The following is a 57671-nucleotide window of genomic DNA, read 5'->3' as shown; positions in this document are numbered from 1 at the left end:
GTACGTCGGGATCAGGCCGGCGCCGAAGAACATCGTCGCCAGCAGGGCCATCAGGATCCACCGGTGCCCCAGTGAGCCCCGGCGCGACAGGCCGTAGGCACACAGCACGGAGACCGTCATGCTGAACAGCGTGCCGACGGCCGTCACCCCGAGGCTGACCAGGGCGGCCCGCTGCACCTGGCCGCCGCTCAGCAGCTCCTGGTAGGCGACGAACGTGATGCCCCGGGGGATCACCACGAGACCGCCGGTCTCGTCGATGACCTGCTTCGGGGACAGACTGGTGACGATCACGATCCACAGCGGGAGGAGGATCGCGAGGCCGGCGATGGCGAGGACCAGGCCCTTGGCAGCGAGCCCGGCCCGGGCCGGCTCCTCCTCCCAGGAGGGCCGCGGCGGCGCTGCCCAGCGGCGCGGGCGCTGCCCCGTCGTGCCGGTGACCGGCGGCCGGTCGGCCACGGCGCTCACTTCTCGTACACCCCCTGCTCGCCCATGAGATGGGCCACCTTGTTCGCCACGAGGACGAGTGTCAGTCCGACGACGCCCTTGATCAGGCCGGCCGCCGCCGCGTAGCTGAAGTCCTGGTTGCGGATGCCGTTCCACCACACGTAGGTGTCAAGCACCTCCGAGGCGTCCGGCCCCACCGCCTGCCGCTGGAGCAGGAACTGCTCGAAGCCGACGGTGAGGGCGTCACCGACGCGCAGCACCAGCAGCAGGGCGATCACCGGGCGCAGGGCGGGCAGCGTGATGTGCCACATGCGGCGCCACCGTCCGGCGCCGTCCATGGCCGCGGCCTCGTACAGGTCGGTGGGGACGGCGGCGAGGGCCGCGAGGAAGACGATGATCCCCCAGCCCGCGTCCTTCCAGACCATCTGGGCCGTCACCAGGTACTTGAAGACCGACGGGTCGGTCATGACGTCGAAACCGGTGTGCCCGTGCTCGCGCAGGGTCTGCGCGATGACGCCGGCACCGCCGAAGATCTGCTGGAAGACGGTGACGACCAGCACCCACGAGAAGAAGTGCGGCAGATACATGACCGCCTGGGCGACCGCCCGCACCCGGGGCCGGACCACGCTGTTGATGAGCAGCGCCAGAGCGATCGGCACCGGGAAGAACAGCACGAGCTGGAGGAAGAACAGCGTGAACGTGTTCCGCACGGCGTGCCAGAACTCCGAGTCGGCGAAGACCCGCTGGAACTGGTCCAGGCCGGCACCGGGGCTCTGCAGCATGGCGACGAAGCCGTTGTCGCCGAGGTACGGGTCGTAGTCCTGGAAGGCGACGACGTTGCCGAGGATCGGGACGTAGTTGAAGACCAGCACCAGGAGGAGGACGGGCAGCGTCATCAGGATCAGGGTCCGGTCGCGCCGGAACCTGATCCGCAGGCTCGGTCCGCCGCCGCGCTCCGGGCCTCCGGTGTCGCCGCCGGACGCCGCCGGAGCCCGCTTCGCCCCGGCCCGGCTGCGGGGCACGGTGCTGGTCACTTGGCCGAACCGGTGTCGTCGAGCAGCTTCCGGTACCAGCCGCGCAGGTCGTCGCCGCCCTTCTTCTTCCAGTCGGACACGGCCTGCTGCACGTCGGTGACCTTCTTGCGGCCGCGCACGACGTCGTCCTCGAGCTGCTCGAAGTTGTCGGCCAGGTTGGCCCAGCGGCTGGGTTCGGTGATCGTGAGGCCGTAGAAGGAGGACTTCTTGGTGAAGGCGCCCATGCGCTGCTGCCACTCGACCATGCCCCGAGTGACCTCGGGGAGGTCGGGGTGGGCGACGAAGGCGGCCGGGTCGCCGGTGTAGTCGAAGGCTCCGACGACCTCGTTGACGCCCTTGGTGGTCTTGGTGGGCACGCCCTTCTTCAGGTCGAAGTCGGTGCCGGCCACGCCGTAGTTGGTGAGCAGCCACTCCTTGGTGCCGTACGGGGAGGCGCAGAAGTTGGCGACCGCCAGGAAGTCCTTGATCTGCCGCTCGGACGCGTTCCTGCTGACGAAGGTGAAGATGTTGGCGGGCTGGACGGCCCAGAGCAGCGGGTCGCCGCCGTCGTGGGTGAAGACGTCCATCGCGGCCATCTCGAAGCCGGCGTTCTGGGTGCGCTGTTCGGAGGTCTTGCCGAACCAGTCGGACAGGTCCTGGTTGTAGACGAGGAGCTTGCCGGCGGTGAAGCGGGCGTTCGCCGGGTTGGCGGTCTTGCCGGCCTTGTCGTCAGGGTGCACCACGCCCGCGGCGAAGAGCTTGCGCGCCCACTCCAGGGCTTCCAGGTACGCCTCGGTCTCGACCCGGTTGACCAGCTTGCCGTCCTCGAGGTTCCACCACAGCGCCTTGTCGCTGCCGTTGAGGACCCCGAAGGCGTTGAAGGCGGTCCACTTCATGTCGGAGCAGGCCCATACCCCGCCCTTGGCGTCGGTGGCCTCCTTGGCCCAGGCGAGGAACTCATCGGTGGACCCGGGCAGTTGCCAGCCCTTCTTGTCGAAGACGTCCTTGCGGTAGAAGGGCGCGATGTTGGTGACGTAGGAGGCGGGCATCGGGATCGCGCGCAACCGGCCGCCGAAGATGGCGCGCTGCCAGGCGTCGGTGGGGACGGCCGCGAGGTTCGGGTAGTCCTTGACCTTGTCACCGGACAGGTAGGGGCCGAGGTCGGCGAACTTGGCGTTGACGGCACTCGGTATCTTGCCGTTCAGGTTCCAGCCGGGGACGACCACGACGTCCGGGATGTCGCTGGAGGCGAGCACCGCGCCCAGCTTCTCGTCGTAGGTGTTGCCGTCCTGGTTCTGCCAGGTGGTCTCGACACCGATGGCCGCGTTCATGGCCTTGTAGTACGGGTTGCCGTTGTCCGGCGGGGTGCCCCACAGCGGGGCCATGATCTTCAGGGTGCCGCCGCTGCCGAGCTTCTTCGGCACCGAGGTCCCCAGCCGGTCCATGGCGATCGCCTTGGTGAAGCCGGCCGCGGAGCCGTTCTTCGCCGGGATGTCCGGGGCCACGACGCCGGAGGTCACGAACGCGGGGAGGATCTTCTGCGCCGCCTTGCCCGAGGTGGTGCCTTCCTTCCGGCCCTCCTGCCCACCGCCGCATGCGGTGAGCAACGGCATCCCCCCGGCCACCGCCGCGGCGGCGACCGCGGTGGAGGCGAGGAAGCTTCTCCGGCTGGGGGCGGGGGAGGCGGCGTTCGGCGTCATTGCGTCAACCCTTCGTGGCGCACCAGGACACCCGGCGGTGGGCCGTCGGCTGCGGTGTCTCGAGTGGATCTGGCTGAGCTGAAGTGCTGTCGGCTTCCGTGCCGGAGGCTGTCGAAGCGCTTCGATATCGCTGCGAGGTTAAGTGAACACCTTGGGGCGCACAAGGGTCGCTCCCAACATTCCTCCGGGGCTTCCCGACGGCCGCCCATGGTCGACTCCCCTTGCCAAGTCGGCGGGAATCGAGCGCGATTCCGGTTCATCGCCTTGACACTGCCGGGGAGGCCGACTGAGCATCGAAGCGCTTCGAAAGCATCTCGTCGTCCCATCGCAGGGGGAACCCGCTCGTGACAGTCGACTCGCCGCCCACGCCGCCCTTCCGCGATCCGCATCTGCCGTTCGCGAAGCGCATCGACGACCTGCTGGCACGGCTCACCCTGGACGAGAAAATCTCCTTCCTGCACCAGTTCGCCCCCGCCGTGGAGCGGCTGGGCGTCGCCGCCTTCCGCACCGGCCAGGAGGCCTTGCACGGGGTGGCCTGGATGGGCCCGGCGACGGTGTTCCCGCAGGCCGTGGGCCTCGGCGCGACCTGGAACCCGGACCTCGTGCGACGGGTCGGCGAGGCCGTGTCCAAGGAGGTCCGGGCGATGCGCGCCCGCGACGAACGGGTCGGCCTCAACGTCTGGGCCCCGACCGTCAACCTGCTGCGCCACCCCCTGTGGGGCCGCAACGAGGAGGGCTACTCGGAGGATCCACGGCTGACGTCGGCGATCGCGACGGCGTACACGCACGGTCTGCGCGGCGACCACCCCGCCTACTGGCGCACCGCGCCCGTCCTCAAGCACTGGCTGGCGCACAACAACGAGACTGACCGGGCGACCTCGTCCTCCTCCGTCCGCCCGCGCGTCCTGCGCGAGTACGACATTCGTGCCTTCCGGGACACGGTCGAGGCGGGTGCGGTGGCCGGGGTGATGCCCGCCTACAACCTGGTCAACGGCCGGCCCAACCACGTCTCACCGTACCTGCGTTCCGAGCTCCGCACCTGGTCCGACGAGGAACTGCTGGTCTGCTCGGACGCGGGCGCGCCGAGCAACCTGGTCGACGCCGAGCACTACTTCGGCACACACGAGGAGGCGAGCGCGGCGGCCCTGCTGGCCGGCGTGGACAGCCTCACCGACCACGGCACCGACGGCTCGCTGACCACCGCCCGCGTCCGGGGGGCGCTGGAGCAGGGGCTGCTGACCGAGGCGGACGTCGACGCCGCGGTCCGCCGCCAGCTCTCGGTCCGGTTCCGCCTCGGCGAGTTCGACCCGCACTACGACCCGCACCGGGACACCGGCGAGTTCGACACCCCGGCCCACCGGGCGCTCGCCCTGGAGGCCGCCGAGCAGGCCGTCGTCCTGCTGAAGAACGAGGATCTGCTGCCCCTGGCGCCGGACCGCCGCATCGCCGTGGTCGGTCTGCTCGCCGACGAGTGCAAGCTCGACTGGTACAGCGGCACCCTGCTGCACCGGTCCACTCCCCTGGAGGGTCTGTACGAGCGTTTCGGCGCCGAGCGGGTGGAGTTCGCGGAGGGCGTGGACCGGATCCGCCTGCGGACCGCCGACGGCGCCTTCCTGCACGTGCCGGCCGCGGCCGCCCCCGACGAGGCGCGCGGCGCCGAGGGCGCGCTGGACCCGGCCCTGCTGTCCGGCCGTACCGACCTGCCGCCGCTCACCACCGACGCCACCGGCACGGAGCTGGCGCTGGCCGACTGGGGCGAGGGCGTGCTGACCCTGCGCGCGCCCGACGGCCGCTATCTCTCGGTGGCCGGGGACGGCCGTGTGCGCGCCGCCGCCGACCAGCCGGGCGGCTGGGTCGTCCAGGAGACGTTCCGCCTGGAACCCCACGAGCACGGTCACCTCCTGAGGCATCTCGGCACGGGTCGTCATGTCCGTGTCGCCGCCGACGGCGTGCAGGTCGCCGACAGCGGCGACGTCTTCGAGGTGGTCACCGTGGAGCGCGGCGAGGAGGCCGTGGCCCGGGTGGCCGGACGGGCGGACGTGGTCGTGGTGGTCGCGGGCAACGACCCGCACATCAACGGCCGGGAGACCGAGGACCGTACGACCCTGGAGCTGCCCGAGCACCAGCGGCGGCTGCTGCGCGCGGCCCGCGCCGCGAACCCGCACACCGTGCTGGTCCTGACCTCGGCCTATCCGTACGCGGTGGACGTGTCCCGGCTGCCGGCCGTGCTGTGGACCGCGCACGGCGGCCAGGCCGCGGGCACGGCCCTGGCTCGGGTCCTCGCCGGTGACGTGTCCCCCGCCGGCCGGCTCCCGCAGACCTGGTACGCCTCGGACGCGGACCTGCCCGGCCTCCTCGACTACGACGTGATCGGGAGCCGGCAGACCTACCTCTACTTCGAGGGCACCCCGCTCTTCCCCTTCGGCCACGGCCTGTCGTACGCGGGTTTCGCCTACTCGGGCCTGTCGGTCCGGGTGACGGGCACCGAGGTGCACGTCTCCTGCGAGCTCACCAGCACCGGCGACCGGACCGCCGACGAGGTCGCCCAGCTCTACGCCCGCGCCGTCGACCCGTCGGTGCCCCGCCCGCGCCGAGAACTGCTCGCCCACCGCCGGGTGACGCTCTCCCCCGGCGAGCGGGCGGAGCTGGATTTCAGGATCCCCTTGTCCGCCTTCGAGTTCTGGGACGTGGCCCGGGGTGCCTGGCGGCTGGAGCGGGGCGCGTACGAACTGCTGCTCGGCGCGTCCGGCGAGGACGTCCGGCTGCGTACCGTCGTCACCCTGGACGGAGAGCCCCCGACGCATCGCGCGGTGCGCGAACGGGGCCTGGAGGGGGCGGACTTCGATGAGTACTCGGGCATCGCGATCGTCGACCGCTCCAGGACGGCGGGCGACGCGGTGACGCCCGCCGGGACGGAGGCACCCGGCGAACTGCTCTACCGTTCCTGCGAATTCGGGGCCGGCGTGACGGCGGTGAGCGCCCGGCTGGCGGGCGAGGGGATCCTGGAACTCTCCCTGGACGGCGGCCCGCCGCTCGCCACGCTCACCCTCGCCACCCCGACGGCGGACAAGCACTGCTACGTCACCGTGGACTCGCCGTTCGCCACGGAGGGCGTGCACGACGTCCGTCTCAGGCTGCGCGGGCCCCTGCGGCTCGCGCATGTGGGCTTCTCCGGTTGACATTTCGGAGAAGCCCGGCGAGGCGAGGGGTCCGGCACCGGCAGGCAGCGGCGCCGGGGCCCTTCGTGTGCTCTTTCGGCTCGTTCGGGACCGCCGTCGTCCCACCGGGGCCCGGGGAAAAGGGAAACGGCCGGAGCCCCCGCACAGTGGGCTCCGGCCGTCTCGCCGACCTGTCCGTGTCAGGTCAGAGCGCGAGCCCGGTGAGGACCAGCACGCGCTCGTATGTGTAGTCGTCCATCGCGAACCGCACGCCCTCGCGGCCCACTCCGGACTGCTTCGCGCCGCCGTACGGCATCTGGTCGGCGCGGTAGGACGGCACGTCGCCGATCACGACGCCGCCGACCTCGAGGGCGCGGTGGGCGCGGAAGGCGACCTGCAGGTCGTGCGTGAACACACCCGCCTGGAGGCCGTACTTGGAGTCGTTGACGGCGGCGAAGGCCTCGGCCTCGCCGTCCACCTTCCGCACGGTGAGGACCGGACCGAAGACCTCCTCGCAGGAGATCGTGGTGTCGGCGGGCACCTCGGTGAGGACGGTCGGCGCGTAGGAGGCGCCGTCGCGCTCGCCACCCGTGAGGAGCTTCGCCCCGGCGGCGACGGCCTCGTCCACCCAGGACTCGACGCGCTTGGCGGCGTCCTCGCTGACCAGCGGGCCGACGTCGGTCTTGGCGTCCCCCGGGTCACCGGTGACCTGGGCCTCGACGGCGGCGACGATGCGCGGCAGCAGACGGTCGTACACGGAGGCGTCCGCGATGACCCGCTGCACGGAGATACAGGACTGGCCGCCCTGGTAGTTGGAGAAGGTCGCGATGCGGGTCGCGGCCCAGTCCAGGTCCTCGTCGCTCGCGAAGTCGCCGAGCACGACGGCCGCGCCGTTGCCGCCGAGTTCCAGGGTGCAGTGCTTGCGCGGCACCGAGTCCATGATCGCGTAGCCGACCTTCTCCGAACCGGTGAAGGAGATCACCGGCAGACGCTCGTCCTGGACCAGGGCGGGCATGCGGTCGTTGGCGACCGGGAGGATCGACCAGGAACCGGCGGGCAGCTCGGTCTCGGCGAGCAGGTCACCGAGGATGAGGCCGGACAGCGGGGTGGCCGGGGCGGGCTTGAGGATGATCGGGGCGCCGGCGGCGATGGCCGGGGCGATCTTGTGCGCGCACAGGTTCAGCGGGAAGTTGAACGGCGCGATGCCGAGGACGACGCCCTTCGGGAAGCGGCGGGTCAGCGCCAGACGGCCCTGGCCGCCGGCGTCGGTGTCCAGGCGCTGGGCCTCGCCGCCGTTGAAGCGGCGGGCCTCCTCGGCGGCGAACCGGAAGACGGAGACGGCACGGCCGACCTCGCCCCGGGCCCACTTGATCGGCTTGCCGTTCTCGGCGGAGATCAGCTGGGCGATCTCCTCGGTGCGCTCGACCAGGCGCCTGCTGACGTGGTCGAGGGCGGCGGCACGCACGTGGGCCGGGGTGGCGGCGAAGTCCTCGCGGACGGCGTACGCGGCGGCCACGGCCTCCTCGACCTGGGCCTCGGTCGGCACGCTGACCTTGCCGACGAGACGGCCGTCCCACGGGGAGGTGACGTCGAAGGTGTCCTCGCCGGTGGCCTGGCGGCCGGCGAGCCAGAAGGCGTGGGTGGAAGTCATGTGAGTCGTCCGGCCCTTCCGCGTTGTGGGTGTGCTTTCGGTTCGAGGTCCACGGTAGGGCGGGGGCGGGCGGGGGTCGCTTGTCCGAGTCGTAGCAGTCGGGGGGTGGGGTGCGCCGGTTTGGCACGGTGGAGCCGGTCACTCCGTCGACGTTGTCTTCAGGGCCAGCCACAGTTCCATGCGGACGTCGGGGTCGTCGAGGCTGCGGCCCAGGATCTCCTCGACCCTCCGCATCCGGTATCGCAGCGTGTGCCGGTGGACGCCCAGGTCCGCCGCGGCCGCGTCCCACTGGCCGTGCCGGGAGAGCCAGGCGCGCAGCGAGGCGACCAGGTCCCCGCGGCCCGTCGCGTCGTGCTCGTACAGGGCCCGCAGCAGCCCGTCGGCGAACGCCTTCACCGCGTCGTCGGCCAGCAGCGGCAGCACGGACCCCGCGGCCAGCTGGTCGTGCTCGACGAGCACCCGCCCGCGCCGCCGCGCCACCGAGAGCGCCTGCTCGGCCTGCTTGTAGGCGGCGGCCGCCGCGATCGGACCGGCCGGCGCCGAGAGGCCGACGACCAGATCCTCCTCCTCCGCCGCCCCCTGCTCGGGCACGGCCCGAGCGCCCTCCAGAGCCGACGCGTACCCGGTGCACGCGGCCACCGCCGCTCCCCCGTCGGCGACCAGCACCACCAGCCGCTCCCCCTCGGGCACCACGAGCACCGCCTCACCGGCGCGCGCCGCCGCGGCCTCGACCGTCTCCGCGAGCGTGCCCAGCGGGTCGCCGCCGGACACCGACTCGGCGACGATCATCCGGAACGGCGCGTCGAGCAGCCCGCCGTACAGGTCCCCGGCGACCGCCCGGGCGTGGTCGGGCTCGCCGGCGAGCAGCATGCGCAGCACCGCCGCCCCGATCCGCTGTTCGGCCGCGTGCAGCGAGCGGGAGCGTTCGGTGGTGAGGGTGAGCAGGGCGATCGCGGAGTGCAGGGCGTAGCGCTCGGCGGTGCCCAGTGCAGCCGCCGTCCCCACGGCGAGCGCGTCCCGCGGGCGCTTCCCCGTCCCCAGGGAGTGCAGCTCCACCCGGTCCTCGTTCTCCGGTCCGCCCACCACGGACGACGCCGGAGCGGGCCGTTCCCGCAGCCGCTCCACCTCGGCGGTGAGCCGGGCGGCGCGGCGGCCGGCCCACTCGGGCGCGGCGGCGACGACGGCGCCCGAGGCGTCGTACAGCGCGGCCCAGCCGTCGATCTGCGCGGCGAGCGCGCCGAGCAGCCCCTCGGGGCCGGCGTTCAGCGCCTGTCGGGTCAGCTCGCGCTGGGCGGCGAAGCCCGCCGTGACGGCCCGGTACTGGTCGGCGGCGATCGCGGCGGAGACGGCCTTGCTGATGGCGAGGAACGGGGTGCGACGGGGCACCTCCAGCAGCGGCAGCCCCTCCTCCTCGGCGGCGTGGACGAGGGCCTCGGGGATCTCCTCGTAGTTGACGCCGACCGCGAAGCCGAGTCCGACCACTCCCGCCCCGGCCAGCCGCCGCACGTACCGCCGCATGGCCTGCGGGTCCTCCGCGTCCAGCTTGAGCGCGGTGATCAGCAGCAGCTCGCCGCCCTCCATGTAGGGGACGGGGTCGGCCAGCTCGCTCACGTGCGCCCAGCGGACGGGCACGTCGAGGCGGTCCTCGCCCGCGCGCACGGTCAGCTTGAGCGCGGAGTGGTGGACGAGCGAGGCGAGGGTCGGGGGCATGGGGCCTTCAGGTCGTGGTGAACCGGCCGGACGGGCGTTCCGGTGACGGCCGGGTCGGGATCATTTGGCCGCCGCGTATGAACAGCCTATGCCGATTCTGCCGCACCGTACGGTCCGCCGATGGCCGTTCGGCCCTGCCTCAGCCCCGCAGATCCACCAGCAGCGGCGGCGCGTGCTCACCCCGCACGGTCGTCAGCGACAGCACCGCGTGCCCGGGCGGCACCCCGTGGGCCAGCTCGGAGGCGGACCAGCGCTCGCGCTCCACCTGGCGGACGGTGACGGCCCGGGCGGTGGGCGCCTGTCCGGTGATGACCCGGCGCAGCATGTGCACGGCCTTGCCGGCCGGGGTCTCGGCGATGATCTGCCGGTCGGTGACGTCCCGGGTCTCGGTCCACTCCTTGCCCCACACCTCGGCGAAGTCCTGCCCGTCCCAGGGGGTGAGCCCGGACAGCGCCATCCGGCATCCCGTGGAGCCGAGCAGCGGTCCGCGCAGCGGCCGGGGCACGTCGTCCAGGGTGCGCAGCGTCAGTACGGCGCCCGCGCCCGCCGACCGCAGGCGCTGGATGCCGCGGACCGCCTCGGGGGTGACCACGCCGGAGGCGTCGTCCAGCAGCAGGCAGGCGAAGAGTGACCGGTCCTCCCGCGTCGTCACACTGGCCGTGAACTGGGCGAGCACCAGCCGGGCCAGGATCCGGGAGGCGTCGGCGTGGCCGCGCTGCGGCAGGTCGATGCGGACCCGCACCGGGTGGTCCAGGGCTCTCAGCGAGAACGGCCGGGACTGGCCTGAGGTGTCGAAGAAGGCGGCGAAGGCGGGCCGGTCGAGCAGTGCGACCCGGTCGGCGAGCACCGAGCCGACATCGCCCGGATGGGCCATCTGCCGCTCACGGGCGTCCAGTTCGCGCAGCAGCGAGGCGTGCCCGGTGTCGGTGAGCGCCTTGCGGAGCGCGGCCAGCGGGCCGGGGGTGCCGTCGAGCAGCTGGCGCAGCTCGGGGACGGAGGGGAAACGGCCGTGGACGGCCCGGAAGGGGCCGAGAAGCTGGGCGAGGACGGTGGTGGAGCGGCGGCTGTCGCTGCCGGGGTGCGGGTCGGCGAGGTCGCCGACGAGGGCCTCGGCGAGTATGGCGGCGGCCTCGTCCGGGTCGGTGGTGCCGCCGTACAGGTCGAGGTCGTAGACGGAGTCGGGGTGCCCGACCCGCACGACGACGTCGTAGGACTCGGCCGGCCCGAGCCCGGCGCCCGCCGCGCCGACGACGACGAGCGCGGCCTGTCCGGCGAGCGCGTGCAGGCACAGCGACTCGGCGAGCGGCCGGACCACGGAGCCGGTCTTGCCGGAGCCGGCCGGGCCGACGGCGACCAGGGAGGTGCCGAGCAGCTCGGGTCCGAGGGCGAGTCCGGCGCCCCGGTAGTGGTAGGGGTTGCGCGGGTCGTCGGCGGTGGTGCCGAGCCGCACCTGACCGGTGACCAGGTCGTGCCGGGCCTGCCGGGCGGGCAGGTCGCGCGCGCCCGAGGGGTGCGGGCAGGCGGCGGCGCCGTCCTTCAGTACGGCGCCGGTGAAGGTGGCGAGGCTGTGCGCGCCGGTCCGCACGCCCTGCCACGCCCGGCTGATCCGGGCGTGGTCGACGTCCCGCATCAGGCCGGCCCGCGCGTCGGCGGCCAGCCGCGCGGCGGCCTCGTGCGCGCCGGAGGCACGCAGCTGCGGCCACTCGGCGGGGTCCTGCTCGGGCGCGGGGGGCGCTTCGGTGGCGGGCGTGGCCGGACGCCAGGCGGGCGGGCCGTAGCGCCGCCAGACCTCGCCCCAGCGGCCGAGCCGGCCGACGACGAGCATGATGACGACGGCGATGAGCGTGTAGTACGAGTACCAGAGGACGGCGTTGCCGACGCGGCTGTTGCCCTGGCGCCAGGAATCCGGGGTGAACAGCTCGAGCGGCAGCACCCACCAGCCGCCCAGGTAGCCGTTCCACAGCAGGGACCACACCAGCCAGCCCACCAGGAACGCGATCAGCGCGCCGCTCAGCAGTTGCCGGGCCGGGATCAACTCGGGTTCCTGCTCGGGCCGCGGCCGGTGCCCGAACCGCCACACGCCGGGCGCCGCCTGCGGCCTGGACGCCCGCAGCCAGGCGAGGAAGGCCGAACCGTCCGGTCGCGGCGGCGCGCCCGGCGGGACCGGGGGCATGGGCGGTAGGGCGGCACCCTCCGGGGGCACCGCCGGGCGCGGCACCGGATTCGCATGCGTGCCGCGCGCGTCCCGCGTCCCGTCGCTGTCCATGGCCCTTTCCCCCTGACCTGCCGTTCCGTCCACCGTCAGCGAGCCAATCTAACGCCCCCGGAACGGGAGTTCACCGCTTACGCGGCCGGGCGGACGGCCGGTCCTGGCACATCCGTCACCCGTTGCTATGTCCACCACGGACAACGGACCTCCCCGACAACGCCCACATGGAGCATGCCCACCCACCTTTCCCGGCCCTAACCTGCGAAGAAAGAGACAAGCGTCCGAAAAACGCACCGTCCGGAACCCCCGGGAACACCCGGTACGCAAGATCACAGGGAGCCCCCATGACCGCACTTCCGCAGGAGCGCCGCGTCGCCACCGCCATCCCCGGCCCGAAGTCGCAGGAGCTGCAGGTTCGCCGCACCGCCGTGGTCGCGCAGGGCGTGGGCTCCACGCTGCCGGTCTTCGTCACCCGCGCCGGCGGCGGCATCATCGAGGACGTCGACGGCAACCGCCTGATCGACTTCGGCTCCGGCATCGCCGTGACCTCGGTCGGCGCCTCCGCCGAGGCCGTCGTGCGGCGCGCGGGCGCCCAGCTCGCCGACTTCACCCACACCTGTTTCATGGTCACCCCGTACGAGGGCTACGTGGCGGTCGCCGAGGCCCTCGCCGAGCTGACCCCGGGCGACCACGCCAAGAAGTCGGCGCTGTTCAACTCCGGCGCCGAGGCGGTCGAGAACGCCGTCAAGATCGCGCGCGCCTACACCAAGCGCCAGGCGGTCGTCGTGTTCGACCACGGCTACCACGGCCGCACGAACCTGACCATGGCGCTGACCGCGAAGAACATGCCGTACAAGCACGGCTTCGGTCCGTTCGCCCCCGAGGTCTACCGCGTCCCGGTCGCCTACGGCTACCGCTGGCCGACCGGCCCGGAGAACGCCGGTCCCGAGGCCGCCAAGCAGGCCATCGACCAGATCACCAAGCAGGTCGGCCCGGACAACGTGGCCGCGATCATCATCGAGCCGGTGCTCGGCGAGGGCGGCTTCATCGAGCCGGCCAAGGGCTTCCTGCCCGCCATCCGCCAGTTCGCCGCCGACAACGGCATCGTGTTCGTCGCGGACGAGATCCAGTCCGGCTTCTGCCGTACCGGCCAGTGGTTCGCCTGCGAGGACGAGGGCATCGTCCCGGACCTGATCACCACCGCCAAGGGCATCGCCGGCGGGCTGCCGCTGGCCGCCGTCACCGGCCGCGCCGAGATCATGGACGCCGCGCACGCGGGCGGCCTCGGCGGCACCTACGGCGGCAACCCGGTGGCCTGCGCCGGTGCGCTCGGCGCCATCGAGACGATGAAGGAGCAGGACCTCAACGCCAAGGCGAAGAACATCGAGGCGGTCATGAAGGCCCGCCTGGGCGCCATGGCCGAGAAGTTCGACATCATCGGCGAGGTCCGCGGCCGCGGCGCGATGATCGCCATCGAGCTGGTCAAGGACCGCGCCACGAAGGAGCCGAACCCGGAGGCCACCGCGGCGCTCGCCAAGGCCTGCCACGCGGAGGGCCTGCTGGTGCTGACCTGCGGCACCTACGGCAACGTGCTGCGCTTCCTGCCCCCGCTGGTGATCGGCGAGGACCTGCTGAACGAGGGCCTCGACATCATCGAGCAGGCCTTCTCGCGCATCTGAGCGACCCTGTCGCACCTCTGAACAGTTCCTGCGGCAGGCCATGTGAAGAAGGTGTGCGAGGTGGATGGCGGGACGCGAATCCGTCTGCCCAAGCGCCCCGGCCTGCCGTAGGTTCTACCCAGATGAGAGATACACCCCGCCCACAGGGGACTGTGGGCGACCTCAGGCCGGGGCCTCCCCAGCTTCGACCTGGTCGTGCCCTCGCGCACACAACCGGGGCCTGACGGCTCCGGGATCTCCTCACCGATCGGACGGTCGCCGCCCCAAACCCCCCGGGGCGAGCGACGTTCCGGTCCGGACGGCCGCCCCGGAACCACCCCCCCTGTTCCTGGGCGGCCGACCTCCTTCCCGGCCGAAACCTGCCAGTCTGTCCCCCATGGCTGTGTTCCTGGGTCTGTGCCTTCTTCTTCTCCTCCTCTTCGCGGTGATCACCTGGCAGGTGGTCGCCGACGGTCCGCTGACGCGTGCGGACGAGCGGCTCAGCCAGGCCCTGGTCCATCCGGACCGGTTCTCCGCAGGCCTCTCCGACCTGGGCAACGTCGAGGTGGCGGTTCCCGTGCTGCTCCTGGCCGCCGGGTACGTCGCCTGGCGCGGCCGCGCCGCGGGCGCGGACCTGTGGTGGCTGCGGCCGGCCGTCGCGGCCGCCCTGATGGCGCTGGTCCCGGCGATCGTGGTCCCGCTGAAGGAGTGGACGGACCGCCCGGGAACACCCGTGGTGCCCCCGGGGACCGGCTACTTCCCGTCCGGTCATACGGCGACGGCGGCGATCGCGTACGGATCCGCGACCCTGCTGCTGCTGCCGTGGCTCCGCTCCGCCACCGCCCGCCGGGTCCTCGTCGGCGGCTGCGCGGCCCTCGTCCTCGGTGTCTCCTACGGTCTGGTCCGCCGGGGCTGGCACTGGCCGCTCGACGTGGTGGCCAGCTGGTGCCTGAGCACCGTGCTGCTGACCACCCTGTTCCTCGTGCCCCGCGTCGTGCTCAGCCGAAGTACGCGTCGAAGTTCCTCTGGAACTCCCAGTTCGAGTAGCGGTCCCAGTTCACCGACCACGTCATCAGACCCCGCAGGGCGGGCCAGGTCCCGTGGGTCGCGTACGAGCCGCAGTTCGTCCTCTTCGTGAGGCAGTCCAGTGTCCTGGTGACCTCGGACGGGGAGACGTAGCCGTTGCCCGCGTTGGTCGAGGCCGGCATGCCGATGGCGACCTGGTCGGGGCGCAGCGGCGGGAAGACGTTGTTCGCGTCGCCCGCGACCGGGAAGCCGGTGAGCAGCATGTCGGTCATGGCGACGTGGAAGTCGGCGCCGCCCATGGAGTGGTACTGGTTGTCCAGGCCCATGATCGGGCCGGAGTTGTAGTCCTGGACGTGCAGCAACGTCAGGTCGTCCCGCAGGGCGTGTATGACCGGGAGGTACGCCCCGCAGCGCGGGTCCTGGCCGCCCCACTTGCCGGTGCCGTAGTACTGGTAGCCGTTCTGCACGAAGAAGGTCTCCGGCGCCATGGTCAGCACGAACTTCGAGCCGTACTCGGCCTTCAGGGTCCTCAGGGCCGAGATCAGGTTGACGATCACCGGGGTCGTGGGGTTCTTGAAGTCCGTGTCGTTCGCGTTCAGGGAGAGCGAGTGCCCTTCGAAGTCGATGTCGAGGCCGTCCAGGCCGTAGTCGTCGATGATCTTCGAGACCGAGGCGACGAAGGTGTCCCGCGCGGCCGTCGTGGTGAGCTGCACCTGGCCGTTCTGGCCGCCGATGGAGATCAGTACCTTCTTGCCGGCCGCCTGCTTGGCCTTGATCGCCGCCTTGAAGTCGGCGTCGCTCTCCACGTTCGGGCATTCGGTGACCGGGCAGCGGTTGAACCGGATGTCGCCTGAGGTGACCGAGGTGGGCTCACCGAAGGCGAGGTCGATGACGTCCCAGCTCTCCGGCACGTCGGCGAGGCGGGTGTAGCCCGAGCCGTTGGCGAAGGTGGTGTGGAGGTAGCCGACCAGCGCGTGCGCGGGCAGGCCGGGTGAGCCGCCGCCGGTACCGGCCGGGGTCGTCGCGGTCACGGTGGCCGACTTCGCGGACTCGCCCGCGTCGTTGGTCGCTGTGACCTGGAAGCCGTACGCCGTCGAGGGCGTGAGCCCGGTGACGGTGGCCGAGGTGCCGCTCACCGTCTGCGCCCTGACCCCGTCGCGGTAGACCGCGTAGCCGGTGGCGCCGGTCACCGCCGACCAGGACAGGGCGACGGAGGACGAGGTGACGGTGCCGGTCTTAAGGCCGGTGGGCGCGGCGGGCGGCTGCTGCGCGCTGCCGCCCGGGCCGGTCAGGGAGATGTCGTCGGCGTGGTAGGCGCCGGTGCCGTACCAGCCGTGCGTGTAGACGGTCACCTGCGTGGTGGCGGCGCCGGTGGTGAAGGTGGTGGTCAGCTTCTGCCAGTCGGCGGCGGACTGGGTCCAGGTGGAGACGTCGGTGGTGCCGGTGCCGGTCGCGCCCAGGTAGACGTAGGAGCCGCGGACGTAGCCGGACAGGGTGTACTGCGCGCCCGGCCGCACGGTCACCCTCTGCGCGCACTGGGCGTTGTCGCTGCCGGCCGGGGTGGCCTGCAGCGCCGAACCGCCGCTGTGCACGGGCGAGGTGACCGTCGTGCCGGCCGTGCAGGTCCAGCCGTCGAGGCCGGACTCGAAGCCGCCGTTGCGCGCGAGGTCGGCGTCGGCCGCGTGGGCGGCCGACGAGAGCGCGGTGATTCCGGGCAGGGTCAGCAGCGCGGCCGAGAACAGGGCGAGGAGGGATCTGGGGCGTCGGTCGCGTCTGGCGCGGTCCACAAGGGCCTCCGGAGCGGGGGGAGTTGGAGGGGTGGAGCGCACTCAACTTGGTCCAGACCAATCCTGTTGTCAAGATGTCGGGCCGCTGTCCGTCCCTCTTCCGCCCCGGGCCAGCTCCGCCGCCGCCTCGTGCATCGCCAGTTCCAGCAGCGCGGGGTCGGTCAGCGTCCCCGAGCCGTCCGGCGGCACCAGCCAGCGCACGGTCCGGGTCGCCCGGCCCGGGTACGGCACGACGATCCAGGTTCCGGCTCCGGCGGTACGGATGCCGGTGCCCAGCCAGCGGGCCGCGGTTCCGGGCGGCACGAAGAAGCCGACCCGGCTGTCGCCGAAGTCGACCAGCACCGGGCCGGGCCGGTCGAGGACCCGGGTGAGCACGTCGAGCGTGGGATAACCCAGCTCCCCCGGCAGGATCAGCACGTCCCAGGCCCGGCCTGCGGGCAGCAGCGTGACCCCGAGCGGATTGCGCTCCCAGGCCCAGCGGCAGGCCTCGGGATCCGGCGCGACGGCCACCAGCCATTCGATCGCCGTCTTGGCCGCACTCATCAAGAAGACCTCCTTCTGCGTTCCGGACGCGGTCGCGTCCAGAAGGAAGAAGGAGGTCGTCCCGGGTGCATTACGCGGGTTGCCGCCCCTCTTTCGAGTGAGCCGGGTCACCCCGCGCCGGGTTCAGCTGTCGAAGCCGAGGCCCAGCCGGTCCATCGTGCGCAGCCAGAGGTTGCGCCGGCCGCCGTGCGCGTCCGCGCGGGCCAGCGACCACTTGGTCAGCGCGATGCCGGTCCAGGCGAAGGGCTCCGGCGGGAACGGCAGCGGTTTGCGGCGCACCATCTCCAGCTCGGTCCGCTCGGTGCGCTCCCCGTCCAGCAGGTCCAGCATCACGTCGGCGCCGAAGCGGGTGGCGCCGACACCGAGGCCGGTGTAGCCCGCCGCGTACGCCACCTTGCCCTGGTGGGCGGTGCCGAAGAACGCGGAGAAGCGCGAGCAGGTGTCGATCGCCCCGCCCCACGCGTGGGTGAAGCGGACGCCCTCGAGCTGCGGGAAGCAGGTGAAGAAGTGACCGGCGAGCTTGGCGTAGGTCTCCGGGCGGTCGTCGTACTCGGCGCGCACCCGGCCGCCGTAGTGGTGGACGGCGTCGTAGCCGCCCCACAGGATCCGGTTGTCGGCGGACAGCCGGAAGTAGTGGAACTGGTTCGCCGAGTCCCCGAGGCCCTGGCGGTTCTTCCAGCCGATGGACGCCAGCTGATCGGCGCTCAGCGGCTCGGTCATCAGCGCGTAGTCGTAGACCGGGACGGTGTACGAGCGCACGCGCCGCAGCAGGCTCGGGAAGATGTTCGTGCCGAGCGCGACCCCGCGGGCACGGACCGAGCCGTACGGGGTGCGTACGGCCATGCCGGCGCCGTACTGCTTCAGGGTGAGGGCGGGTGTGTGCTCGTAGACGCGCACCCCGAGTTCCATGCAGGCCCGCTTCAGGCCCCACGCCAGCTTGGCCGGGTGCAGCATGGCCACGCCCCGGCGGTCCCACAGGCCCGCCTCGAAGGTGGGCGAGTTCACCTGCTCGCGCACCGCGTCGGCGTCCAGGAACTCGATGCCCTCGGCGAGGCCCTTCGCCTGCAGTTCCCGGTGCCAGTCGCGCAGTTCCCGGGCCTGGTAGGTCTCGGTGGCCACGTCGATCTCACCGGTGCGCTCGAAGTCACAGTCGATGCCGTGCCGGGCGACGGCGGCCTCGATCTCGTCGAGGTTGCGCCGTCCCAGCTCCTCCAGCCGGTGGATCTCGTCCGGCCAGCGGGTCAGGCCGTTGGGCAGGCCGTGGGTGAGGGAGGCGGCGCAGAAGCCGCCGTTGCGGCCGGAGGCGGCCCAGCCCACCTCGCGGCCTTCCAGCAGGACCACGTCCCGCCGCGGATCGCGCTCCTTGGCGTTGAGCGCGGTCCACAACCCGCTGTACCCGCCGCCGACGACCAGCAGGTCACAGGTCTCGGTGCCGGTGAGGGCCGGCTCCGGGTGGGGCTTGCCGGGGTCTTCCAGCCAGTACGGGACCGGCCGGGCTTCGGAGAGAGAGGAGATCCAGTTGTCCTTGCCGCGACTCATGGCGCTCGGGGCCATGATTTCAACTCCCTACAGGGCTGTTACGCCTTCTGGCTGTTACGGCGGTTGGTGATGAGCATCGAGACCAGCACGAACAGCACGGCGACGAGGAACATGGCCGTACCGATGACGTTGATCTGCACCGGCGTTCCACGCTGCGCCGAGCCCCACACGAACATGGGGAAGGTGACGGTCGAACCGGCGTTGAAGTTGGTGATGATGAAGTCGTCGAAGGAGAGCGCGAACGACAGCAGCGCGCCCGCCGCGATGCCCGGCGCCGCGATCGGCAGGGTCACCCGCAGGAACGTCTGCACCGGCCCGGCGTACAGGTCCCGGGCGGCCTCCTCAAGGCGCGGGTCCATCGACATCACGCGCGCCTTGACCGCGACGACGACGAAGCTGAGGCAGAACATGATGTGCGCGATCAGGATCGTCCAGAAGCCGAGCTGAGCGCCCATGTTGAGGAACAGGGTGAGCAGCGAGGCCGCCATGACGACCTCGGGCATGGCCATCGGCAGGAAGATCAGCGAGTTCACGGCGGACCGCGCGCGGAAGCGGTAGCGGACCAGCGCGAAGGCGATCATGGTACCGAGGAGGGTGGCCCCGACCGTCGCCCAGAAGGCGATCTGGAGGCTGAGGGACAGCGAGCCGCACATGTCGGCGACACCGCACGGGTCCTTCCAGGCCGCCGTGGAGAACTGCTGCCACTCGTAGTTGAAGCGCCCCTTCGGTTTGTTGAAGGAGAACACGGTGACGACGATGTTCGGCAGCAGCAGATAGGCGAGCGTGAACAGCCCCGCGATGACCACGAGATGACGCTTGAGCCAGGTGACGAAGGGCATTTAGACCAGATCCTCCGTCCCGGACCGGCGGATGTAGACCGTGACCATGAGCAGGATCGCGGCCATGAGGATGAAGGACAGCGCCGCGGCGGTCGGATAGTCCAGGATCCTCAGGAACTGGGTCTGGATGACGTTTCCGATCATGCGGGTGTCGGTGGAACCGAGCAGTTCGGCGTTGACGTAGTCACCGGCCGCGGGGATGAAGGTGAGCAGCGTGCCGGAGACCACGCCCGGCATCGACAGCGGGAACGTCACCTTGCGGAAGGTGGTCCACGGCTTGGCGTACAGGTCGCCGGCCGCCTCGTGCAGCCGTCCGTCGATCCGCTCCAGCGAGGTGTACAGCGGCAGGATCATGAACGGCAGGAAGTTGTACGTGAGACCGCACACCACCGCCAGCGGGGTGGCGAGGACGCGGTCGCCGGCCGTCCAGCCGATCCAGTCGGTCAGGTCCAGGATGTGCAGCGAGTTCAGCGTGTGCACGACCGGGCCGCTGTCGGCGAGAATCGTCTTCCAGGCCAGGGTGCGGATCAGGAAGCTGGTGAAGAACGGCGCGATCACCAGCACCATGATCAGGTTGCGCCAGCGGCCCGCCCGGAAGGCGATGAGGTAGGCCAGCGGGTAACCGAGCAGCAGGCACAGGACGGTCGCGGCGGCCGCGTAGAGGACGGAGCGCAGGAACTGCGGCCAGTACTCGGCCAGGGCGTCCCAGTACGTCGCGAAGTGCCAGGTGACCTTGTAGCCGTCCTCCAGGGAGCCCGTCTGCACGGACGTGGAGGCCTGGTAGATCATCGGCAGCGCGAAGAACACGACCAGCCACAGCAGGCCGGGCAGCAGCAGCCAGTACGGAGTGAGCCGGCCGCGCCCGCGCGGGGGCTTCTTCGCCGGTTCGGCGGTGGCGAGAGGCGGTGGCGCCTCTTGAAGCGTCGACATGGTCAGGCGGCCTCTTCCTCGACGGTCTCCACACCTGCGTCGATGTCCTGGGCCGCGTCCAGGCCGAAGGTGTGCGCCGGGCTCCAGTGCAGGACGACCTCGGCGCCGGGTACCAGCCGCCCGTCGCGCTCGACGTTCTGGACGTAGACCGCGAGTTCGTCGCAGACGGGGCTGTCGATGACGTACTGCGTGGAGACGCCGATGAAACTGGCGTCGGCGATCCTGCCGGTGAGGCGGTTGCGGCCCTCGGGGATGGTGCCGGCGTCGTCGGCGTGGGTGAGGGCGATCTTCTCGGGACGGATGCCGACCAGCACCTTGCCGCCGGCCGTCGCCGGGGAGGAACATCGCGCCCCGGGCAGCACCAGCTTGCCGCCGCCGGCCTTGAGCACGATGTCGTCGCCGTTCCTGGTGTCGACCTCGGCCTCGATGAGGTTGGAGGTGCCGAGGAAGTTCGCCACGAAGGTCGTGCGCGGGTTCTCGTACAGGTCGCTGGGCGCGCCCAGCTGCTCGACCCGGCCGGCGTTCATCACCGCGACCGTGTCGGCCATCGTCATGGCCTCCTCCTGGTCGTGGGTGACGTGCACGAAGGTGATGCCGACCTCGGTCTGGATGCGCTTGAGCTCGAGCTGCATCTGGCGGCGCAGCTTGAGGTCGAGGGCGCCGAGGGGCTCGTCGAGGAGGAGCACCTTGGGGTGGTTGATCAGGGCGCGGGCCACCGCGACCCGCTGCTGCTGGCCGCCGGAGAGCTGGTGCGGTTTCTTGCGCGCCTGCTCGCCGAGCTGGACCAGCTCCAGCATCTCCTCGACCTGCTTCTTCACGCTCTTCACGCCGCGCCGGCGCAGGCCGAAGGCGACGTTCTCGAAGATGTCGAGGTGCGGGAAGAGGGCGTAGGACTGGAAGACCGTGTTCACGGGGCGTTTGTACGGCGGCAGATGGGTGACGTCCTGGTCGCCGAGGTGCACGGTGCCGGAGGAGGGTTCCTCCAGGCCGGCGATCATGCGCAGGGTGGTCGTCTTGCCGCAGCCGGAGGCGCCGAGCAGGGCGAAGAAGGAACCCTGCGGCACTGTCAGGTCGAGCGGGTGCACGGCGGTGAAGGAGCCGTAGGTCTTGGAGATGCCGGTGAGGCGGACGTCGCCGCTGTTGTCTGTCGTCATGGTCGTCACGCCCCTGTGAGCTTCGCGAACTTCTCTTCGTAGGCCGTCTCTTCCTTCTGGCTCAGCGAGCGGAAGGAGTGCGACTTGGCCTGCATGGCCTTGTCGGGAACGATCAGCGGATTGTTCGCCGCGTCCTTGTCGATCTTCGCAAGGTAGGGCTTCACACCGTCGACGGGAGTCGCGTAGTTGATGTACGCGGCGAGCTCGGCGGCCTGCTCCGGCTCGTAGTAGAAGTCGATCAGCCGCTCGGCGTTCGTCTTGTGGCGCGCCTTGTTGGGCACCAGCAGGTTGTCGGTCGACGTCATGTAGCCGCTGTCCGGGATGACGAAGTCGACGTCCGGGCTGTCCGCCTTGAGCTGGACCACGTCCCCGGCCCAGGCGACGCAGGCGGCGATGTCGCCCTTGGTCAGGTCCGAGGTGTAGTCGTTGCCGGTGAAGCGGCGGATCTGGCCCTTGTCGACGGCCTTCTGCAGCCGGGCCACGACCGCGTCGTAGTCGTCGTCGGTGAAGTTCGCCGGGTCCTTGCCCATGTCGAGCAGGGTCATGCCGATGCTGTCGCGCATCTCGGACAGGAAGGAGACGCGGCCCTTGAGCTTCGGGTTGTCGAGCAGGTCGGAGACCGACTTCACCTCGATGCCATCGAGCGCCTTCTTGTTGTAGGCGATGACCGTCGGGATGCCCTGCCAGGGGTACGAGTAGGCGCGGCCGGGGTCCCAGTCGGGGTCGCGGAACTGCGGCGACAGGTTGGTGTAGGCGTGCGGCAGGTTGGACGGGTCCAGTTTCTGGACCCAGCCCAGGCGGATCAGCCGGGCGGCCAGCCAGTCGGTGAGGACGATCAGGTCGCGGCCGGTGGCCTGGCCGGCGGCGAGCTGCGGCTTGATCTTGCCGAAGAACTCGTTGTTGTCGTTGATGTCCTCGGTGTACTTGACCGTGACGCCGGTCCGCCTGCGGAACGTCTCGAGCGTGGGGTGGTGCTTCCCGCTGTCGTCGACGTCGATGTACTCGGTCCAGTTGGAGAAGTTCACGACCTTCTCCTGGGCCGAGTGGTCCTGGGCGGACGTGCCGCCCTGGGTCTTGCCCGCCGCGGGGATGCCGCAGCCGCTCAGCGCCCCGAGACCGCCGACCGTGAGCGCGCCGCCGGCGGAGGCGCGCAGCAGCGACCGGCGGGTCATGGCGGCCCTGCCGTTGCGCAGACTGCGCCGCATGGCGGCCGTCTGGGCCGGGGTGAGGCGGTCGGGCTCGTACTGCTCCATGCGCGTGGTGCCCTTTCGGATGGGGTCGGCCTGGTCTGCGGCCGGTCGTTGCTAGCGGTCCCCGAACACGGTGCGATGCCAGTCCTTCCTGGCAACCGCGGTGTTGTCGAACATTACGTGCTTGACCTGCGTGTACTCCTCGAACGAATACGCAGACATGTCCTTGCCGAAGCCGGAGGCCTTGTAGCCGCCGTGCGGCATCTCGCTGATGATCGGGATGTGGTCGTTGATCCACACACAGCCGGCCTTGATCTCGCGGGTGGCGCGCCCGGCCCGGTAGACGCCACCGGTCCAGGCGGAGGCGGCCAGGCCGTACGGGGTGTCGTTGGCCAGCCGGATGCCCTCATCATCACTGTCGAACGGCAGGACGACCAGCACCGGGCCGAAGATCTCGGACTGGACGATCTCGCTGTCCTGGGCCGCGCCGGTGACCAGGGTGGGCCGGTAGTAGGCGCCCTTGCCGAGATCCCCCTCGGGTGCCTCGCCGCCGGTCACCACGCGCGCGTAGCCGCGTGCCCGGTCCACGAATCCGGCGACCCGGTCGCGCTGGGCATGCGAGACGAGCGGGCCGAGGTCGGTGCCGGGGGCGAACGGGTCGCCCAGCCGTACGGTCTCCATCAGCGCGGCCGTCCGCTCCACGAAGGCCTCGTACAGCGGTCGCTGCACGTACGCGCGCGTGGCGGCCGTGCAGTCCTGGCCGGTGTTGATGAGCGCGCCGGCGACGGCACCGTTGGCGGCCGCCTCCAGGTCCGCGTCGTCGAAGACGACGAAGGGTGCCTTGCCGCCCAGCTCCAGGTGGAGGCGCTTGACCGTGGAGGTGGCGATCTCGGCGACCCGCTTGCCGACGGCGGTGGACCCGGTGAAGGAGGTCATGGCCACGTCGGGGTGGCCGACGAGGTGCTCGCCCGCCTCCCTGCCGGTCCCGGTGACGATGTTGATCACCCCGTCCGGGATGCCCGCGTCCGTCGCGGCCTGCGCGAACAGCAGCGAGGTGAGCGGGGTCGGTTCGGCGGGCTTGAGCACGATGGTGTTGCCCGCGGCGACGGCCGGGAGGATCTTCCAGGCGGCCATCTGCAGCGGATAGTTCCAGGGCGCGATCGACCCGACGACACCGATCGGCTCGCGCCGGACGTACGACGTGTGGTCACCGGAGTACTCACCGGCAGCCTGCCCCTGCAGATGACGGGCGGCACCGGCGAAGAAGGCGGTGTTGTCGACGGTCCCGGGCACGTCGAACTCACGGGTGAGCTTCAGCGGCTTCCCGCACTGCAGGGACTCGGCGCGGGCGAACTCCTCGGCGCGCTCCGCGAGCACGGCGGCGAACCGGTGCAGGGCGTCGGAGCGCTCACCGGGGGTGGTGGCGGCCCAGCCGGGAAAGGCCTCGCGCGCCGCGGCCACTGCCGCGTCGACGTCGTCGGCGCCGGCCAGCTCGTAGGTGTACACCTCCTCGCCGGTGGCCGGGTCGACCACGGTGTGGGTACGGCCCGAGGTGCCCTTCGTCAGCCGGCCGGCGATGAACTGCGCGCCGTCCGCGAGGCGGTCCTGGGCGGGAAATCGTTCCGGGTTGGCGGTGCTGCCCGGGTTGTGCATGTCGCTCTCCTCCGCCGTTCGTCCCGTCCCCCGAGGAGGTGGGTGGCGTAGCTCCAGCTCGATTTGAGTGCCGATCCTGACAGAGCAAGTGGACTCCAACAAGTGATTCCGTTGTTGCCTTTTGGTTACGCGACGGAATCTGTCGACCAGGTGTCGAGTCGGCACCGAAAAGGGCGGACGGAGTGTCAGTAGTGCGTGCCACACTCGCGTGCATGGGGAAGATCGACGGGGTGGAGGCCCTGATCAGGGAGGTCCGGGCGGGAGCGCGGATCAGGTACCTGCACTTCTGGGGGCACCGGCCGCTGCCGGACGGCCGGATCGGCGCGAGCTGCCTGAGCCAGTGGTGGCCGTCACCCTTCGTGGTGGAGGGCGTCGGATACGCGACGGCCGAGCACTGGATGATGGCGCAGAAGGCGCGGCTGTTCGGGGACGCGGAGGCGGAGCACCGGGTGCTGGCGGCGGAGCATCCCGCCGAGGCCAAGAAGGCGGGGCGGCTGGTCCGCGGTTTCGACGAGGCGATATGGGAGCGGGAGCGCTTCCGCATCGTGGTCGAGGGCAGTGCGCACAAGTTCGCCGCGCACACCGGCCTGGCCGCGTTCCTGCACGGCACCGGCGACCGGGTCCTGGTGGAGGCGAGCCCCGTGGACCGGGTGTGGGGCATCGGCCTGGCGGCCGGCGACGAGGCGGCGTCGGATCCCGAGCGCTGGCGGGGGCCGAATCTGCTGGGGTTCGCGCTGATGGAGGCGCGCGAGCGGCTCGCCGCCTCCGCGCGCTGAGCGCCGGGCGGCCCCGGCCGGGCCGCCCGGGGCCGGGGTCAGTCCTGCGTCAGCACGGGTGTGGACACCCGCGGCGCGGAGTTGTAGTACGGGTCGTCGTAGTCGCTGTCGTGCTTCCTGTCCTCCTTGACCGCCATCACGATGGCGAAGACGAGGAACGCGACAGTGGCGAGACCGACGATGATCCCGATGATGCCGGTGATGAATCCGGCCTGGGCCTGGCCGTGGTTGGTGGCCTCGCCCCGCTCGGCCCGCTTCTTGCCCTTGACGCCGAGCACCACGGCGATCACGCCGAGCACGAGGGACACCACGCCGTAGAGGCAGAACAGGCAGATGGACAGGATGCCCAGCACCATCGCCGCGGTGCCCATGCCGTTCTGCGGGCCCATCGGCATGCCGGGCCAGCCGTAGCCGCCCTGCTGCTGCGGGTACGCGGGGTAGCCGTACCCGCCCGGGGCCGCGGGGCCCGGGCCGCCGGGCGCGGCCGGCGGGGGCGGCATGGCGGACTCGGTCCAGCCCTGGGCCGGGGGCGGCGGCGGTGCGGGCGGGCCGTAGCCCGGCGCTCCGAAGCCGGGGCCCGGCGCGGAGATCATGGTGGCCTGGTCGTGCACGGACGGCTGCGGCGCCGGGGGCTGCTGCGGAGCGGCGGCCGGGGGCTGCGGGGCCTGACCGGGCGACTGGTCCTGCACGGGGGGCTGCTGCGTCGGGGGCTGCTGCCCGGACGCGCCGGGCTGCGGGGCCTTCTCCAGCGAAGGCTTGCTCTCCGGCGGCGCCCACGGATCGAAGCCCCCGCCTCCGCCTGCGCCCTGTTGTCCCTGGTCCGCCACGTCCCCGCCCCTCCATCGATGGTCAGGCCATGGTAAAGCGTCGATTCCGCGGCCCCGCGTCGGGTCGCCGTTCCCCCGGGCACCGCGGGCACCGCCGCCGGCCCGGCCTACGATGACCCCCGAATCACCGATCAGCCGATCACCCGCGCCCGGACCACGGATCTCGGTCCGCGGGCGCCGTTCCCGGGGAGGAACCCTTGACCGACCGAAGCGCCGCATCCCGCCCGGTGCCCGCCACCGGCACACCCGACCGCGATCTGCACGCCTTCATCGCCGGACTGCCCAAGGCCGAACTGCACGTCCACCACGTCGGATCCGCCTCCCCGCGCATCGTCTCCGAACTGGCCGCCCGCCACCCGGACTCCAAGGTCCCCACCGACCCCGAGGCCCTGGCCGACTACTTCACGTTCACGGACTTCGCGCACTTCATCGAGGTGTACCTGTCCGTGGTGGACCTCATCCGCACCCCGGAGGACGTCCGGCTGCTGACCTACGAGGTGGCCCGCGACCTGGCCCGGCAGCAGGTGCGCTACGCCGAGCTGACCATCACCCCGTTCTCCTCGACCCGTCGGGGGATCGAGGAGACGGCCTTCATGTCCGCGATAGAGGACGCCCGCAAGGCGGCCGAGGCCGAGTTCGGGACCGTGCTCCGCTGGTGCTTCGACATTCCCGGCGAGGCTGGTCTGGAGTCCGCCGAGGAGACCGCCCGGCTGGCCACCGACGACCGGATCCGCCCGGAGGGCCTGGTGTCGTTCGGGCTCGGCGGCCCCGAGATCGGCGTACCCCGCCCGCAGTTCAAGCCGTACTTCGACCGGGCCATCGCCGCGGGCCTGCACTCCGTCCCGCACGCCGGTGAGACGACCGGCCCGGAGACGGTGTGGGACGCGCTGACCGAGCTGCGCGCCGAGCGCATCGGGCACGGCACCAGCTCCGCGCGCGACCCCCGGCTGCTGGCCCATCTCGCCGAGCACCGCATCCCGCTGGAGGTCTGCCCGACCTCCAACATCGCCACCCGCGCGGTCGCCACCCTGGACGAGCACCCGATCAAGGAGTTCACCCGGGCCGGAGTGCTCGTCACGATCAATTCCGACGACCCGCCGATGTTCGGCACCGACCTCAACAACGAGTACGCGGTGGCCGCGCGCCTCCTCGAGCTGGACGAGCGGGGGCTGGCCGGCCTGGCGAAGAACGCCGTCGAGGCGTCCTTCCTGGACGCGGCGGGCAAGGCGCGCATCGCGGCGGAGATCGACACCTACACCGACGCGTGGCTCGCCCCGTGAAGCCCTGACCGGAACACCGCCCGAAGCACTGCCCGCAGGGGGCGCACCCCACAATGGGGGCCATGCAGACCGTGACCGCCGTGGCCCACCGCGGCGCCCCCTACCGTTTCCGCGAGAACACCCTCGACTCGCTGCGCTGCGCGTCCGGACTGGGCGCGAACGCGGTCGAGATCGACGTACGGCTCACCCGCGACGGCGTCCCCGTGCTGCTGCACGACGAGACGCTGGAGCGGCTGTGGGGGCACCGGCGGCCGCTGCGCTCGCTGTCGGCCGCCGAGCTGAGCGGGCTCACGGCGGGCGGGGTGCCGACGCTGGAGCAGGCGCTGGCCGCGACGGACGGCGGCCGGGTGATGGTGGACCTGTGCGGCCGGGTCGACCGGCGGACCGTGCGGGCGGTCATGGACGTGGTCCGGCAGAGCGGCGCCGGGGACCGGGTGTACTACTGCGCGGGCGCCGAGGCCATGCTCGCCGTCCGGGCCGCCGATCCGGCCGCCGAGATCGCCCTGACCTGGACGACGCTCGCCCCGCCCCGGCCCGCGCTGCTGGACGCGGTGCGCCCCCGCTGGCTCAACTACCGCTTCTCCCTGGTCGGCCGGGACCTGGCGGCCCGCGTCCACCGGGACGGTTACCTGCTGTCGGTGTGGACCCCGGACACCCGCCGCTCCCTGCGCCGGCTGCTCGACCTGGGCGTCGACTCGATCACCACGAACCGCATCGACGCCCTGCACGCCCTCCGCGACGGCCGCTGACCACGGCGGCCGACCGCGGCGCCGGTCAGCCGGCGGGCACCGCTGCGGCGGCCGGCGTGGTGAGTGCCTCCAGCCGCTTGATCTTCCGGCGCACGACGTACAGGGGGACGACTCCGAACACCCCGAAGGACATGTCGATCAGGGTCCACCAGAACGGGATCCCGCGGACCGGTCCGCACACGAGGGCGAGCGGGATGATCCCGGCGCAGGCGATCATCCCGAACTCGATGACCCAGACATTGCGCACCGGGTCGCGGTAGGGGCCGTAGAAGGCGACCGCGATGACGAGGTGCGCGAAGGCCAGCCAGTCGGTGCCGTACAGCACGAACGGGTAGTCGGCGTCGACGGCGTCGAGCCCCTCGCGCACCCGGGTGATCCAGTCCATGAGCCCCGGCAGCAGTTCGGGCCCGGACAGCGCCCGAAGGCCGCTCTCCGTCCAGCGCAGTTCGTGCACCAGCGGAAACGCGGTGGCCCCGCTGAGCACGAGGCACACGACGAAGAGAACCAGCCAGACGCGGATGCCCCGGAGCAGGGCGGCTCTGTCACTCATGGCAGGAGCCTACCCATTATTTGAACATGTTCAAAACTGTTTCCGGGCGAGAAATCGGCCGACCGGTCAGGAATCGAGAAGCGCCGGGCCGGGGCGCGCGGCTAGCGTGCTGCCTGGACCGAGCCGGGTGATCGAGCCGGGGGCCCGAGCCGGGCGACGCCAGAGGGAACCGCGCGGGCGGCGCCCCCGACGGATGGAGACACGAAGAGCATGGCCACGAGGACGGACGCCAACCAGCCGCCTGCGCCGCACGTCGCCGACAGCCACGACCTGATCCGGGTGCACGGCGCGCGCGAGAACAACCTCAAGGACGTCAGCATCGAGCTCCCCAAGCGCCGGCTGACGGTGTTCACCGGTGTCTCCGGCTCGGGCAAGAGCTCATTGGTGTTCGACACCATCGCGGCCGAGTCGCAGCGGCTGATCAACGAGACGTACAGCGCCTTCGTCCAGGGCTTCATGCCGGCTCTCGCCCGGCCCGAGGTCGACGTGCTCGACGGGCTCACGACGGCGATCACCGTCGACCAGCAGCGGATGGGCGGCGACCCGCGTTCCACGGTGGGCACCGCCACCGACGCCAACGCGATGCTGCGCATCCTCTTCAGCCGGCTCGGGCGGCCGCACATCGGCTCGCCCAAGGCGTTCTCCTTCAACGTCGCCTCGATCAGCGGAGCGGGCGCGGTCACCGTGCAGCGCGCCGGGCAGACCGTGAAGGAGCGCCGCAGCTTCAGCATCACCGGCGGCATGTGCCCGCGCTGCGAAGGCAGGGGGACGGTCTCCGACATCGACCTCACCCAGCTCTACGACGACTCCAGGTCGCTGAGCGAGGGGGCGCTCACCATCCCCGGCTACAAGGCGGGCGGCTGGAACTACCGGCTCTACAGCGAGTCGGGCTTCTACGACCCGGACAAGCCGATCAGCAAGTACACCAAGAAGGAGCTGCGGGACTTCCTGCACCACGAGCCGACCCGGATGAAGATCGCGGGCATCAACATGACCTACGAGGGTCTGATCCCGCGGATCCAGAAGTCGATGCTCGCCAAGGACCGGGAGGCGATGCAGCCGCACATCCGGGAGTTCGTGGACCGCGCGGTCACCTTCACCACCTGCCCCGACTGCGACGGCACCCGGCTGAACGAGGGCGCCCGGTCGTCGAAGATCGGCGGGATCAGCATCGCCGACGCCTGCGCGATGCAGATCAGCGACCTGGCCGCGTGGGTGCGCGGTCTCGACGAGCCGTCGGTGGCGCCGCTGCTGGGGAAGCTGCGGCAGACCCTGGACTCGTTCGTGGAGATCGGCCTCGGCTACCTCGCCCTCGACCGGCCGGCGGGCACTCTGTCGGGCGGCGAGGCACAGCGCGTGAAGATGATCCGCCACCTCGGCTCCTCGCTCACCGACGTCACGTACGTCTTCGACGAGCCCACCGCGGGTCTGCACCCGCACGACATCCAGCGGATGAACGAACTCCTGCTGCGGCTGCGGGACAAGGGCAACACGGTGCTCGTCGTGGAGCACAAGCCGGAGATGATCGCGATCGCCGACCACGTCGTCGACCTCGGCCCCGGCGCCGGCACGGCGGGTGGCGCCGTCTGCTTCGAGGGCACCCTGGAGGGCCTGCGGGCCAGTGGCACGCTCACCGGCCGTCACCTCGACGACCGGGCCGCCGTCAAGAAGACGGTGCGCAAGCCGACCGGCACGCTGGAGGTCCGCGGGGCGTCGGCGAACAACCTGCGCGACGTCGACGTCGACATCCCGCTCGGTGTGCTCGCCGTCGTCACCGGTGTCGCCGGGTCCGGCAAGAGCTCCCTCGTGCACGGCTCGATCCCGGCCGGCGCGGGCGTGGTCTCGGTCGACCAGGCCCCGATCCGCGGCTCACGGCGCAGCAACCCGGCGACCTACACCGGGCTGCTCGACCCGATCCGCAAGGCGTTCGCCCAGGCCAACGGAGTCAAGCCGGCCCTGTTCAGCGCCAACTCCGAGGGCGCCTGCCCCACCTGCAACGGCGCCGGCGTCGTCTACACCGACCTGGCGATGATGGCCGGCGTCGCCACCACCTGCGAGGAGTGCGAGGGCAAGCGGTTCGAGGCGTCGGTGCTGGAGTACCACCTCGGCGGCCGCGACATCAGCGAGGTGCTCGCGATGTCCGTCTCCGAGGCCGAGGAGTTCTTCGGCGCCGGCGAGGCGCGCACCCCGGCGGCGCACCGCGTCCTCACCCGGCTCTCCGACGTCGGGCTCGGCTACCTCACCCTCGGCCAGCCGCTCACCACCCTGTCCGGCGGCGAGCGCCAGCGCCTGAAGCTGGCCACCCACATGGGGGACAAGGGCGGCATCTACGTCCTCGACGAACCCACCTCCGGCCTGCACCTCGCCGACGTCGAGCAACTGCTCGGCCTGCTCGACCGGCTCGTCGACTCCGGCAAGTCGGTCATCGTCGTCGAACACCACCAGGCGGTCATGGCACACGCCGACTGGATCATCGACCTCGGCCCCGGTGCCGGCCACGACGGCGGCCGAATCGTCTTCGAGGGCACCCCCGCCGACCTGGTCACCGCCCGCTCGACCCTGACGGGCGAACACTTGGCGGCCTACGTCGGCGACGGCGCGGTCTGACTCCTAGAGCCCCACGATCGTGTTCCACCGCTTCGCGAGTTCCGGGCGTTCCGCGGAGGTGATGTCGCGGGCGACGGCGAGGCGTCCGCGCATCGTGGAGTCGGGGAAGATCAGGGGGTTGTCGGCCAGGGCGGCCGTGTCCCTGTCCTTGGACGCGGCCAGGACCTCCCTGGCCGCCGGGACGGGGCAGACGTAGTTGACCCAGGCGGCGAGCTCCGCGGCGACCTCGGGCTCGTAGTAGTAGTCGATCAGGCGCTCGGCGTTGGACTTGTGGCGGGCCCGGTCGGGGATCATCAGGGAGTCCGACCACAGTTCGGCGCCCGCCTCGGGGACGACGAAGCGGATGTCGGGATTGTCCGCCTGGAGCTGGATGACGTCGCCGGAGTAGGCCTGGCAGGCGAGGACGTCGCCGCTGACCAGGTCCTTGGTGTAGTCGTTGCCGGTGAAGCGGCGGATGTGGCCCCGCTGGACCTCCCGTTCCACCCGGTCGCAGACGCGGTGGAAGTCGTCCGTGGTCCAACGGGTGATGTCCACGCCGTCGCCCTGCATCAGCAGCGCGAACGCCTCGTCCAGTCCGGAGAGCAGGGTCACCCTGCCCTTCAGGTCGCTCGCCCAGAGGTCCGCCACCCCCCGGATCTCCCGGCCCAGCCGGCGGCGGTCGTAGGCGATGCCCGTGATGCCGGACTGCCACGGCACCGTGGACCTGCGGCCCGGGTCGAACGCGGGCGAGCGCAGCAGCGGGTCCAGGTGCTCGGCCACGTTGGGCTGGCGGGAGCGATCCATCCGCTGCACCCAGCCGAGCCGGACGAACCGCGCGCACATCCAGTCGCTGATGACGATCAGGTCGCGCCCGGTGCGCTGGTGGTTCATCAGCGCGGGGCTGATCTTGCCGAAGAACTCGTCGTTGTCGTTGATCTCCTCGGTGTAGCCGACGGAGATCCCGGTGTGCTTCTCGAAGGCGTCGAGGGTGGGCCGCCGGCTCGTGTCGTCGTCATCGGTGTCGATGTACAGCGGCCAGTTCGCCCAGGTGAGTCTCCGGTCTGCGGCGGACTCGTCGGTCACGGACCGGTCGCCGGGCTCGACGTAGGCGGCGGGCACCCCGCAGCCGGCGAGGGTGCCGAGCGCGGCGGCGCCGGTGAACGCGCGCAGCACGGAACGGCGGGACGGGGCGGGCGGGAAAGTCCGGGTCACCCCGGCAGGATGCCGCCGCCGCGCCCGGAGCGGCAATTGACGGTGCGTCGAGCGGACCGGACCGTACCCGACACCCTGTCCATCGGCGTCGAGGGCCACCGCGGGCAGACGCGCGGCCCCGGACGGGGAGGTGTCCCGTCCGGGGCCGCGCGCGTGTGGCCCGGGGCCTACGCGTCGAGCGACGTCATCACGTGCTTGATCCGCGTGTAGTCCTCGAAGCCGTACGCCGACAGGTCCTTGCCGTAGCCGGACTTCTTGAAGCCGCCGTGGGGCATCTCGGCGACCAGCGGGATGTGGGTGTTGATCCACACGCAGCCGAAGTCGAGCTTCTTGGACATGCGCATCGCGCGGCCGTGGTCCTTGGTCCACACCGAGGAGGCGAGGGCGTACTCGACGCCGTTGGCCCACTCCACGGCCTGGTCCTCGTCCGCGAAGGACTGGACGGTGATGACCGGGCCGAAGACCTCGTTCTGGACGATCTCGTCGTCCTGCTTCAGGCCGGAGACGACGGTCGGGGCGAAGAAGTAGCCCTTGTCGCCGACCTGCTGGCCGCCCGCCTCCACCTTGGCGTGCGCGGGCAGCCGCTCGATGAAGCCGGCGACCTGCTTGAGCTGGTTGGGGTTGTTCAGCGGGCCGAAGAGGACGTCCTCGTCGTCCGGCTGCCCGGTCTTGGTCTCGGCGGCGGCCTTGGCCAGCGCGGAGACGAACTCGTCGTGGATCGACTCGTGGACCAGGACGCGGGTCGCGGCCGTGCAGTCCTGGCCGGCGTTGAAGAAGCCCGCCACGGAGATGTCCTCGACGGCCTTGGTGATGTCGGTGTCCTCGAAGACCACGACCGGGGCCTTGCCGCCCAGCTCCAGGTGGACCCGCTTGACGTCCTTCGACGCGGACTCGGCGACCGAGATGCCGGCCCGGACGGAACCGGTGATGGACGCCATCGCCGGGGTCGGGTGCTCGACCATCATGCGGCCCGAGTCGCGGTCGCCGCAGATGACGTTGAAGACGCCCTTGGGCAGGATCGAGCCGAGGATCTCGGCGATCAGCACGGTCGAGGCGGGGGTGGTGTCCGAGGGCTTCAGCACGACCGTGTTGCCCGCGGCGATGGCCGGGGCGAACTTCCACACGGCCATCATCATCGGGTAGTTCCACGGGGCCACCTGGGCGCAGACGCCCACCGGCTCACGGCGGATGATCGAGGTCATCCCGTCCATGTACTCGCCGGCCGAGCGGCCCTCGAGCAGCCGGGCCGCACCCGCGAAGAAGCGGATCTGGTCGACCATCGGCGGGATCTCCTCGGAGCGGGTCAGCCCGGTCGGCTTGCCCGTGTTCTCCACCTCGGCCGCGATCAGGTCCTCGGCGCGCTCCTCGAACGCGTCGGCGATCTTCAGCAGGGCCTTCTGGCGCTCCGCGGGGGTGGTGTCGCGCCAGGCCGGGAAGGCCGCGGCGGCGGCCGCCATGGCGGCGTCCACGTCCGCCTGACCGGACAGCGGCGCGGTCGCGTACGCCTCGCCCGTCGCGGGGTTGACCACCTCGGTGGTCCGTCCGTCGGCGGCGTCCCGGAACTCACCGTCGATGTAGTTGCGCAGACGACGCAGCTCGGTGCTCACTGCCGGCCTCCTGATCTGATTCGAGGGTTCGAGCTGTCCAGCCCGGTCAGCCGCTCCGGCTGTCCCGAAGACTGAGACACCCCACCCTAATCTGCGCGCCCACGTTTTCAACACCCCCGCCGCCACCTGTTCTGCGAAATCCGCAAGGTTCGGACTCGTAAACAACGAATTTCATCGCAGCGGCCTTGCGAAACTGTCGAGACGTCGTGCACAGTGAGGCCGTGGCCAGTCGAAGCGCAGACCAGAGGGACTCGCCCCGCGAGTCCAGGAACGGCAACAGTCCCCAGCTGGACGCCGTCTCCCTCGCCATCATCCAGCAGCTCCAGGAGGACGGCCGCCGGCCGTACGCCGCGATCGGCAAGGCCGTCGGCCTCTCCGAGGCGGCCGTGCGCCAGCGCGTCCAGAAGCTGCTGGACCAGGGCGTGATGCAGATCGTCGCCGTCACGGACCCGCTCACCGTGGGCTTCCGCAGGCAGGCGATGGTCGGGATCAACGTCGAGGGCGATGTCGAGTCGATCGCGGACGCGCTGACCGGCATGTCGGAGGTCGAGTACGTGGTGATGGCCGCGGGCTCGTTCGACATCCTCGCGGAGATCGTCTGCGAGGACGACGACCACCTGCTGGACGTCATCAACAAACGCATCCGGGCCCTGCCCGGCGTGCGCTCCACCGAGAGCTTCGTCTACCTGAAGCTCAAGAAGCAGACCTACATGTGGGGAACCCGATAACCGTGACCGAGAAGGACCTCAGCCGTACCGCGTACGACCACCTGTGGATGCACTTCACCCGCATGTCCTCGTACGAGAACTCCCCCGTCCCGACCATCGTCCGGGGCGAGGGCACCTACATCTACGACGACAAGGGCAGGCGCTACCTCGACGGTCTCGCGGGCCTGTTCGTGGTCCAGGCCGGTCACGGCCGCACGGAGCTCGCCGAGACCGCCTTCAAGCAGGCCCAGGAGCTCGCCTTCTTCCCGGTGTGGTCCTACGCCCACCCCAAGGCCGTCGAGCTGGCCGAGCGCCTCGCCGACCACGCCCCGGGCGACCTGAACAAGGTCTTCTTCACCACCGGCGGCGGCGAGGCCGTCGAGACCGCCTGGAAGCTCGCCAAGCAGTACTTCAAGCTCCAGGGCAAGCCGACCAAGTACAAGGTCATCTCCCGCGCGGTCGCCTATCACGGAACCCCGCAGGGCGCCCTGTCCATCACCGGCCTGCCGGCCCTGAAGGCCCCCTTCGAGCCGCTGGTCCCGGGCGCGCACAAGGTGCCGAACACCAACATCTACCGCGCCCCGATCTTCGGCGACGACCCGGAGGCCTTCGGCCGCTGGGCCGCCGACCAGATCGAGCAGCAGATCCTCTTCGAGGGCCCGGAGACGGTCGCCGCGGTCTTCCTGGAGCCGGTGCAGAACGCCGGCGGCTGCTTCCCGCCGCCGCCCGGCTACTTCCAGCGCGTGCGCGAAATCTGCGACCAGTACGACGTCCTGCTCGTGTCGGACGAGGTCATCTGCGCCTTCGGCCGCCTCGGCACGATGTTCGCCTGTGACAAGTTCGGCTACGTGCCGGACATGATCACCTGCGCCAAGGGCATGACCTCGGGCTACTCCCCGATCGGCGCCTGCATCGTCTCGGACCGGCTCGCCGAACCGTTCTACAAGGGCGACAACACCTTCCTGCACGGCTACACCTTCGGTGGCCACCCGGTGTCCGCCGCGGTGGGTCTCGCCAACCTCGACCTGTTCGAGCGCGAGAACCTCAACCAGCACGTGCTCGACAACGAGGGCGCCTTCCTGCAGACCCTGCAGAAGCTGCACGACCTGCCGATCGTCGGCGACGTCCGCGGCAACGGCTTCTTCTATGGCATCGAGCTGGTGAAGGACAAGCACACCAAGGAGTCCTTCAACGACGAGGAGACCGAGCGCGTCCTGTACGGCTTCCTCTCCAAGGCGCTGTTCGACAACGGCCTGTACTGCCGTGCCGACGACCGCGGCGACCCGGTCATCCAGCTCGCCCCGCCGCTGATCTCCAACCAGGAGACGTTCGACGAGATCGAGCAGATCCTGCGCGCCACCCTCACGGAGGCGTGGACGAAGCTCTGAGCCTTCGGCGCGAGCCCGGATCATCCGACCGGATGATCAACACCGGCCCCGGTGCCGCCCGTTCGAGTGAGAACGGCGGCCCGGGGCCGTGTGCTGTCCGGGCTCCCGCGGTGGGCTGCCTAGCGTGCCAGTGACCGATCGGCCCTGCCTTCGTTCACCCGGACGAGCGATCAGGCACGGGAAAACGGATCAGAACCGAGGTGTTCGCCATGGAGGCCCCGCCGGACAACGACGTGCTCTGGGCACGCTCCCTGCACTTCAGGCACGAGGACGGCTCCCCCGGCCTCGCCGGGGTCTCGATCGGCGTGCGGGTGGGCGAGATCCTCGCCGTCGCCGGTCCGCGCGGCAGCGGCAAGACGACCCTGCTGCACTGCCTGTCCGGGCTCCTCCCGGTGCGCGCCGGCGAGGTCTGGTTCAACAGCTCGCCCGTGCACACCATGGGTCCGACGGCCCGCGAGCGGCTGCGCCGCGACCACTTCGGCTGGGTCGAACCGGCCCCGGTGCTGGTACCGGAGCTGAACGTCTGGGAGAACACCGCCCTGCCCCTGATGCTGCGCGGCATCGGCCGCCGGCGCGCCAAGGTGGCCGCGCTGGAGTGGCTGGAGCGCCTGGACGCCGGCGAGCACGCGCGCAGGCACCCGCGGGAGCTCCAGCAGGCCGAACGCCAGCGCGTGGCCATCGCCCGCGCGCTCGCGCCGGGGCCGACGGTCCTCTTCGCCGACGAGCCGACGGCCCCGCTGCACCGCGGTGACCGGGCGCATGTGCTGCGCACCCTCACCACGGCGGCCCGCTCGCACGGCATCACGGTCGTCCTGGCCACGCACGACGCCGAGACCGCCGCCCTCGCCGACCGCACCGTCTCCCTGCTGGACGGGCGGCGGGTGCGGACCGTGCCGCTGCCGGAGGCCGCGGAGACGGAAGGCCGTGCAGCGTGCTCGCTCTCCGTCTGACCCGCGCGGCCCGGCCCGCCGTACAGCTCCGCCGGCTGCTGGTGGCCGCGGCCTCGGCGGGCACGGGTTTCCTCCTGCTGTCCTCCCTCGGCTACGCGCTGGCCCACCCCACGGCACCGGGCGCGGCGGTGTCCCGGCTGGCCTGGTGCGCGGTCCCGCTCGCGGCCACGGTGTACTTCGCGCTCGCCGTGGCCCGCACGGATCCCGGCACCCGGCCGCGTCCGGGCCTGTCGGCCGTGGGTCTCGGCCCGGCGCGGCTGATGGCGGTCTCGGTCCTGACCACCGTGCTGTCCTGCGGCCTGGGTTCGCTGCTGGCCCTGCTGCTCTTCCTGCAACTGCGCGGCGACCTGGCGGGCACTCCGCTCGACGGCGCGGCGGCCCGGTTCCTGGCCGCGGACCGGTCGCTGCCGCTGCCCGCGGCGCTGACCCTGCTGACCCCGGTCCCGGCGCTCGCCGCCGCGACGGTCGCGGTCGCCCTGCGCCCCCGGGACCCGCGCCCGCCGGGCGGCACGACGCGCGCTTTCGGCCGCTTCGGCGCGTACGGCCACTCGGCGCCCCGGGAGACGTTCGGGGCGTACGGAAGGTTCGGGGCGCGGCTGCGCACACCAGCGGGGACGAAGCAGGGCGCCGCGCGGCCCCCGGCCGCGGGGGCCGCCACGACGGCGGTCAGCGAGCCCGAGCCGAACGGGGCCGAGGTGAACGGGACCGAGGTCCTGGACGCCGACGAAGCCGGCGCCCTCGGCCGCCGGCCCTCCCCGGCCGCCACTCCCGCCGGGCTCCCCTGGGGCATCTCGGCCGTCGCCGCCGGGCTCGCCGTACAGGCCTACGCGGGCCGGCCCGCGTCCACACCGGCCCTCACCCACCTGCCCGCCGGGGCCGTGGCCGTCCTGGCCGGCTGGGCCCTCACCGCCGCGGGACTCGTGCTCGCCGCCCCCGGCCTCACGCACCTCTGCGGACGCCTGCTGCAGTCCGCCCAACCCGGGGCGCTCCGGCTGCTGGCCGGCCGCGTGCTCATGGCGGAGGCCCCCCGGATCGGCCGGCCGCTCGGCGTGGCCTGCGCGGCCGCCTCGGCCACCTACGCCATGACCGTTCTGTACGGGGGCCCGGCCACGTCCCCCGGGCCGCTCACCGCGCTCGGCGCGCTCGTGGTCACCGGCTGCACCGTGGCGACCCTGCTGACGGCGGCCGTCGAGGCCCGTCAGTGCCGTGCCGAGACCACCGCCGCCCTGCTGCGGCTCGGCGCACCGGCGGGAATGCTGCGCACCGCCGCCGTCCTGCGCGCGGCCGCCCTGCTGGCGCTGTTCGGCCCGCTCACGTTGGTGCTCGCCCACCTCGCGGCGCAGGCGTCGGCCCGCTGAGACCCGGCAACCGGAGCCGGGCGGAAGAAAAAAAGTCGCCACCCGGCGATGAGTTTTCCCGTCGTCCGGTGTCCAACCCACGACAGCAGCGACCGCAGCCCAGGGAGGCACCTCGTGTACCAGCAGATGATCTTCGTGAACCTGGCCACCGACGACGTCGAGGCCTCGAAGAAGTTCTTCACCGAGCTCGGCTACTCGATCAACCCGCAGTTCAGCACCGACGACTGCGCCTGCGTGGTGATCAGCGACACGATCGTCGCGATGCTGCTGAGCAAGAAGCGCTACGCCGACTTCACCAAGAAGGAGATCGCGGACTCCACCAGGACCAGCGAGGTGCTGATCTGCCTGAGCGCGGAGAGCCGCGAGAAGGTGGACGAGCTGGTCGACAGGGCGATCGCGGCGGGCGGCTCGGCGAGCGGCGAGACCCAGGACCACGGCTTCATGTACGGCCGGTCCTTCGACGACCTCGACGGCCACTCCTGGGAGGTCGTGTGGATGGACCCGGCCGCGGTCCAGGGCTGACCCCTTCCGTCCGGGCACGCACACACGCACGCCTAGCATGGGCGGGTGGATCAGACACCCGCCCAGCCGAACCGAGCCGCCCACGACCGTGAGATCGAGTCCCTCGCCGAGTTCGACGAGGTGGTCACCGCGCACGGCTCACTGACCCAATTCCGTGTCCAGGCCGTCGATCTGACGGCCCGCACGAAAGAGCTGCTCACCCTCGACACCGCGGGCGCCGTCTTCCTCGGCTGCCCGATGGACCCCGAGGCCGCCACGCACGTCCGCTCGGCCGGCGCCCTGGTCTTCCCGCCGATACCGGGCCTCCCCTTCGATCCTTACCGCGGTTTCGCCTACACGCCCGACGAGTTGTTCGAGTCGCTCGACGACGGCTACGAGGCGACACCCGACGCGCGGGCCTACGCCTGGTTCCAGCGCACCAAGGCGGACGGCGACGTCTTCGCCTCGATGCTGCGCGCGATCCACGACGACTCGGTCTCCGACTCCCTGGACGAACTCCTCGCCGGTGCACGGGTGGTGGGCGTCATGGGCGGGCACGCGATGGCCCGCGGCACCGCCGAGTACGCGGGCGCGGCCCGGCTGGGCCGCGAGCTGGCCCGCGCCGGGTTCACGGTTGCCACGGGCGGCGGACCGGGCGCGATGGAGGCGGCGAACCTCGGCGCCTACGCCGCGCCCTTCGCCGACGCCATGCTCGAGGAGGCGCTCCCGCTCCTCGCCGAGGCGCCGTCCTTCCGGCCGTCGGTCACCGACTGGGCGCGGGCCGCCTTCGAGGTGCGCGAACGCTGGCCCGGCGGCGGGGAGTCGGTGGGCATCCCGACCTGGTTCTACGGCCACGAGCCGCCGAACGCCTTCGCCGCGCACATCGCGAAGTACTTCACCAACGCCATCCGCGAGGACGGCCTGCTGGCCCGCTCCACCGCCGGGGTGGTGTTCCTGCCGGGCGCGGCCGGGACCGTGCAGGAGATCTTCGACAACGCAACGCCGAACTACTACGAGTCCCGGGGTGAGCCCACGCCCATGGTGCTGGTGGACGAGGAGCACTGGACGCGGCGGCTGCCCGCGTGGCCGCTGCTGCGGTCGCTGGCCGAGGGTCGGGCGATGGAGTCCCGAATCAGCCTGGTTGACCGGATCGAGCAGGCTCCCGAGGCGCTGAAACGTCTCCGCAGGCAATAAGCGGGCAAAGTCAACGGGCGTCGCGGGCATATGCATTGACACTTCTTATGGAACGCTTATAGACCTGTGTGTCTCTTGGGGGCGCTGGGACCACATCTCATCCATGTGCCTCGACTCCCCCGTTACCCCCCGCAGTTATGCACTCTGTAAAGGACAAACGTGTCCATAACTCGCCTTAACGCACGTCGTTCCGTGCGCGTCCTGGGTGTCGCCTCCGCCTCCGCCGCGCTGGCGCTCGCTGTCGCCGGCTCCGCCTCGGCCTGCAACATCCGCGACTTCAAGGCCGTCGCCGGCTGCACCGGTGACAAGGGCCAGATCACCGTCACGGACACCGACGCCTCCGGCACCGTCGCCACCGTCACCGTCTTCGAGAAGACCGACGCCGGCGAGACGCAGGTCGGTGAGAAGGAGGTCAAGGGTTCGGGCGGCGCAGGCACCCCGGTCGTCTTCGACGTGGACTGGAAGGCCAGCACGACCTACCGCATCCACGTCAAGACCGACCGGTTCAACGTCGACGAGGACATCAACCCGGACCTGACGACCCCGGCCACGGCCTGCAAGAAGGAGGAGTCCTCCTCCCCGAGCGCCCCGGCCAGCCCGTCGTCGAAGCCGTCCCCGTCCGCCCCGGAGGAGTCCGCCACGCCGACTCCGTCGGAGTCGGAGAGCAGCACCGCCCCGGCGGGCACCTCGAGCAACGCGCCGTCCCCGGCGGCCGGTGACTCGGACCTCGCCGAGACCGGTGCCAACTCCAACACCGGCATGATCGCCGGTGTCGCCGGCGCGCTGGTCGTCGTCGGCGGTGGCGCGGTCTTCTTCGGCATGCGCCGTCGTGGGGCGAAGAACGGCGGCTGACGCCCGACTTCGCACACCCCTCGTGCAACACCGCGGCCCGTCCCCGTATCCCCGGGGGACGGGCCGCGGTCGTGTTCGGCCGAAGCCGGTCCGCTCGAGCCGGCACTCCAGCACCGCGTGCTCCCCCGGCACGCGACGCTCAGCCGAGCACGACGATTTCGTCGGCGTCGAACGCGAGCCCCACCTCGGCCCCCGGCTCGGGAGCGGCCCGGAGCGCGCAGGCCGCCTCCAGGGGCGGGCCGCCGTCCCGGGGCAGCAGCCGGACGGCCACATGGGTGCCCTTGAAGGTGCGGGCGGTCACCGCGCAGGGCAGACCCCCGTCCGGCGCCACGAGCCGCACACCGGCGGGCCGGACCAGCAGCGGGTGGTCGCCCTGGGGCGAGCCGTCGGGGACGGGCAGCTTGCCCCAGGGAGTGTCCGCTGCGCCGTCGGAGACGGTCGCGGACACCACGTTCTCGAAGCCGAGGAACCGGGCCACGAACTCGTCCACGGGCCGCTGCCAGACCTCCAGCGGGGTCCCGGACTGGGCGATCCGCCCGTCCCGCATCACCACCACCCGGTCGGCCAGCGCGAACGCCTCGCCCTGGTCGTGCGTCACGGCGAGCACGGTGGTACCCAACCGGCGGAACAGTTGCCGGAGTTCGACCACGAGCCGGTCCCGGAGCGAGCGGTCGAGCTGGCCCAGCGGCTCGTCCAGCATCAGCAGCCGGGGCCGCGGGGCGAGCGCCCGGGCCAGTGCCACCCGCTGCTGCTCGCCGCCGGACAGCCCGGCCACGGCCCGCCGGGCCGCCCCCGGGAGACCGACCAGCTCCAGCAACTCCCCCACCTCGGTGTCCCGTTGTCCCTGGCCCATCCCGTGCATCCGCAGCCCGAAGGCCACGTTGCCGCCGACGTCCCGCTGCGGGAAGAGCTGGTGGTCCTGGAACATCAGGCCGACACCACGCTTGTGCGCCGGCACGCCCGCCTGGTCCCGGCCGCCGAGCAGCACCCGGCCCGAGTCCAGCGGCTGCAGCCCGGCCACCGCCCTGAGCAGCGTCGACTTTCCGCTGCCGCTGGGCCCGAGCACACACACCACCTCGTGCTCGGCGACGTCGAGGCCGACCGCGTCGAGCACGGGCCGTCCGCCCAGGCGCACGGTCGCGGCCTCGAGGCTCAGCAGCATCAGAACTCCCCCGTCCGGTCCGTGCGCAGCCGCTCCAGGACCAGCAGCGCGGCGGCGCACACCACCATCAGAATCGTGGACAGGGCCATCGCCTGCCCGTAGTTGAGCTCCCCGGGCCGGCTCAGCAGCCGGGCCACGGCGACCGGAAGCGTCGGGTTGTCGGGCCGCGCGATGAACACGGTCGCCCCGAACTCCCCCAGGGACACCGCGAAGGCGAACCCGGCCGCGATCAGCAGCGCCCGCCGCACCAGCGGCAGGTCGACCTCCCGCCACACCCGCCAGGGCGAGGCGCCGAGCACGGCCGCCGCCTCCCGCAGCCGCCCGTCCACCGCCCGCAGCACGGGCAGCATGGTCCGCACCACGAAGGGGGCGCCGACCAGCGCCTGGGCGAGCGGGACGAGGATCCAGGACTGCCTGAGGTCCAGCGGCGGCCGGTCCAGGGCGATCAGGAAGCCGAAGCCGACGGTGACGGCGGAGACGCCGAGCGGCAGCATCAGCAGCGCGTCGAAGCCGCGCACCAGCCGTCCCGCGTCCCGGCGGGCCAGCGCGGCGGCGGCGAGACCCCCGACGACCAGGGCGATGGCGGTGGCGGCGACGGCGTACTCCAGGGAGGTCCACACGGCGTGCAGCGGCGCCACCAGGAAGGTACCGCCGTCCGCGTCCGTCAGCGCCCGGTAGTAGCCGAGGCCGGGCGCGTCCAGGGAGCGCTGCACAAGGACGGCGAGCGGCAGCACGAGCAGCAGCACGACGGTGAGCAGGACTCCGGCGAGCAATGCCCACTGCCCGGCGCCGCGCGGCCGGCGGGAAGTCACCTTCGGGTCGACCAGACGCAGGGCGCTCTCGCGCCGCCGTACCGTCCACGCGTGCACGGCGAGGATCGCGCCCACCGCGACGAACTGGACGAGAGTCAGGACGGCCGCCGTGGAGAGGTCGAAGACCTCCGAGGTCTGCCGGTAGATCTCCACTTCCAGGGTGGAGAACGTGGGGCCGCCCAGGATCTGCACCATGCCGAAGGAGGTGAAGGTGAACAGGAAGACCATCAGCGCGGCCGCCGCCACGGCGGGCGCCAGGGCGGGCAGCGTGACCTTCCGCCACGCCGTCAGCGGTGAGGCGCCCAGCATCCGCGCGGCCTGCTCCTGCCGGGGGTCGAGCTGGGCCCACAGCCCGCCGACGGTCCGTACGACGACCGCGTAGTTGAAGAAGACGTGCGCCAGCAGGATCGCCCACACCGTGGTGTCCAGCCGTACTCCCCACAGGTCGTCGAGCAGCCCGCCGCGTCCGACCAGCGCCAGGAACGCCGTGCCCACGACGACGGTCGGCAGCACGAACGGCACCGTGACGACCGCCCGCAGCAGCTGTTTGCCCGGGAAGTCGAGGCGCGCGAAGACATGGGCGGCGGGCAGCGCGAGCAGCAGGGTGAGCGCGGTGGAGGCGAGCGCCTGCCAGGTGGTGAACCACAGCACGTGCCGGATGTCCGGCTGGGTGACGACGTCCGCCATCCGTCCGAACTGCCAGACGCCGTCCGCCTTCAGCCCGCGCGACACGATCGCGGCGACGGGCCAGGCGAAGAACACGGCGAAGAACGCGACGGGCAGGGCCAGCAGCCCCAGCCGCGCCGCGCTCCCGCGCGCGGTGCCCTCGCGGGCCGCTACCTCAGTACGAGCGACGTCCACGACTTGACCCAGCTGTCACGGTTGGCGGCGATGGTGCCGGGGGCCATGGTCTCGGGGTCCTTGGCCTGCGGGCCGTACTTCGTGAAGTCCGCCGGCACCGCGGCGCCCTCGCGCACCGGGTAGACGAACATGTTGAGCGGCATGTCCTCCTGGAACTCCCTGGTGAGCAGGAAGTCGAGGAACGCCTTGCCGCCCTTGGTGTTCTTGGCGTTGCTCAACAGGCCCGCGTACTCGGTCTGCCGGAAGCAGGTGCCCTGGGACACCCCGGTGGGGGCGGTGCCGGGCCGCTTCTTGGCGTAGATGACCTCGGCGGGCGGCGAGGAGGCGTACGACACCACCAGCGGCCGGTCGCCGCCGGCCTTCCTGCCCTCCGACGACCCGGAGAACTCCTGGTAGTAGGCCTGCTCCCAGCCGTCGACGACCTTGACGCCGTTGTTCTTGAGCTTCTTCCAGTAGTCCTGCCAGCCGTCACCGAACTTCGCGGCGCTGCCCAGCAGGAAGCCGAGGCCCGGCGAGGAGGTGCCGGCGTTCTCGGTGACGAGGAGGTTCTTGTACGCGGGCTTGGCGAGGTCGGCGAAGGACTGCGGCGGGGTCAGCTTGTGCTCGCTGAACCAGGCCTTGTCGTAGTTGACGCAGATGTCGCCGGTGTCGACGGGCGTGACGCGGTGCTCGTCCTGGTCGACGCGGTACTGGGGCAGCACCTGGCCGGAGCCCTTCGCCTCGTAGGACTGGAACAGCCCGTTGTCCAGGGCGCGGGAGAGCAGGGTGTTGTCGACGCCGAAGAACACGTCGCCCTGCGGGTTGTCCTTGGTCAGCAGCGCCTTGTTGACGGCCTGCCCGGCGTCGCCGCTCTTGAGGACCTTGACCTTGTACCCGGACTTCCTCTCGAAGTCCTTCATGACGCTCTTCGAGACGAGCCACGAGTCGTGGCTGACGAGGGTCACGGTCCTGGAGTCCGCGGCGGAGCCCTTGGCGTCGCCCGAACCGCATCCGGTCAGCGCGGACAGGGCGACGAGACCGAGCCCGGCGGCCACGGCCACGAGGGTCTTGTTGTGCACTGGATGTCCTCCTGGGGTTGGCCAGGAAGAGACGCGGCCCTGCCCGGGCTCCGCGAGGGATTCCCGGGCAGGGCGCAACAGCTTGAGTGATGACCGAACTTCCTACCCAGAATGACCTGGGCGAGGTTCAGAGGGTCTGCGGCCCGGTTGCCGCACTCTCAGCGCTGTGGCGCTCCCCTGTCGGAATATGAAGATGTGTTGACGTGGCCAGATTATCGCTCGGTCGCCGCGAGCTGACCACAGGCCCCGTCGATCTCCTGCCCCCGGGTGTCCCGGATGGTGACCGGTACACCATGGGCCGCGATGGCCTCCACGAACGCCTTCTCGTCCTCGGGCCGCGAGGCGGTCCACTTCGAGCCGGGCGTCGGGTTCAGCGGGATGAGGTTGACGTGCACGGGCTTGCCCCTGAGCAGCCGGCCGAGCCGGTCACCGCGCCAGGCCTGGTCGTTGATGTCCCGGATCAGCGCGTACTCGATGGACAGCCGGCGCCCGGACTTCGCGGCGTACTCGAACCCGGCGTCCAGCACCTCGCGCACCTTCCACCGCGTGTTCACCGGGACGAGGGTGTCGCGCAGCTCGTCGTCGGGCGCGTGCAGGGAGATCGCGAGCCGGCACTTGAAGCCCTCGTCGGAGAACCGGTGGATGGCCGGGACCAGCCCGACCGTCGACACGGTGATGCCGCGCTGCGAGAGGCCGAGCCCGTCGGGAGCGGGGTCGGTCAGCGCCCGAACGGCACCCACGACCCGCTTGTAGTTGGCGAGCGGCTCCCCCATGCCCATGAAGACGATGTTGGACAACCGCGCGGGCCCGCCCGGCACCTCTCCGTCCCGCAGCGCCCGCATCCCGTCCACGATCTGGTGCACGATCTCCGCGGTGGACAGGTTCCGGTCGAGACCGGCCTGCCCGGTCGCGCAGAACGGGCAGTTCATCCCGCACCCGGCCTGCGAGCTGATGCACATGGTGACCCGGTCCGGGTACCGCATCAGCACGGACTCCACGAGCGTGCCGTCGAACAGCCGCCACAGCGTCTTGCGGGTCGTCCCCTGGTCGGTCGACAGATGCCGCACGACGGTCATCAGCTCGGGCAGCAGCGCTTCCCGCAGTCTGCCGCGCGCGGCGGCGGGGATGTCGGTCCACTCCGCCGGGTCGTGCGCGTACCGCGCGAAGTAGTGCTGCGACAGCTGCTTGGCACGGAACGGCTTCTCACCGATCTCGGCCACGGCTTCCTTGCGCTCGGCGGGCGTGAGATCGGCGAGATGCCGCGGCGGCTTCTTGGCTCCGCGGGGGGCGACGAAAGTGAGTTCTCCGGGATTAGGCATGGCTCTACCAGTGTCGCAGATCCAAACGGACGACCTGCAGCTGTGGGGCGCTACGACTGTCCAGTCGTCACCGGTCGGTGTCGAGCAGCCTCGGACGGCCCAGAGAGGGCAAGTTCGTTCACCGGGCCGTGCGGCCTGCTCCGCACTCATGACGCTGACGGTTCCCGGTGTCCCTGTGGCTGTTCCAGTCCGATGCCGTCCGGGGGCGTTGATGTCATCCGCTGATGTCACTCCGCGGAGCGTCGACGCGTTGCCAGTCGACGCAGCCTACGGCGGCGCTGTCCCCCTGCACGCTGCTGAGCTCTCACGATGGCGACTGTCTGCGGATCGCTGATCAAGTCGTAGTCGTGCATCAGGAGCGCGTCTACTGATCACCGGTCCCGCTGACCAGCGGGCCTGAAGAAGCCCACGGCTCTGGCCAGCTCGGATGCCGTGGGCTTTCCGCGCGGGCCCGTCACTCAGGGACTCCACCGGTACGACGCTGCCCCGCGGAGCGGCGGAAGGCTTGGAGGACCGCCCTCGCGACCTTCGGCTTTGCTCCTGTCCTCGGCCTCCCGGTACTGGCCGCCTTCGGCAAGCTCTGAGCGCGGCGTCACGGGTCCGCCCCCGCCGAGGACGAAGAGAAAGTGCCCGATGCTTTGCCTCCCTTGCGAGCCTCTGCATAGCCACGTCGGGTTCGTACAACAGCTTGTATCTCGCTGCAAGACCGCAAAAGGGTCGACGCAACTCACATCTCTCTGAGGTTCGGCCGTTCTGCGGCGTACCACTGACACCTACATGGGAAGCATGCTGCGAATCGGCCGAAACATCCACCCTAGATGGCTCGATTGACACCGCCCGTAAAGCAGGATATGTCCCAGCATTCTTGAAGAATTCCAAGATGCAGAGCGTCTCAACTCCTGCTTTGACTCGCCCAGGCAGGAAGGTTGACTAAACCTCGAACAAGCCAAGGTAAGGGAGGTGCTCGTGCACAACGTGCGCAAACTGTTTGTCGCCTTAGCCGTCGCATCCCTGACGTTGATCGGCTTCATCAACTCACCGGCTCACGCAGCACAGCCGACAGTAGCTGTTCAAGCAATCAATGCCGAACACGTTGCGCATCCGACCGCGACGGGCAAGTGGAGGATTCGGGTCTCATTCTTTGGGCGGCAAGGCGAAGACACTCCCTTGCGGCAGGGCGACTCGACTTTCGGCTATGTCCACATACAGGACAGGCATCCGATCAATGACACGTCCTTGAACTGGTTCATCGACAAGACGCTGGAGTCCGGGAATTCCGGCCGACCGCAAGACGGCAAAGTGACCGCCAGGTACAACACCGGCTCTGGGACGTTCCGGGTAGTCTTTACCGAACGAGAGGACAGCCGGTCCGGGGATGGGCGCCCTGTAGGCATCATCACTGCCTTCATGGAGTGATCTTCGAAAGGAGGCGGAAGATTGGCAGATCAGGAACCGTACGGCGGACTGTCACCGCAAGAATGGCTCGCCAGATTCCAGGGTTCCGCGGAAGATAAGGTCCGTAGCCAACTTGCTTCCGAAGAGGACGCTGGGACACTTCGCAACCTAGTCCCTGAGCATCGCGAGGATGGTGTTTGGGTAATCGCTACTTTCACGATGGACTCCGTCCCCTTGGTCACCTTCATCCGCAGCCAGCGGGTAATTCCTGACTTGAGTTCGGAGTGGGACCCAGAGTTTGCGGCCATGCTGTTTGAAACTCACTTGATCGAGTGGTTTCACGTGGACGCCAAACGTATAGCACCAGCTTCCGACGGCACGGTCCGAAACTAGCTCACCGTGAATCCGGCACTACATCACCACAGGCGCCACTCATCTGCACAGGGTGAATGGCGCGCGCGTACGCGGTCGGTGGAGCGGCTTTGGGCGGGAGCTGATTTGACGCGAGTGGCCCATTCCGCTAGCCAGCGGATCGGGCGGGTTTGTAAGACCGCTGGTACAAGACCGAGATCGGGCCGGGCGGCAAGCCCGTCAGGGTCAAGACCGAGCGTTACGGCACCGGCATGCGCTACCGCGCTCGGTACATCGGGCCGGACGGTACCGAGAAGTCCAAGAGCTTCCCAGACCGACAAAAGCGCCTCGCTGAGCAGTGGCTGACCGACGTCGCGTCGGACATGTCGCGCGGGCAGTACATCGACCCGCGCGGCGGCTCGGGTCACGTTCAAGGGCTACGCGGAGAAGTGGCTCAAGACGCACGGCATCGACCCGGCGAGTCAGGTCGTGGTCGAGCAGCGGTTGCGTCTGCACGCGTTCCGGCTGATCGGTTCCCGGCCACTGGATTCGTTCCGCCCGGAGCACATCCGCGGCTTGGTGAGCGCGCTGGAGAACGACCCGGCAGTCAGCGGCGGCTATGCGCGGAACATCTACGGCGACGTGCGAGCCGTGCTCAGTGCGGCCGTTGACGACGGGCTCTTGCCCCGTAACCCGTGCTCCGCGAAGTCCGTCCGCCCTCCGGCCGTCGAGCAGCGACGCGTGGTGCCGTGGCTGCCTGCCGAGGTTCGCGCGGTCCGTGCGGCACTCCCCCAGCGCTATCGGCCCATGGTCGATGTGGGCGCCGGATGCGGGCTTCGTCAGGGTGAGATCGTCGGGCTCGCTTAGGACGCGGTCGTTGCCCTGGCGCAAGCCGGACGGCCCGAGCATGGTGGTACCAGTGTCGCAGATCCAATCGGGTGACCCGCGGCGTCGCTCGTCAGGACCGGCGTCGCCGGCGGCAGTCTCCCGTAGTACGGCGGACGCGACGAGGTGAGGCGTCGGGCGGTCGTGCGGCCGGCGGGCCGCTCCCGTGTCGCCCTCATCGACCCCTGCGGGCGTCCGTTACGCTCTCTTCGCCCACGAAGATCCCGATCCTCACGGAGGGCAGGACGGCGGAGATCAACCGAGAGCGCTTCGTCAGAACGCTGACGTTCTGGCTGCGGCCCGTGTTCGCGTTGCGGGTCATCAACCGGTTCCAGAAGATCGTGGGTTTCGACCGCTCGATGGCCCTCGCATCCAGCGCCCTGACAGCGCTGGTGCCGGTCTCCATCCTCCTCGGCGCCGTCTTCGGGCAGTACGACGCCGCGGAGCGGATCATCCAGCGCTACAACCTCACCGGTGCGGGCGCCGACGCGGTCAGGTCACTGTTCTCCCCCGCCGAGGGGACCAGCTCCGGTGTGGGCATCTTCGGCGTCGTGTTCCTGACGATCTCGATGCTGAGTTTCACGCGAGCGGCGCAGCGGCTCTTCGAGCAGGCTTGGGAACTCAAGCCTCTCAGTGTGCGGAACACACGGAACGGTATGTGGTGGATCCTCACTCTCGGCGGCTACGCGACGGTCATCACGTTGCTCTCCGCGCTCCTCGGCGGGCACGGGCTGGGTCTGGTCGCCCTGATCTGTGAGGTACCGGTGACCGCCGTGTTCCTCGTCCGGACCGGCCGGCTCCTGTCGGCGAAGCGGATCGGCTGGACGGACCTGATTCCCTTCGCCGTCACCGGCGCCGCCCTGACCGCGGCGTACTCGGTGGGCGCGACCGTCTACATGCCGCGTCTTTTCAACTCCTCCGCCGCACGCTACGGGGTGGTCGGTGCGGTCTTCGCGATGATCTCCGCCCTGTTCGCGGCCATGCTCGTCCTGGTCGCCTCGGCGGCACTGGGACGAGAGGTACGCGACGAACTCGGCCGGATCCGCGTGGGCCACCGCCCGTCCGACCGTGAGGTCCGCCGGCAGTGGGACAAGGTGGTCGAGCAGACACGGTCGCGGTGGCGCACGGTTCGGGGCCAGGTCTCCCGTCGTCAGGGCTCGGACCGCTGACGGTCAGGCCCGGGCGCGCCGGCCTTGGAGGTCTCCGGCGTCATCGGCCACGCCGAGGCCGGCCGGGCTCCGGGCAGGGAGCGCGGTCGGGCACCGCATGGTTCACGGGGTGTGTCCGAAGCCGCTCGAGTGGATGACGCGGCCGTGACGGCGGTGTCCGTGGCGGTGCAGGGCGACGAGGGCGGCGTCGTCGTTGAGGCGTCCGCGGGTGTGCGAGAGCAGATCGCGGTGGATGTGGTGGAGCAGCGATTCGGGGCCGCTCCTGGTCCACTGGGCGACGCGTGTCTCCAGGGGGTAGAAGCGGCCGTCGCGGTCGCGGGCTTCGACGACGCCGTCCGTGTAGAGAAGGAGGGTGTCGCCCGGCTCGAAGGAAGCGGCGTCGATGGCGTACGCCTCCGGTCCCGTTTCCGTGGTCCCCAGGGGTGGTGCGGGGTGCAGGCTGGGAACCGTGAGGGCGCTGTTCGGACTGAGCAGCAGCGGGGGAGGGTGGCCGCAACTGATCATCCGGATGACGTGGTCGTCGTCGGGGAGTTCCAGTAGCAGCATGGTCGCGAAACGCTCGCCGGCCTCCGCGGTCGGCTCGAAGTCGGCCAGGTACCGGGTCACGCTGTGATCCAGCGTGGTGGCCAGGTCGGGAAGGGTCGCGTGCCGGTGGGCGGCCTCGCGGAAGGCGCCGAGGAGGAGGGCCGCCTCACCGATGGCTGACAGCCCCTTGCCCCGGACGTCCCCGATCATGATGCGCACACCGCCGGTGATGCGGGTGGCCGCGTACAGGTCTCCGCCGATCTTCGCCTCGTCCTCGGCGGCCAGGTACAGGCAGGCGATCTGCAGCGGGCCCATGCGCTCCGGCAGCGGCCACAGCAGGCCGTGCTGCGCGGCCTCGGCGACCGACCGCACCTGGGCGAGCTGGCGCTGGCGTCGCTCACGCACCAGGCAGAAGACCACGCTCAGCGCCGAGAGCACCGCCAGGGCGAGGATCTGGACCAGCACGTTGCGCGAGAAGAGCACGCCGAAGTGCCAGCCGATGTACGCCTGTGCCGCCACCGCCAGGGTGCCGATCACGCCGGTGAGCCACGCGCCCGTGAAGGAGGCGGTGATCGCGGGGGCGATCACGAGCAGCGGGCCGAGATGGATGTCCTCCGGGACCAGCTGGTCGACAGCCGTGATCACCACGATGAGGACGATCGGGATCAGCAGCAACGCGTGACTCGACCGCCGGAGCTGCCACATACCGGCTGAGCCGTCCTCAGCTTTCACATCTCCCACATTGCCATCGTCGGGGACGCCCGACGAGCAGACGCCCCGGCGCCCGGGGCCCACCGGCCGCCGGCCGGGGGTGTCGGCGACGGGACACGACGCATCAGGGCCGCGTCGCCGCGACCTTGACGCCGAAGCCGCTCAGGACGACGCCGGTGAGCTGCTCCCCGGCCCGCCGCACGGCGGGCGGGAGAAGGCGGCGCCCTACCGCACCCGCCCAGATCCACGCCCCTCCCCACCTGTGAAGTTCTGCTGGTGAACGGTCGGGTTTCCTGGTCGGGTCTTGCCGGGCCGGGCGCGCTGCCGTAGCAAGGGGCTCCATGAACCTTTTCGGCCGCAGCCCTTTCCAGCGGCGTCTGGAGGCGCCCGCCTCCCCCGCCGCGCAGACCGCCCCGGCGTACGGCGCCACCGCTGTCCTGCCCGATCCCGGTCTGGCGTCCCTCACCGGGGAGTGGTCGATCGACCCCGCGCACAGCAGGATCGGGTTCTCCGTGCGGCACGCGATGGTGACCACGGTGCGCGGTGCCTTCGCGGAGTACGAGAGCCGGCTCTACTTCGACGCCCGCGACCCGGCCCGGTCCCGCGCCGACATCGTGATGTACACGGCGAGCGTGGACACCGGGGTGGACCAGCGCGACGCCCATCTGGTGGGCCGCGAGTTCCTGGACGCGGCGACGTACCCGCGGATGACCTTCACGAGCAACACGGTGCGGCTCGCCGGCGAGGACGTCTACCGGATGACCGGCGACCTGACCATCAAGAACGTCAGCCGCCCCGTCGACCTGGAACTGACCTACATCGGTCATGTGACGGACCCGTTCGGCTATGAGCGGGTCGGCTTCGACGGCACCACGACCATCAACCGGTGCGACTGGGGTCTGACCTACGACGCCAGGCTCGCCCAGGGCGGGGCCATGGTGAGCGAGAAGGTCCGCCTCCAGTTCGACATCGCCGCCATCCGCACCGCCTCCTGAGTCGAGCGCATACGACGACGGGCCCCACCCAGTGACCAGGGTGGGGCCCGTCGTCGTATGCGCTCCGGGCGGCTCAGGCGGAGCCGACGAACAGCACCAGCAGGAGCCAGACGACCGGCGCCGTCGGCAGCAGCGAGTCCAGGCGGTCCATGATGCCGCCGTGACCGGGAAGCAGGGTGCCCATGTCCTTGATGCCCAGGTCACGCTTGATCATGGATTCGCCGAGGTCCCCGAGGGTGGCGCTGGCGGCGACGGCGAGACCGAGGAGGAGGCCCTGCCACCAGCGGCCGTCGTCGATCAGGAAGTGCATGCACAGCGCGCCCGCGACCATGGCGAACACCACCGCGCCGAGCAGACCCTCACGGGTCTTGCCGGGGCTGATGCGCGGGGCGAGCTTGTTCTTGCCGAAGCGCCAGCCGACGGCATACGCGCCGGTGTCGCTGACGACAGTCAGGAGCAGGAAGGTCAGCACCCGCCAGGGGCCGTCGTCGGCGGTGAGCATCATCGCGACGAACGTGGCCAGGAACGGCACGTAGAACGCCGCGAAGACACCGGCGGTGACGTCCTTGAGGTAGCCCTCCGGCGGTTCCGTCATGCGCCAGACCAGGACCGCGAGCGCGGTCAGCGCCATCGCGACCCAGGCGCCCTCGGCGCCGCGGACGTACCCGGCGACCACCATCGCCGCACCGCCCACCGCGAGCGGCACCAACGGCGCCCCGATGTCCTTGCGCTCCCGCAGCCTGCTGGTCAGCTCCCACAGCCCGACGACCACCGCGACCGCGATGACACCCACGAAGACGGCCTTGACGACGAACAGGGACGCGATGATCAGCACACCGAGCCCGACACCGACGCCTATGGCGGCGCTCAGGTCGCGGCCCGCGCTCTTCTTCTGCGGCGCGGGCGCCGGCTGCGGGGCGTCGGGCATGGGCTCCGGATTCTGCGTCTCGTTGCGGAACAAGGGGCCGCTCAGCCGAGCGGCCCCCCGGTCGTCGTCCTGGTCTCCGCCATGCGCGGGTAGGTCGGGCACGATGGGCATGGGGCGAGTCTGCTGCGCCTCAGGCGCATCGTACGCGGGACCCGCCGGGGCAACCCCCTGGACAGGCCCACCCTCGGTGGGCCCCCAGTAACCGGTCTGCCCCGCCGTTGGCGGCGCCCCCCAGGAAGAGTGGCTCATCAGACTTCGAGCAGCTCCGCTTCCTTGTGCTTCAGCAGCTCGTCCACCTGTGCGACGTACTTCGCCGTGGTGTCGTCGAGCTCCTTCTCCGCACGGCGGCCCTCGTCCTCACCGACCTCGCCGTCCTTGATCAGCTTGTCGATGGCGTCCTTGGCCTTGCGGCGCACCGAGCGGATCGACACTCGGGCGTCCTCCGCCTTGCCCTTGGCGACCTTGATGTAGTCGCGGCGGCGCTCCTCGGTGAGCTCGGGGAACACCACGCGGATGATATTGCCGTCGTTGCTCGGGTTGACGCCCAGGTCGGAGTCCCGGATCGCCTGCTCGATGTTGCGCAGCGCGCTCTTGTCGAACGGGGTCACGACCGCCATGCGCGGCTCCGGCACGGAGAACGAAGCCAGCTGGTTGATCGGCGTCGGCGCGCCGTAGTAGTCGGCCACGATCTTGTTGAACATCGCCGGGTGCGCACGGCCGGTGCGGATCGCGGCGAAGTCCTCCTTGGCGACCACGACGGCCTTCTCCATCTTCTCCTCGGCCTCGAGGAGGGTCTCTTCGATCACCACTTGCTCCTGCGTGTCTTGAGTGAGGCCCGGCTGCGGTTCCTCTGTCGGGCGGCGGCCGGCTGCGTCGCGTCTTCTTCCTGCACGGTTCCCGACCGGCAGGACATTGTCCATCCCCCGGCCAGGGCGCGTCCCGTCCGTCCCCCGGACAGGCGTCGTACCCCGGGCGCCCGGGGTGTGCCGGTCAGTCCCGGCTGCCCTGGTCACCCACCAGCGTGCCGATCTTCTCACCCTTGACGGCCCGGGCGATATTGCCCTCGGCGAGCAGCTCGAACACGAGGATCGGCAGGCTGTTGTCACGGCACAGGGTGATGGCGGTGGCGTCGGCGACCTTGAGGTCCCGGGTGATGACCTCGCCGTAGCCGAGGGCGTCGAACTTGACGGCGTCGGGGTTGGTCTTGGGGTCGGAGTCGTAGACGCCGTCCACGCCGTTCTTGCCCATGAGCAGCGCCTCGGCGTCGATCTCCAGGGCGCGCTGGGCGGCGGTGGTGTCGGTGGAGAAGTACGGCATGCCCATTCCGGCACCGAAGATGACCACGCGGCCCTTCTCCAGGTGACGCACGGCGCGCAGCGGGATGTACGGCTCGGCGACCTGTCCCATGGTGATGGCGGTCTGCACCCGGCTGTCGATGCCCTCCTTCTCCAGGAAGTCCTGGAGGGCGAGGCAGTTCATCACGGTGCCGAGCATGCCCATGTAGTCGGAGCGGGCGCGGTCCATGCCGCGCTGCTGGAGTTCGGCACCGCGGAAGAAGTTGCCGCCGCCGATGACGACCGCGACCTCCGCGCCGTCCCGGACGACGGCCGCGATCTCGCGGGCGATCTTGTGCACCACGTCCGGGTCCACGCCCAGGCCCCCGCCACCGGAGAAGGCCTCTCCGGACAGCTTCAGCAGAAACCGGCCGTGTACTTTGCCGTCGTCGCTCTTCTGGGCCTTGGTGGTCATGGAGATCCCGCCTCTTTCACGTGTTGCACATACGAAGAAGGCCATTGCCGGTTGGGGTCGCTTTTCGCTCCCATGCGCGGCAATGGCCTCCTCGTCAGATCTGCTGCCGTCCGCCACATGCCCGGGTGTGGCGGTGTGCGCGGACGACTGCTGTCGACCCTATAGGGGTCGCGCGTCGATCGCGGTACGGACTCAGATGCCGACCTTGATGCGCGTGAAGCGCTTCAGGGTGACACCGGCCTCGTCCAGTACCTTCTGGACCGACTTCTTGTTGTCCAGCGCGTACGGCTGGCCGAGCAGCGTGGCGTCCTTGAAGAAGCCGTTGACGCGACCCTCGACGATCTTGGCGATCGCGGCCTCGGGCTTGCCCTCGGCGCGGGTCGTCTCCTCGGCGATACGACGCTCGGACTCGACGACGTCCGCCGGCACGTCCTCCTTGGCGAGGTACTTCGGCGCGAAGGCGGCGATGTGCTGGGCGATGCCCTTGGCGACCTCGGCGTTCGGCTTGTCCAGCTCGACGAGGACACCGATCTGCGGGGGCAGGTCGGGCATGGTGCGGTGCATGTACGCGGTGACGTAGCCGTCGGAGAACTGCGCGAAGCGGTCCAGGACGATCTTCTCGCCGAGGTTGGCGTTGGCCTCGTCCACGAACGCCTGGACGGTCTTGCCGGCCTCGATCTCGGAGGCGAGCAGGGCCTCGATGTCGGCCGGGGAGGTCTTCGCGACGTGCTCGGCGATGGTCCGGGCCGCGGCCTGGAACTTGTCGCCCTTGGCCACGAAGTCCGTCTCGCACTTCAGCTCGACGATGACGCCGGAGGAGTTGTCGTCGGCGATGATGGAGACCACGGCGCCGTTCTCGGCGGAGCGGCCCTCGCGCTTGGCGACGCCCTTCTGGCCCTTGATGCGCAGCGCCTCGACAGCCTTGTCGACGTCGCCCTCGGCCTCGTCCAGCGCCTTCTTGCAGTCCATCATGCCGGCGCCGGTCAGCTCACGGAGCTTCTTGACGTCGGCGGCGGTGTAGTTCGCCATGAGTCTGTGAGTCTTTCTCGAAGTCTTCGGAGATCGGAGATGAGCACGGTCCGTGTCCACTTGTAGCCGTGGATCACGGACGGCGTGCCGACCTACGGGTGAACAGTGGGGGCGGACCTATCGCGCCGGAGCACGATGAATCCGTACCGCCCCCACTGTCGACGCTGACGTCAGGCCTGCTCGCCCTCGGCGGCCGGAGCGGCCTCGGCGGCGGGAGCCTCGGCCGGCTTCTCGGCCTCGGCGGCGGGGGCCTCGGCCGGCTTCTCGGCCTCGGCGGCGGGGGCCTCGGCCGGCTTCTCGGCCTCGGCGGCCGGAGCGGCCTCGTCGGCCTTCTTCTCGCCCTCGAGCAGGTCACGCTCCCACTCGGCGAGCGGCTCGCCCGCGGCCTTCTCGCCCTTGTCGCCGGTGGCGACGCGGGAGCGGGAGATGAGGCCCTCGGCGACCGCGTCGGCGATCACGCGGGTGAGCAGGGTGACGGAGCGGATCGCGTCGTCGTTGCCCGGGATCTTGTAGTCGACCTCGTCGGGGTCGCAGTTGGTGTCGAGGATCGCGACGACCGGGATGTTCAGCTTCCGGGCCTCACCAACGGCGATGTGCTCCTTCTTGGTGTCCACGATCCAGACGGCGCTGGGAACCTTGGACATCTCGCGGATACCGCCGAGGGTCTTCTCCAGCTTGGCCTTCTCGCGCGAGAGCACGAGAAGCTCCTTCTTGGTGAGACCGGAGGCCGCGACGTCCTCGAAGTCGATCTGCTCGAGCTCCTTGAGGCGCTGCAGACGCTTGTAGACGGTCGAGAAGTTGGTGAGCATGCCGCCCAGCCAGCGCTGGTTGACGAAGGGCATGCCGACGCGGGTGGCCTGCTCCGCGATGGCCTCCTGCGCCTGCTTCTTCGTGCCGACGAACATGACCGTGCCGCCGTGGGCGACGGTCTCCTTGACGAACTCGTAGGCGCGGTCGATGTACGACAGCGACTGGAGCAGGTCGATGATGTAGATGCCGTTGCGCTCGGTGAAGATGAAGCGCTTCATCTTCGGGTTCCAGCGACGGGTCTGGTGACCGAAGTGGACGCCGCTCTCCAGCAGCTCCCGCATCGTGACGACGGCCATGGCCGTATCTCCTTGAATTTCTCGGTTGTGCCGCGACAGCCGGTCGGCCGTCGCGCCTGACGCCCACGTTGCGCCGGTGCCACGAAGGACCGAGAGGCGCTGATACGGACCGTCCGACGGACACCGTCCGACGAGACCCGTACCGGGGCGTGCGAAGTCGACCCGGTGACCCGGATCGCCAGAGAAAGTGTACGGGACCGCCGGGGCACCGGGTGACGCCGCTGTCCACAACCGGGGGGTTGTCCACAGATCCCGGCCATGAGCACGCGGGATCACGCGGGTGCGGGAGGGTTCCGGCATGCGACGAGTGATGCGGCATTCGGGTGGGTGGGCGGGCTTGGTGCTCGGTCTCGCGGCACTCGTGCCTGCCTCCCTGGCCTCCGCGGGCACCCCGGCACCGGCCCCCTCACCGCCCTCGCGGGCACCGGTCCCGGCCATCGCCCGCGCCTGGCCCGTGGGGGTCCGGCCGGTGGTGGTACGGGGCTGGGAACCACCGGCGACGGTGTACGGCCCCGGGCACCGGGGTGTGGACCTGGGCGCGCCGGCCGGTGCCCCGGTACGGGCCGTGGCACCCGGCCGGGTGTCCTTCGCTGGGCGGGTCGCGGGGCGGGGCGTGGTGTCGGTGGAACTGGCGGGGACCGATCTGCGCACCACGTACGAGCCGGTGACCCCGTCGGTGCGGCAGGGGGACGAGGTGGGCGCGGGTGACGTGGTCGGCACTGTGACGGCCGCGACCTCGCACTGCCCCGCCACCTGCGTGCACTGGGGCCTGCTGATGGGCGAAACCTACGTGAACCCCCTGACCCTGCTCCCGCCGTGGCTACTGCCCCGAGGGCCGTCCCGACTGCTCCCGGTACTGAGGGTGCCGGCTTAGC

General features: G+C 70.8%; 44 protein-coding genes and 3 pseudogenes (1 of these 47 cut by a window edge). 19 read left to right on the top strand and 28 right to left on the bottom strand.

All coding sequences use genetic code 11. From position 1 onward, the window contains the following. The 3 genes in view from ACZ6B1_RS26990 to ACZ6B1_RS26980 are tightly spaced (each overlapping or abutting the next) and all read right to left on the bottom strand, a layout consistent with a single transcriptional unit that may run on beyond the window. Positions 1 to 465, bottom strand: partial view of a carbohydrate ABC transporter permease gene (locus ACZ6B1_RS26990; RefSeq protein ID WP_468782465.1) — the beginning only. The gene continues 489 nt to the left of window position 1, outside the view; the window shows 465 of its 954 coding nt (coding positions 1-465); the start codon lies at positions 463 to 465; its stop codon lies off the left edge, out of view. Then, positions 462 to 1478 (bottom strand): ABC transporter permease, encoded by a 1017-nt coding sequence (locus ACZ6B1_RS26985; RefSeq protein WP_468782464.1) that lies wholly within the window; start codon positions 1476 to 1478, stop codon positions 462 to 464. Before ACZ6B1_RS26985 ends, ACZ6B1_RS26990 begins: the two co-directional genes overlap by 4 nt. Further along, entirely contained in the window at positions 1475 to 3157 is a 1683-nt protein-coding gene (locus ACZ6B1_RS26980) for a type 2 periplasmic-binding domain-containing protein (protein WP_468782462.1), read from the bottom strand. The genes ACZ6B1_RS26985 and ACZ6B1_RS26980 overlap by 4 nt, the downstream gene beginning before the upstream one ends. Before the next feature lie 344 nt (positions 3158 to 3501). Here ACZ6B1_RS26980 and ACZ6B1_RS26975 point away from each other — a divergent pair, with 344 nt between their 5' ends. Then, positions 3502 to 6336, top strand: coding sequence for a glycoside hydrolase family 3 C-terminal domain-containing protein (locus ACZ6B1_RS26975; RefSeq protein ID WP_468782460.1), 2835 nt, complete (start codon positions 3502 to 3504; stop codon positions 6334 to 6336). A gap of 184 nt (positions 6337 to 6520) precedes the next feature. Here ACZ6B1_RS26975 and ACZ6B1_RS26970 read toward each other — a convergent pair whose 3' ends face one another. From ACZ6B1_RS26970 to ACZ6B1_RS26960, 3 genes are all read right to left on the bottom strand, one after another. Continuing rightward, the gene (locus ACZ6B1_RS26970; protein WP_468782458.1) at positions 6521 to 7966 is read right to left on the bottom strand and encodes an aldehyde dehydrogenase family protein; all 1446 of its coding nucleotides are present in this window, start codon (positions 7964 to 7966) and stop codon (positions 6521 to 6523) included. Positions 7967 to 8104: 138 nt separating this feature from the next. After that, the gene (locus tag ACZ6B1_RS26965) at positions 8105 to 9676 is read right to left on the bottom strand and encodes a PucR family transcriptional regulator (RefSeq protein WP_468782456.1); all 1572 of its coding nucleotides are present in this window, start codon (positions 9674 to 9676) and stop codon (positions 8105 to 8107) included. Positions 9677 to 9815: 139 nt separating this feature from the next. Beyond that, positions 9816 to 11942, bottom strand: coding sequence for a type IV secretory system conjugative DNA transfer family protein (locus ACZ6B1_RS26960; protein WP_468782454.1), 2127 nt, complete (start codon positions 11940 to 11942; stop codon positions 9816 to 9818). A gap of 287 nt (positions 11943 to 12229) precedes the next feature. Between ACZ6B1_RS26960 and gabT the strand changes: the two genes are divergently transcribed. Continuing rightward, positions 12230 to 13564: a 4-aminobutyrate--2-oxoglutarate transaminase gene (gabT, locus tag ACZ6B1_RS26955; RefSeq protein WP_468782452.1), complete on the top strand. Its 1335-nt coding sequence runs from the start codon at positions 12230 to 12232 to the stop codon at positions 13562 to 13564. A 64-nt stretch (positions 13565 to 13628) separates the two neighbouring features. After that, positions 13629 to 14468 (top strand): annotated as a pseudogene (locus ACZ6B1_RS26950) (phosphatase PAP2 family protein); the annotation flags it as partial. Between the two features lie 73 nt (positions 14469 to 14541). Here ACZ6B1_RS26950 and ACZ6B1_RS26945 read toward each other — a convergent pair. From ACZ6B1_RS26945 to ACZ6B1_RS26910, 8 genes are all read right to left on the bottom strand, one after another. Further along, positions 14542 to 16356, bottom strand: coding sequence for a chitinase (locus tag ACZ6B1_RS26945; RefSeq protein WP_468782450.1), 1815 nt, complete (start codon positions 16354 to 16356; stop codon positions 14542 to 14544). 69 nt (positions 16357 to 16425) lie between these two features. After that, positions 16426 to 16899 carry a hypothetical protein gene (locus ACZ6B1_RS26940; protein WP_468782448.1) on the bottom strand — a complete coding sequence of 158 codons (474 nt, stop codon included), beginning with the start codon at positions 16897 to 16899 and terminating at the stop codon, positions 16426 to 16428. A 123-nt stretch (positions 16900 to 17022) separates the two neighbouring features. Next, positions 17023 to 18453 (bottom strand): NAD(P)/FAD-dependent oxidoreductase, encoded by a 1431-nt coding sequence (locus tag ACZ6B1_RS26935; RefSeq protein ID WP_468782446.1) that lies wholly within the window; start codon positions 18451 to 18453, stop codon positions 17023 to 17025. A gap of 23 nt (positions 18454 to 18476) precedes the next feature. Beyond that, positions 18477 to 19277, bottom strand: coding sequence for an ABC transporter permease (locus ACZ6B1_RS26930; RefSeq protein ID WP_468782444.1), 801 nt, complete (start codon positions 19275 to 19277; stop codon positions 18477 to 18479). Continuing rightward, entirely contained in the window at positions 19278 to 20207 is a 930-nt protein-coding gene (locus ACZ6B1_RS26925; RefSeq protein ID WP_468782442.1) for an ABC transporter permease, read from the bottom strand. A gap of 2 nt (positions 20208 to 20209) precedes the next feature. After that, positions 20210 to 21370: an ABC transporter ATP-binding protein gene (locus ACZ6B1_RS26920; protein WP_468782440.1), complete on the bottom strand. Its 1161-nt coding sequence runs from the start codon at positions 21368 to 21370 to the stop codon at positions 20210 to 20212. Then, a complete protein-coding gene (locus tag ACZ6B1_RS26915; protein ID WP_468782438.1) occupies positions 21367 to 22614 on the bottom strand; it encodes an ABC transporter substrate-binding protein in 1248 nt (415 codons plus the stop codon). Before ACZ6B1_RS26915 ends, ACZ6B1_RS26920 begins: the two co-directional genes overlap by 4 nt. A 51-nt stretch (positions 22615 to 22665) precedes the next feature. After that, complete coding sequence (locus ACZ6B1_RS26910; protein WP_468782436.1) at positions 22666 to 24204, bottom strand: gamma-aminobutyraldehyde dehydrogenase; 1539 nt, start codon at positions 24202 to 24204, stop codon at positions 22666 to 22668. Between the two features lie 212 nt (positions 24205 to 24416). Here ACZ6B1_RS26910 and ACZ6B1_RS26905 point away from each other — a divergent pair, with 212 nt between their 5' ends. Then, complete coding sequence (locus ACZ6B1_RS26905) at positions 24417 to 24980, top strand: NADAR family protein (protein ID WP_468782434.1); 564 nt, start codon at positions 24417 to 24419, stop codon at positions 24978 to 24980. Positions 24981 to 25018: 38 nt separating this feature from the next. Here the strand turns inward: ACZ6B1_RS26905 and ACZ6B1_RS26900 are convergent, their stop codons facing one another. Beyond that, positions 25019 to 25807 carry a DUF4190 domain-containing protein gene (locus ACZ6B1_RS26900; RefSeq protein WP_468782432.1) on the bottom strand — a complete coding sequence of 263 codons (789 nt, stop codon included), beginning with the start codon at positions 25805 to 25807 and terminating at the stop codon, positions 25019 to 25021. Positions 25808 to 25945: 138 nt separating this feature from the next. Here ACZ6B1_RS26900 and ACZ6B1_RS26895 point away from each other — a divergent pair. Both ACZ6B1_RS26895 and ACZ6B1_RS26890 read left to right on the top strand, forming a co-directional pair. Beyond that, positions 25946 to 27087 (top strand): annotated as a pseudogene (locus ACZ6B1_RS26895) (adenosine deaminase). A gap of 62 nt (positions 27088 to 27149) precedes the next feature. Further along, a complete protein-coding gene (locus ACZ6B1_RS26890; protein WP_468782430.1) occupies positions 27150 to 27836 on the top strand; it encodes a glycerophosphodiester phosphodiesterase in 687 nt (228 codons plus the stop codon). Positions 27837 to 27861: 25 nt separating this feature from the next. Here ACZ6B1_RS26890 and ACZ6B1_RS26885 read toward each other — a convergent pair whose 3' ends face one another. Beyond that, positions 27862 to 28386 carry a hypothetical protein gene (locus ACZ6B1_RS26885; protein WP_468782428.1) on the bottom strand — a complete coding sequence of 175 codons (525 nt, stop codon included), beginning with the start codon at positions 28384 to 28386 and terminating at the stop codon, positions 27862 to 27864. 210 nt (positions 28387 to 28596) lie between these two features. Between ACZ6B1_RS26885 and ACZ6B1_RS26880 the strand changes: the two genes are divergently transcribed. After that, positions 28597 to 30993, top strand: a complete 2397-nt coding sequence (locus tag ACZ6B1_RS26880; protein ID WP_468782426.1) for an ATP-binding cassette domain-containing protein — start codon at positions 28597 to 28599, stop codon at positions 30991 to 30993. A 3-nt stretch (positions 30994 to 30996) separates the two neighbouring features. On the opposite strand, the gene ACZ6B1_RS26875 is transcribed toward ACZ6B1_RS26880, so the two are convergent. Together ACZ6B1_RS26875 and ACZ6B1_RS26870 are read right to left on the bottom strand one after the other, a co-directional pair. After that, a complete protein-coding gene (locus ACZ6B1_RS26875; protein ID WP_468782424.1) occupies positions 30997 to 32184 on the bottom strand; it encodes a polyamine ABC transporter substrate-binding protein in 1188 nt (395 codons plus the stop codon). Positions 32185 to 32351: 167 nt separating this feature from the next. Further along, positions 32352 to 33791, bottom strand: coding sequence for a gamma-aminobutyraldehyde dehydrogenase (locus ACZ6B1_RS26870; protein ID WP_468782422.1), 1440 nt, complete (start codon positions 33789 to 33791; stop codon positions 32352 to 32354). Between the two features lie 206 nt (positions 33792 to 33997). Between ACZ6B1_RS26870 and ACZ6B1_RS26865 the strand changes: the two genes are divergently transcribed. The 7 genes from ACZ6B1_RS26865 to ACZ6B1_RS26835 all read left to right on the top strand — a co-directional run bounded on the left by ACZ6B1_RS26865 (position 33998) and on the right by ACZ6B1_RS26835 (position 40741). Then, the gene (locus tag ACZ6B1_RS26865; protein WP_351664264.1) at positions 33998 to 34519 is read left to right on the top strand and encodes an Lrp/AsnC family transcriptional regulator; all 522 of its coding nucleotides are present in this window, start codon (positions 33998 to 34000) and stop codon (positions 34517 to 34519) included. After that, positions 34504 to 35886: an aspartate aminotransferase family protein gene (locus tag ACZ6B1_RS26860; protein ID WP_468782420.1), complete on the top strand. Its 1383-nt coding sequence runs from the start codon at positions 34504 to 34506 to the stop codon at positions 35884 to 35886. Before ACZ6B1_RS26865 ends, ACZ6B1_RS26860 begins: the two co-directional genes overlap by 16 nt. 209 nt (positions 35887 to 36095) lie before the next feature. Beyond that, entirely contained in the window at positions 36096 to 36836 is a 741-nt protein-coding gene (locus ACZ6B1_RS26855; protein ID WP_468782418.1) for an ABC transporter ATP-binding protein, read from the top strand. Continuing rightward, complete coding sequence (locus ACZ6B1_RS26850; RefSeq protein ID WP_468782416.1) at positions 36818 to 38194, top strand: hypothetical protein; 1377 nt, start codon at positions 36818 to 36820, stop codon at positions 38192 to 38194. Before ACZ6B1_RS26855 ends, ACZ6B1_RS26850 begins: the two co-directional genes overlap by 19 nt. 114 nt (positions 38195 to 38308) lie before the next feature. Then, positions 38309 to 38716, top strand: a complete 408-nt coding sequence (locus ACZ6B1_RS26845; RefSeq protein ID WP_468782414.1) for a VOC family protein — start codon at positions 38309 to 38311, stop codon at positions 38714 to 38716. Positions 38717 to 38761: 45 nt separating this feature from the next. Further along, positions 38762 to 39889 carry an LOG family protein gene (locus ACZ6B1_RS26840; RefSeq protein ID WP_468782412.1) on the top strand — a complete coding sequence of 376 codons (1128 nt, stop codon included), beginning with the start codon at positions 38762 to 38764 and terminating at the stop codon, positions 39887 to 39889. Positions 39890 to 40048: 159 nt separating this feature from the next. Next, positions 40049 to 40741, top strand: coding sequence for an LAETG motif-containing sortase-dependent surface protein (locus tag ACZ6B1_RS26835; protein WP_468782410.1), 693 nt, complete (start codon positions 40049 to 40051; stop codon positions 40739 to 40741). A gap of 139 nt (positions 40742 to 40880) precedes the next feature. Here ACZ6B1_RS26835 and ACZ6B1_RS26830 read toward each other — a convergent pair whose 3' ends face one another. From ACZ6B1_RS26830 to rlmN, 4 genes are all read right to left on the bottom strand, one after another. Beyond that, positions 40881 to 41903 (bottom strand): ABC transporter ATP-binding protein, encoded by a 1023-nt coding sequence (locus ACZ6B1_RS26830; RefSeq protein WP_468782408.1) that lies wholly within the window; start codon positions 41901 to 41903, stop codon positions 40881 to 40883. Then, the gene (locus tag ACZ6B1_RS26825; protein ID WP_468782589.1) at positions 41903 to 43504 is read right to left on the bottom strand and encodes an ABC transporter permease; all 1602 of its coding nucleotides are present in this window, start codon (positions 43502 to 43504) and stop codon (positions 41903 to 41905) included. The genes ACZ6B1_RS26830 and ACZ6B1_RS26825 overlap by 1 nt, the downstream gene beginning before the upstream one ends. 47 nt (positions 43505 to 43551) lie before the next feature. Further along, positions 43552 to 44634: a thiamine ABC transporter substrate-binding protein gene (locus ACZ6B1_RS26820; protein ID WP_468782406.1), complete on the bottom strand. Its 1083-nt coding sequence runs from the start codon at positions 44632 to 44634 to the stop codon at positions 43552 to 43554. Between the two features lie 212 nt (positions 44635 to 44846). After that, entirely contained in the window at positions 44847 to 45953 is a 1107-nt protein-coding gene (gene rlmN, locus ACZ6B1_RS26815; protein WP_468782404.1) for a dual-specificity RNA methyltransferase RlmN, read from the bottom strand. Between the two features lie 966 nt (positions 45954 to 46919). Here rlmN and ACZ6B1_RS26810 point away from each other — a divergent pair. The 3 genes and pseudogenes from ACZ6B1_RS26810 (at position 46920) to ACZ6B1_RS26800 (ending at position 49753) form a co-directional block, all read left to right on the top strand. Further along, on the top strand, positions 46920 to 47369 hold the full coding sequence (locus ACZ6B1_RS26810; protein WP_468782402.1) for a hypothetical protein: 450 nt from the start codon (positions 46920 to 46922) through the stop codon (positions 47367 to 47369). Positions 47370 to 47917: 548 nt separating this feature from the next. Next, positions 47918 to 48563 (top strand): annotated as a pseudogene (locus ACZ6B1_RS26805) (site-specific integrase); the annotation flags it as partial. Between the two features lie 323 nt (positions 48564 to 48886). Further along, the gene (locus ACZ6B1_RS26800) at positions 48887 to 49753 is read left to right on the top strand and encodes a hypothetical protein (protein WP_468782400.1); all 867 of its coding nucleotides are present in this window, start codon (positions 48887 to 48889) and stop codon (positions 49751 to 49753) included. Between the two features lie 102 nt (positions 49754 to 49855). Here ACZ6B1_RS26800 and ACZ6B1_RS26795 read toward each other — a convergent pair whose 3' ends face one another. Further along, positions 49856 to 50983: a PP2C family protein-serine/threonine phosphatase gene (locus ACZ6B1_RS26795; RefSeq protein ID WP_468782398.1), complete on the bottom strand. Its 1128-nt coding sequence runs from the start codon at positions 50981 to 50983 to the stop codon at positions 49856 to 49858. Between the two features lie 347 nt (positions 50984 to 51330). Between ACZ6B1_RS26795 and ACZ6B1_RS26790 the strand changes: the two genes are divergently transcribed. Then, positions 51331 to 51984, top strand: coding sequence for a YceI family protein (locus ACZ6B1_RS26790; RefSeq protein WP_468782396.1), 654 nt, complete (start codon positions 51331 to 51333; stop codon positions 51982 to 51984). Between the two features lie 73 nt (positions 51985 to 52057). Here ACZ6B1_RS26790 and ACZ6B1_RS26785 read toward each other — a convergent pair whose 3' ends face one another. The 5 genes from ACZ6B1_RS26785 to rpsB all read right to left on the bottom strand — a co-directional run bounded on the left by ACZ6B1_RS26785 (position 52058) and on the right by rpsB (position 56796). Beyond that, complete coding sequence (locus tag ACZ6B1_RS26785; RefSeq protein WP_468782394.1) at positions 52058 to 53161, bottom strand: phosphatidate cytidylyltransferase; 1104 nt, start codon at positions 53159 to 53161, stop codon at positions 52058 to 52060. Beyond that, entirely contained in the window at positions 53161 to 53718 is a 558-nt protein-coding gene (gene frr, locus ACZ6B1_RS26780) for a ribosome recycling factor (RefSeq protein WP_067041614.1), read from the bottom strand. The genes ACZ6B1_RS26785 and frr overlap by 1 nt, the downstream gene beginning before the upstream one ends. Before the next feature lie 184 nt (positions 53719 to 53902). After that, the gene (pyrH, locus tag ACZ6B1_RS26775) at positions 53903 to 54661 is read right to left on the bottom strand and encodes a UMP kinase (protein ID WP_468782391.1); all 759 of its coding nucleotides are present in this window, start codon (positions 54659 to 54661) and stop codon (positions 53903 to 53905) included. A 192-nt stretch (positions 54662 to 54853) separates the two neighbouring features. Further along, positions 54854 to 55690 carry a translation elongation factor Ts gene (gene tsf, locus ACZ6B1_RS26770; protein ID WP_468782389.1) on the bottom strand — a complete coding sequence of 279 codons (837 nt, stop codon included), beginning with the start codon at positions 55688 to 55690 and terminating at the stop codon, positions 54854 to 54856. Positions 55691 to 55860: 170 nt separating this feature from the next. Next, a complete protein-coding gene (rpsB, locus tag ACZ6B1_RS26765) occupies positions 55861 to 56796 on the bottom strand; it encodes a 30S ribosomal protein S2 (protein ID WP_468782387.1) in 936 nt (311 codons plus the stop codon). 310 nt (positions 56797 to 57106) lie between these two features. Here rpsB and ACZ6B1_RS26760 point away from each other — a divergent pair, with 310 nt between their 5' ends. Then, positions 57107 to 57670 carry a peptidoglycan DD-metalloendopeptidase family protein gene (locus ACZ6B1_RS26760; RefSeq protein ID WP_468782588.1) on the top strand — a complete coding sequence of 188 codons (564 nt, stop codon included), beginning with the start codon at positions 57107 to 57109 and terminating at the stop codon, positions 57668 to 57670. The last annotated feature ends 1 nt before the right edge of the window (position 57671 follow it).

The organism is Streptomyces sp. NPDC041129, assembly GCF_055592265.1.
The sequence above is the reverse complement of the archived record's forward strand: the minus strand, read 5'-3'. Positions and strand labels throughout refer to the sequence as shown.

Coding starts and splice junctions, on each gene's coding strand:
- ACZ6B1_RS26830 (WP_468782408.1), bottom strand. CDS start 41,903: ATGCTGCTGAGCCTCGAGGCCGCGACCGTGCGCCTGGGCGGACGGCCC.
- pyrH (WP_468782391.1), bottom strand. CDS start 54,661: ATGACCACCAAGGCCCAGAAGAGCGACGACGGCAAAGTACACGGCCGG.
- ACZ6B1_RS26925 (WP_468782442.1), bottom strand. CDS start 20,207: ATGTCGACGCTTCAAGAGGCGCCACCGCCTCTCGCCACCGCCGAACCG.
- ACZ6B1_RS26795 (WP_468782398.1), bottom strand. CDS start 50,983: ATGTGGCAGCTCCGGCGGTCGAGTCACGCGTTGCTGCTGATCCCGATC.
- ACZ6B1_RS26940 (WP_468782448.1), bottom strand. CDS start 16,899: ATGAGTGCGGCCAAGACGGCGATCGAATGGCTGGTGGCCGTCGCGCCG.
- ACZ6B1_RS26885 (WP_468782428.1), bottom strand. CDS start 28,386: ATGAGTGACAGAGCCGCCCTGCTCCGGGGCATCCGCGTCTGGCTGGTT.
- rlmN (WP_468782404.1), bottom strand. CDS start 45,953: ATGCCTAATCCCGGAGAACTCACTTTCGTCGCCCCCCGCGGAGCCAAG.
- ACZ6B1_RS26760 (WP_468782588.1), top strand. CDS start 57,107: ATGCGGCATTCGGGTGGGTGGGCGGGCTTGGTGCTCGGTCTCGCGGCA.
- ACZ6B1_RS26960 (WP_468782454.1), bottom strand. CDS start 11,942: ATGGACAGCGACGGGACGCGGGACGCGCGCGGCACGCATGCGAATCCG.
- tsf (WP_468782389.1), bottom strand. CDS start 55,690: ATGGCGAACTACACCGCCGCCGACGTCAAGAAGCTCCGTGAGCTGACC.
- ACZ6B1_RS26880 (WP_468782426.1), top strand. CDS start 28,597: ATGGCCACGAGGACGGACGCCAACCAGCCGCCTGCGCCGCACGTCGCC.
- ACZ6B1_RS26905 (WP_468782434.1), top strand. CDS start 24,417: ATGGGGAAGATCGACGGGGTGGAGGCCCTGATCAGGGAGGTCCGGGCG.
- gabT (WP_468782452.1), top strand. CDS start 12,230: ATGACCGCACTTCCGCAGGAGCGCCGCGTCGCCACCGCCATCCCCGGC.
- rpsB (WP_468782387.1), bottom strand. CDS start 56,796: ATGGCCGTCGTCACGATGCGGGAGCTGCTGGAGAGCGGCGTCCACTTC.
- ACZ6B1_RS26935 (WP_468782446.1), bottom strand. CDS start 18,453: ATGGCCCCGAGCGCCATGAGTCGCGGCAAGGACAACTGGATCTCCTCT.
- ACZ6B1_RS26930 (WP_468782444.1), bottom strand. CDS start 19,277: ATGCCCTTCGTCACCTGGCTCAAGCGTCATCTCGTGGTCATCGCGGGG.
- ACZ6B1_RS26915 (WP_468782438.1), bottom strand. CDS start 22,614: ATGGAGCAGTACGAGCCCGACCGCCTCACCCCGGCCCAGACGGCCGCC.
- ACZ6B1_RS26890 (WP_468782430.1), top strand. CDS start 27,150: ATGCAGACCGTGACCGCCGTGGCCCACCGCGGCGCCCCCTACCGTTTC.
- ACZ6B1_RS26970 (WP_468782458.1), bottom strand. CDS start 7,966: ATGACTTCCACCCACGCCTTCTGGCTCGCCGGCCGCCAGGCCACCGGC.
- ACZ6B1_RS26910 (WP_468782436.1), bottom strand. CDS start 24,204: ATGCACAACCCGGGCAGCACCGCCAACCCGGAACGATTTCCCGCCCAG.
- ACZ6B1_RS26790 (WP_468782396.1), top strand. CDS start 51,331: ATGAACCTTTTCGGCCGCAGCCCTTTCCAGCGGCGTCTGGAGGCGCCC.
- ACZ6B1_RS26785 (WP_468782394.1), bottom strand. CDS start 53,161: ATGAGCCACTCTTCCTGGGGGGCGCCGCCAACGGCGGGGCAGACCGGT.
- ACZ6B1_RS26965 (WP_468782456.1), bottom strand. CDS start 9,676: ATGCCCCCGACCCTCGCCTCGCTCGTCCACCACTCCGCGCTCAAGCTG.
- ACZ6B1_RS26980 (WP_468782462.1), bottom strand. CDS start 3,157: ATGACGCCGAACGCCGCCTCCCCCGCCCCCAGCCGGAGAAGCTTCCTC.
- ACZ6B1_RS26855 (WP_468782418.1), top strand. CDS start 36,096: ATGGAGGCCCCGCCGGACAACGACGTGCTCTGGGCACGCTCCCTGCAC.